Source organism: Pauljensenia sp. 20925_1_25 (assembly GCF_041433955.1).
Classification (GTDB): Bacteria; Actinomycetota; Actinomycetes; order Actinomycetales; family Actinomycetaceae; genus Pauljensenia.
This window is the reverse complement of record NZ_JAPWCL010000005.1, coordinates 57,672-115,342: the sequence shown is the minus strand read 5'-3', so window position 1 is coordinate 115,342 and position 57,671 is coordinate 57,672. Positions and strand designations below refer to the sequence as shown.

Sequence of the window (57,671 nt, the reverse complement as noted above, 5' to 3'; positions counted from 1 at the left end):
GGATCCACCCCGACGCGGGGTGCGTCCAGCGGGCCCGAACCAGACGAGCACTCGCTCGCGCCTTCCGAACAGGCGCTGTGACAGACACCGTCTGGGATGACGTGGAGGAGATGATCACCACCCAGTGATGGCCACGCGCCATCAAGGCCGAGAAGATGGAAGCGGGTTGGAAGCTGATGGGCACCCGATGAGTACCCAGCGATGAGCTGCCAGCAATATCAGTAAGGCGTCTCCACACCGGAGACGCTTCCGGAATGGAGAAATGTGGCAAAGTTGCGTGTCCACGAGCTCGCCAAAGAGCTCGGAATCACCAGCAAAGAACTGATGGGTCACCTGAAGGAAGCAGGTGAATTCGTCAAGTCGTCCTCGTCCTCGCTCGAGCCGCCCGTCGTGCGGCAGATGCGCGAGAAGTTCGCGGCGGCGCACAAGAGCAAGAAGGCGGAGACCAAGCCCGCCCCCAAGGCACCGAAGCCCGGAGCAGCCAAGCCTGCACCGAAGAAGCCCGCCGCTCCCCAGGCGTCGGCCCCGGAGGCATCGGCCCCCGTCCCCGCGCCTAAGGCACCCACCCCGAAGGCACCCACCCCGAAGGCACCCACCCCGAAGGCTCCCACGCCGAAGGCACCGGCCCCCAAGGGTGCCGGACCCAAGCCCGGTGCTCCCAAGCCCGGTGCACGCAAGAGCGAGACCGCGCCCAAGCCTCGTGGCAAGAAGCCTGCGGAGGGTTCGGCACCGAAGCCCGGTGGTCGCAAGCCCGCTGAGGGTGGTGCACCTAAGCCTGCGCCTCGTCGCGGTGATGCTCCGCGTCCGGCCCGCCCCGGCGCGCCGCGTCCCGGTGGCCCGCGTCCCGGCAATAACCCGTATGCCTCTTCTCAGGGCATGCCCCGTCCGGGTGGTTCTGGCAACGCTGGGCCTCGTCCCGGCGCACCGCGTCCGGGTGGTTCCGGCAATGCTGGGCCTCGTCCCGGCGCCCCACGTCCAGGCGGCTCCGGCAACGCTGGCCCTCGTCCCGGCGCCCCACGTCCAGGCGGCTCCGGCAACGCTGGCCCTCGTCCCGGCGCACCGCGTCCGGGCGCGCCGCGCCCCGGCGGTAACCGCCCCAACCCGGGCATGATGCCCGGCCAGGCGAACTTCGCCCGCAACGCCGCCACCGGCAACAACACGTCCGAGCGCAGCGGTGGTCGCGGCGGTGGCCGCGGTCGCGGCGGTGCCCGTCCGGGTGCCGGTGCAGGAGCCGGAGCAGGAGCAGCCCAGAACAACGGCGGCGGTTTCGGTCCTCGCGGTGGCGGTCGCGGCGGTCGCGGCTCCACGCCGGGCGCATTCGGTCGCGGAGGTGGCCGCTCGCAGCGCGGACGCAAGTCGAAGCGCGCGAAGCGTCAAGAGTACGAGCAGCAGAACGCGCCAGTCATCGGCGGCGTCGCGATCCCGCGCGGTAACGGCGCGCAGATCCGCATCCGTCAGGGCGCGTCCCTGGCCGACCTCGCCGAGAAGATCGACGTCAATCCCGCAGCGCTCGTGACCGTCCTCTTCGCCCTGGGCGAGATGGCGACCGCCACGCAGTCCCTCGACCAGGACACCTTCGAGGCACTGGGTGCCGAACTCGGCTACGACGTCAAGGTCGTCTCGCCTGAGGACGAGGACCGTGAGCTGCTCGAGTCCTTCGACATCGACCTCGAAGCCGAAGAACTTGACGACGCCGAGAACATGGAACCGCGCCCGCCGGTCGTCACCGTCATGGGTCACGTCGACCACGGTAAGACCAAGCTGCTCGACGCTATCCGTCACACGGACGTTGTCGACACCGAGCATGGCGGCATCACGCAGCACATCGGTGCCTACCAGGTCAAGGTCACGGCTGAGGACGGCACGCGCCGCCCGATCACCTTCATCGATACCCCCGGTCACGAGGCCTTCACGGCCATGCGTGCCCGTGGTGCACAGGTCACCGATATCGCGATCCTCGTGGTCGCGGCCGATGACGGCGTCATGCCTCAGACGGTTGAAGCCATCAACCACGCGCAGGCGGCCGACGTGCCGATCGTCGTCGCGGTCAACAAGATCGATAAGGAAAGCGCGAACCCGGAGAAGATCCGCTCCCAGCTCACCGAGTACGGCCTGGTCGCCGAAGAGTACGGCGGCGACGTCATGTTCGTGAACATCTCGGCCAAGCAGCGCACGGGCATCCGCGAGCTGCTCGAGGCCGTCCTGCTGACGGCCGATGCGGCCCTGACTCTCGAGGCCAACCCGAACACGGACGCCCGCGGCGTCGCCATCGAAGCGAACCTGGACAAGGGGCGCGGTGCCGTCGCGACCATGCTGGTTCAGCGCGGCACGCTCCACGTGGGCGACTCCCTCGTGGTCGGCTCGTCCTACGGTCGCGTGCGCGCCATGTTCGACGATGCCGGCAACGACGTCTCTGAGGCTGGCCCGTCGACCCCGGTCGCGGTCCTCGGACTCACGTCGGTCCCGCGCGCTGGCGACTCGTTCCTGGTCGCCAATGACGACCGCACGGCCCGCCAGATCGCCGACAAGCGTGAGGCAGCCGAGCGCCAGGCCCTGTTGGCCAAGCGCCGCAAGCGCGTCTCCCTGGAGGACTTCGACAAGGTCCTGGCCGAGGGCGAGGTTGACACCCTCAACCTGGTCATCAAGGGCGACGTGTCCGGTGCCGTCGAGGCCCTGGAAGACTCGCTGCTGCGCATCGACGTGGGCGACGAGGTTGCTCTGCGCATCATCCACCGCGGCGTCGGTGCGATCACGCAGAACGACGTCAACCTGGCGACCGTCGACAACGCGGTCATCATCGGCTTCAACGTCCGTCCCGCCGAACGCGTGGCCGAGATGGCGGATGCCGAGGGCGTCGAGATCAAGTACTACAACGTCATCTACTCGGCGATCGACGACATTGAAGCTGCCCTCAAGGGCATGCTCAAGCCGATCTACGAGGAGGTCCAGCTGGGCACCGCGGAAATCCGCCAGGTTTTCCGCTCCGGCAAGTTCGGCAACATCGCCGGTTCGATCGTCCGCTCCGGCACGATCAAGCGCGGAACCAAGGCCCGCCTGGTGCGCGACGGTGTGGTTGTGGCCGACAACCTCGAGATCGCCTCTCTGCGTCGCGAAAAGGACGATGTCACCGAGGTCCGCGAGGGCTACGAGTGCGGTATCACTCTGGGCTACAAGGACATCACCGAAGGTGATGTCATTGAGACCTGGGAGATGCGCGAGAAGGCTCGTGACTGATTCCGCAGCGTGAAGTATCGGGGTCCGAGTATGCTCGGACCCCGATCTTCGCACATGTAATGTTCTGACAAGGGCTTCAGTGCCCGGAAGGAGGGCGCGATGGCTGACGAGGCTCGCGTTCGTAAGGTGCAGGAGCGAATCCTGCAGACTGTTGCGTCGATGATCGGACGCGATGTGAAGGATCCCCGCCTGGAGCTCGTGACGATCACGGACGTGCGCGTGACGGGCGACCTGCAGCATGCGTCCGTTTTCTACACGGTGCTTGGCGATGACGAGCAGCGTGAGAAGGCCGCGCGTGCATTCGCTTCCGCGCAGGGCCTGTTTCGCTCACGCGTCGGCAAGGTCCTGGGGCTGCGCCTGACCCCGACGCTGGAGTTCATCCCGGACGCGCTTCCCGAGAGCGCGGCAGCCTTGGAGGATGCCCTCGCGAAGGCCAAGGCGAAGGACGAGGCGATTGCCGCCGCCGCGCAGGGCGCGACCTACGCGGGTGAGGAGGACCCCTACCGTCACGACGACGAAGAGGGCGAAGCGGACGAGAAGGATTGGGCCTAATCGCTCATGGCTCGTCGCCCCGATAACCCGCGCCCCGGCCTGCTCGTCATCGACAAGCCCGCTGGCATTACCAGCCACGATGTCGTTGCGCGTGTGCGACGCCTGGGCCACACCCGCAAGGTGGGCCACGGCGGCACGCTGGACCCCATGGCGACCGGGGTCCTCGTCATCGGTGTTGGTAAGGCAACGAAGCTCCTCACGTGGGTGAGCGGGCATTCGAAGGAGTATCTGGCGACAATCCGTTTCGGTATTGGGACCAACACGGATGATGCCGAGGGACTCCCCACGTCAGCGGTGGGGTGCACCTCCCTCAGCGAGTCCGACCTGGAGGCGGCGCTCGCGCCCCTGCGCGGTGACATCATGCAGGTTCCCACGACAGTGTCGGCGATCAAGGTGAACGGCAAACGAGCGTATGCGCTCGCCCGCGCGGGGCAGGACGTCGAGCTGGCAGCGCGCCCGGTGCGTATCTCGCGCCTGGAGGTTCTTGCGGCCCCGCGCGTATCTGAGGTTTGCCTCGACGAGGCCGTGGTCCGGGAGAGCGCATGCGCTCCCGGACCGGTTCGCGTCGTCGATGTCGACGTGGCTGTCGAGTGTTCGTCGGGCACCTACGTACGGGCCCTCGCGCGCGATGCGGGCGCGGCCCTGGGGGTTGGTGCTCACCTCACCGCGCTGCGGCGGACGCGCGTCGGCGACTTCCCGCTTGAAGGCGCGCTCACCCTCGATGAACTCGCCGCCGCCGTGGAGGACGAAGGGGGTGGGCAGCAGCCTGTTCTGCCCCTGATTCCCCTGGGGCGGGCGGCACTCGCCATGTTCCCCGCCCTGCCCCTCACTGAGGCCGAGGCAGGGGCCTTTGCGCACGGCCAGGCCCCCCGACGTTCGCGCGGGCAACTCGCGCAGTGGGTCGCGCAAGACGGCGATGCGCTGCCGATCGCCTCGGAGGGGGAGGCCCCACCAATCGCGGCCACGTCGCCGTCAGGTGAGGTCCTCGGCCTGCTGCGTATCGACGCTGCGCGCCTGCGGACCGTCCTGGTTTTTTAAGAAAGAGAGACAATGAACGTCTGGCAGTCCCTGACCGACATCCCCGGCAACGAGGCCAGTGTCGTCACCATCGGTAACTTCGACGGCATGCACAACGGTCACAAGAAGGTCATCGCCACCTGCGTGGAGCGTGCACACAAGCTCGGCGTCGACGCCGTGGCCATCACCTTCGACCCGCACCCGATTCAGGTGCATAAGCCCGAGGTGGGCCTCCAGCTCATCTCCCCGCTGCGTGACCGCCTCGACGCAATGGAGGCCGCCGGACTGGACGCCACTCTCGTCGCCCACTACGACAAGAGCGTCTACAGCCTCGAACCCGACGAGTTCGTTTACGAATTTCTGGTCGAGCGCTGTGGTGCCCGCGAGGTTGTCGTCGGTGAAGACTTCCGCTTCGGTCGCGGCAACGTCGGAACGATCGACACACTGCGCGCCCTCGGCCGCCGCTATGGCTTCGATGTCTTGACCGTTACCGACATCGAGGCACCCGAGGGACGCCGTTGGTCCTCCTCATGGGTGCGCGAACTTCTGGCTACAGGCGATGTCTCCGGTGCCGCCCGCGTGCTCGGTCACCTGCACCGTATCCGCGGCACCGTCTGCCACGGCTTCAAGCGTGGTCGCACGCTCGGATTCCCCACCGCGAACCTCTCGCAAGAGGTCGAGGGCGTCATCCCTGCAGACGGCGTCTACGCTGGCTGGGTCGTGCGTGCCGTCCCCGGCACCCAGTCCGCTGAGTTCCTGCCTGCCGCCATCTCCGTGGGCACCAACCCACAGTTCAACGGCGAGGAGCGCACCGTCGAGGCACACGTCTTAGGCCGCTCCGACCTGAACCTGTACGGCGAACGCATCGCTGTCACTTTCGTGTCGCGTATCCGTCCGATGCTGTCCTTCGATAACGTCGACGGCCTGTTGCGCCAGATGGACGACGACCTGCGTCAGACGGCTTCCGTCCTCGGTATCGGCGTCGCCGGGCGCGTCGACCCGGACTCAGTCACTGCCTCCTAATGCCTCCCCGGATCCAGGCACTCGCTGGGTGCTCGGCCCTGCCCTGGCGTGCGGACAGATAACGGGGGAGGGGAAGAGGCCTCGCCCCCGACCGGCCAAATCGTTAGCTTCGTCGCTCACGAGGAGACTGACAACTTGGACGTGCTACTGTAGAAAGGCCGTACACCGGCCGCGGACTGTCAGCATCCGGGAGACGCCCGGATGCCCCGCGCAACGAATACAAAGGAGAAGCCTGTGCCGCTGAGCAAGGACGTCAAGGACCAGATCATCGCCGAGTACGCTACCCACGAGGGCGACACCGGTTCCCCCGAGGTGCAGATCGCGCTGCTGACCCGCCGCATCAAGGATCTGACCGAGCACTTCAAGACCCACACGCACGACCACCACTCCCGTCGTGGCCTGCTGCTGCTGGTCGGCCGTCGTCGCCGCCTGCTGGGTTACCTGGCTGACATCGACATCGAGCGTTACCGTTCGCTCATCGAGCGTCTCGGCCTGCGCCGCTGATTTTGGGCCGGCCCGCCTCCCATAACGGAGACGGGCCGGTTTTCACACGCCCGCCTCGGGCACGCCGTTTATTTTTCGCGCGCAAGCCGCCGGTTTTCGACAGTGGCCTCCGGAGAGTTGATCCGTGGGCTTCGATCGAAGGCCGAAGTGGAGCGCGACACCAACAAACCAAGGAGAAACGCCCCATGATGGAAGGCTCTGACATCATCGCCGCAGAGGCGATTATCGATAACGGCCGTTTCGGCAAGCGCGTCGTGCGCTTCGAAACCGGCCGTCTCGCCAAGCAGGCCGCCGGCTCTGCCCTGGCCTACCTGGATGATTCCACCACCGTTCTGTCGGCCACGACCGTTGGCAAGAACCCCAAGGACCAGTTCGATTTCTTCCCGCTGACCGTTGACGTTGAAGAGCGTCAGTACGCCGCGGGTCGCATCCCCGGTTCCTTCTTCCGCCGCGAAGGCCGCGCGGGCACCGAGGCCATCCTGGCGGCCCGCCTCATCGACCGCCCGCTGCGCCCCGGCTTCGTCAAGGGCCTGCGTAACGAGGTTCAGGTCGTCGAGACCGTCCTGACGATCGACCCGGATGACGCCTACGATGTCCTGGCGATCAACGCCGCCTCCATGTCCACCCAGATCGCTGGCCTGCCGTTCACCGGCCCGATCGGTGGCACTCGCCTGGCCCTGATCGACGGCCAGTGGGTCGCGTTCCCGCGCTGGAGCGAGCTCGAGCGTTCCGTGTTCAACATCGTTGTCGCGGGCCGCATCGTCACCAAGGAGGACGGCTCCGAAGACGTCGCGATCATGATGGTCGAGGCCGGCGGCGGCAAGAACGAGTGGGATCTCATTCAGGCTGGCGCTACCGCCCCCACCGAAGATGTTGTGGCCGACGGCCTCGAAGCCGCAAAGCCCTTCATCAAGGCCCTGTGCGAGGCTCAGATCAAGGTCGCCGAGAAGGCCTCCAAGGAGACCGCCGACTTCCCGCTGTTCCTGGACTACACCGACGAGGAATACGCCGCTGTCGAGGAATACGCCGCCGAGAAGGTCGCTCAGGCGCTGCTGACCGAGGGCAAGCTCGCCCGCGACGAGGCCGTGGATGCCGTCAAGGAAGAGATGCTCGAGGCACTTGCCGAGCGCTTCCCCGAGTCGGAGAAGGCCCTCAAGGCCGCGTTCCGTTCGCTCGAGAAGGCCACGATCCGTAATCGCACCCTGCGTGAAGAGATCCGCATGGATGGCCGTACCCCGCGCCAGATCCGTTCTCTCTCCGCCGAGGTTGAGGTCCTGCCCCGCGTGCACGGCTCCGCCCTGTTCCAGCGCGGTGAGACCCAGATCCTGGGCGTGACCACCCTGGCCATGTTGCGCATGGAGCAGCAGATCGACAACCTGTCGCCCATCAATTCCAAGCGCTACATGCACCAGTACAACTTCCCCCCGTTCTCCACGGGCGAGGTTGGCCGCGTCGGCTCCCCGAAGCGCCGCGAGATCGGCCACGGTGACCTGGCCGAGCGCGCGCTGGTTCCCGTCCTGCCCTCGCGCGAGGACTTCCCCTACGCGATCCGTCAGGTCTCCGAGACCATGGGTTCTAACGGCTCGTCCTCGATGGGATCCGTGTGTGCCTCGACCCTGTCCCTCCTCCAGGCTGGCGTGCCGCTGCGCGCCCCCGTCGCGGGCATCGCGATGGGCCTCATGACCGGTGAGGTCGATGGTCAGTTCAAGGCCGTCACCCTGACCGACATCCTGGGTGCCGAGGACGGCTTCGGCGACATGGACTTCAAGGTTGCCGGTACCCGCGACTTCATCACGGCCCTGCAGCTGGACACCAAGCTCGACGGCATCGACTCCCAGGTGCTGCGCGCCGCGCTGGCCCAGGCACGCGACGCCCGCCTGGCGATCCTCGACCTGATCAACCAGGCGATCGACGGCCCGGATGAGATGAGTCCGAACGCTCCTCGTATCATCACCGTCAAGGTTCCCGTCGACAAGATCGGCGAGGTCATCGGTCCCAAGGGCAAGATGATCAACCAGATCCAGGACGAGACCGGCGCTGACGTCACCATCGAGGACGACGGCACCGTCTACATCGCCTCTTCCGACGGGGCCTCCGCCGAGGCCGCCCGCACGATGGTCAACCAGATCGCGAACCCGCAGATGCCCGAGGTCGGCGAGCGCTTCGTCGGCACGGTCGTCAAGACCACGTCGTTCGGCGCCTTCGTGTCGCTGACCCCCGGTAAGGACGGCCTCCTGCACATTTCGCAGGTCCGTCGCCTCGTGGGCGGTAAGCGCATCGATTCCGTGGACGACGTCCTGCAGGTCGGCCAGCAGGTCGAGGTCGAGATCAACGAGATCGGCGACCGCGGCAAGCTGAGCCTGCACGCCGTCATCGACGGTGATGCTGGCGAGCTGGAGGTCCCCGAGGGTGAGTCTTCCGAGCCGCGTCGTGAGCGCCGTGACCGTTCTGAGCGCCGCGAGCGCCGTCCCCGCACCCGCACTCGTCGTCGTCGCGACGACGAGCGTGAGGAAGGCGCGTCTGAGGAGTGAGTAGCTCCCGATAGCTGACAGTGACCGGTGGCCGGGATGGAGCGCGTGCTCCGCCCGGCCACCAGCCCTTGTACGGCTACACTGTGAACGTTTCGTGCCAATCCCCGGCCCGCGGGGACGCAAGAGGAGAAGAATGACGCCTAAGCCGCTGCCGCTCGACGAGTCCCGCCTGTCCATCGAGGACGGTGACACGCGCATCGAGCGCACAATCCTGGGTGCTGGGACGCGTGTGCTGACCCAGACGATTCCCGCAACGAAGAGTGCGGGCGTGTCCCTGTGGGTACCTGTGGGCTCGCGTGATGAGGGACCGCGCACGGCGGGATCCACTCACTTCCTCGAGCATCTCCTCTTCAAGGGCACGAATAAGCGCTCGGCCCTTGACATCGCTGTCGCCTTCGACAGCGTCGGCGGCGAGTCCAACGCCGAGACCGCCCGCGAGCACACCGCGTACTGGGCGCGCGTTCGCGACGCCGACCTGGACATGGCGATCGAGACGCTGGCCGACATGGTCACCGACTCGCGCCTGGACGAGGATGATTTCGCGATGGAGCGCGGCGTCATCCTCGACGAGCTGGCGATGGGGGAGGACTCGCCTACGGAAACCGTTCACGAGGCTTTCCAGCTGGCCGTCCACGGTGACCGCCCCATCGGCCGTCCCGTCGGCGGCACCTCCCAGGCGATTCGCGAGGTCGGCCGCTCTGACGTGTGGGAGCATTACCAGGCCCACTACTCGCCCTCTTCGCTCATCGTCGCAGCCGCTGGCCACGTCGACCACGACCACATTGTCGAGCGCGTCCAGGCCGCCCTGGAGGCGTCCCCCTGGGATCACGCGAGCGCGACCGCGCCCCGGCCTCGTCGATCAACGACCGCGACGCCCATCGCCGACCACGAGAAGGACATCACGCGACAGCGCGACGTCACGCAGGCGCACGTCCTCATCGGTTGTGAAGGCTTGTCGGCCACCGATCCGCTGGGTCCCACGATGAGTGTGCTGCTCTCGATCCTTGGCGGGTCCATGTCCTCGCGCCTCTTTCAGGAGGTGCGCGAAAAGCGTGGCCTGGCCTATACGACCTATGCCTACGACGTCGCCTACTCCGACACGGGTACCTTCGGGATGTACGCGGGCTGCAGCCCCGACAATGTCGACGAGGTCGAGGCCATCATGCGCGCTCAGCTGGAGGACCTGGCAGCGGACGGCCCGACCGAGGAGGAGATGACGCGCGTGCGCGGGCAGGTCCGCGGAGGCGTCGTCCTGGGCCTGGAGGACAACTGGTCGCGCATGATGCGACTGGGCCGCTCGGAGATCGTCGGGCGCTACCGTCCCATCGACGAGTCGTTGGCCGAATTCGACGCGGTGGGCGCGCATGACGTTCGCGCCTTGGCCGCCTCCCTGATCGCCAAGCTGGACTGCCGCGCGCTGGTCCTGCCCCAGGACTGAGTCGTGAGAATCCCCGCCCACTTCCCGGGTGCGGGGCATAGCCTTGACACTAAGCAACCCTTTCAGAAGGAGACAATGATGATTCGCGTGGCAGTGACCGGAGCTAAGGGCCGCATGGGCTCCACTGTCGTGGCGGCTGTGACCGGTGCCCCCGACATGGAGGTCGTCGCCCAGCTGGACGCGGGCGATCCGATCACCAAGAAAACCGTTAACGGCGCGCAGGTCGCCGTCGACTTCTCGGTTCCCGGAGTCACCGAGGCGAACGTGCACGCGCTCCTTGACGCCGGCGTGGACGTCGTCGTGGGCACGACGGGGTGGACCGAGGAGTCCTACGCGCGCGTGCGCACTCATGCGGAGGAGGCGGGGCGTGCCGTTCTGATTGCCCCGAACTTCGCGATGGGCGCGGTGCTGGCCATGAAGTTTGCTGCCATGGCCGCCCCCTATTTCGAGTCCGCCGAGGTCATCGAGATGCACCACCCGGGCAAGGTGGACGCCCCCTCGGGCACGGCGGTGGCCACCGCGCGCGGCATCGCTCGCGCACGCGCCGAGGCTGGCCTGGGCGACATGCCCGACGCCACCGAGATGGACGAACTGGGCAGCCGAGGCGGCCGCGTCGACGGCGTCCCGGTGCACGCCGTGCGCCTGCGCGGCCTGACTGCCTCCGAGGAGATCCTCCTGGGCAACGAGGGCGAGCAGCTGGTTATCCGCACAGACTCCTTCGACCGCGTGTCCTTCATGCCCGGCGTGCTCCTGGGCGTGCGCCGCGTGATTGGCCGGACCGGCCTGACGATCGGTCTTGATCAGGTCATGGGCCTGTGAACGCTGCCCCGGACCGTTCCGTGAGGCCCGCCCAGCGCGGCGACGAAGGTGCTATTGCTCGTCTGCAGGTCGGTGCCTGGCGTGCCCTCATGGGAGAGGAAGCACTGGCATCCCAGGGCATCACCGAGGAGCTGCTCGCCCGCCGCTGGGAGGCCACCCTGTCCGCCCCCTCTCCCGAGGGCAGCGCGCTCCTCGTCGCGCTGCACGCCAACACCATCGTCGGCTTCGCCCTGGCAGGACCGGACGAGGCCGTGGACACCTCCTCCGGGCACGGTCCCGCGGGGGAGGGGAGCGAGAGGGCGACCCAGGTGTACGAGCTTGTTGTAGACCCGAACTTCCGGCGCGCCGGACACGCCTCGCGCCTCCTGGCAGCCGTCGCGGACCTGACCAGCGGCGTGCTGCACGTGTGGATCGGCGCGGATGACGAGGAACGTCAACGTTTCTACACCTCGGCGGGCTTTGCCCCCTCGGGGGGCGTGCGCACGCTCGGTGATCAGGCCCAGCACATGTGGTGGGCGCGTCGCGACTAAGGACCCACGACGGGCGGGAGGCATGGCGAGCCCCCCGCATCGTGGACTCTCCTCACGAACCGGCGGAGGCCTCGTCACGTGGCGAGTGCGTAAGATGGGGGCATGACGAATATTCCTCCTCGCCGATTCGGTTCCCTGGCCGCCGCCATGGTCACCCCCATGACCGAGGCCGGCGACATCGACCTGCCCTCTGCCCAGCGCCTCGCGATCAAGCTCGTTGACGAAGGCTGCGACACGATCCTCCTGTCCGGTACGACGGGCGAGTCGCCGACGACACACCAGCCCGAAAAGAACGACCTCACCGACGCGGTTCGCGAAGCCGTCGGAGACCGCGCCTTCATCCTGTGCGGTGCCTGCTCCAACGACACAGCACACGCCGTGCGCATCGGTGAAGGTGCCCAGGAACACGGCGCGGACGGTCTGCTGGTCGTGTCCCCGTACTACAACCGTCCCTCCCAGGAAGGCCTGCGCGCCCACGTGCGCGCCGTCACCGACGCTGTCGACCTGCCCGTCATGCTCTACGACATTCCCGGCCGCACCGGCATCGCCTTCTCCGACTCCACCCTTGACATCCTCGCCCAGCACCCGCGCATCCTCGGGGTCAAGGACGCTACCGGCGACGTCGAGACAGGCGTGGAGCGCATGCACCGCACCGGCCTGGAGTACTACTCGGGCGACGACGGCCTGAACTTCGCGTGGATGACGGGCGGAGCCTCCGGCTTCATCTCCGTCGTGACCCACGTGGCCTCCGCCCACTACCGCCGCATGATCGAGCTGCTCGACACCGACCAGGTGTGGGAGGCCCGCGAACTCTCCTACTCCCTGCGCCCCCTCGTCCACGCCATCATGGGCGGCGGCCAGGGTGCCGTCATGGCCAAGTACGCCCTGTGGCTCCAGGGCGTCATCGACAGCCCCGCCGTGCGCCTACCGATGGTCGGCATCAGCGACGACGAGGTCTCGGCCCTGCGCCGCGCCCTGTGCGCTGCCGACCTACTGTAAAGCGTCTACTTATCCGACACCCGTGCGGCGGGGGCCAGTCACGGCCTCGTCGATGAGACGGAACACGGTCCCCTCCACGCCCAAGTGTGAGGGGGCCGACCCGCCTCAGGGATCTCCCGATGCGGGGAAAAGCTCTCTGACGTGGCAGACTGGCACCATGAAGTCTTTGTACGAGAATCTCAGCGAACCCGCGCCCCTGGAAGAGGGCGCACTGCGAGTGATCCCGCTGGGAGGTCTTGGCGAGGTCGGCCGTAACATGAACGTCCTCGAGTACCGGGGCAAGCTCCTGGTCGTGGACTGCGGCGTCCTCTTCCCCGAGGAGAGCCAGCCCGGCGTCGACCTCATCCTCCCCGATTTCTCCTGGATCGAGGACCGCATGGACGACGTCGTGGGCATGGTCCTCACCCACGGCCACGAGGACCACATCGGTGCCGTGCCCTATCTGCTTAAACTGCGCGACGATATCCCGATCTACGGCTCCGACCTGACCCTGGCTTTCGTCGCCCCCAAGCTGCGCGAACACCGCCTGCCCGACCCGGGCCTCACCGTCGTCGCCGAGGGCGACCGCCTCAGCGTCGGCCCCTTCGACCTCGAATTCGTCTCCGTCACCCACTCGATCCCCGACGCGCTCGCGGTCTTCGTGCGCACGGGTGCGGGCAACGTCCTGATTACGGGCGACTTCAAGATGGATCAGCTGCCGCTGGACCGTCGCCTGACCGACCTGCGCGCCTTCGCCCGCATGGGTGAGGAAGGCGTCGACCTGTTCATGGTGGACTCCACGAATGCCCTGGTCCCGGGCTTTATCACGCCCGAACGCGAGATTGGCCCGGTCCTCGACCAGGTCTTCGGTGAGGCCTCCGGCCAGATCGTCGTCGCCTCCTTCGCCTCGCACGTGCACCGCGTCCAGCAGGTCATTAATGCCGCTGCTCACCACGGGCGTCGCGTCGCGTTCGTGGGCCGCTCCATGGAGCGCAATATGCGCATCGCCGAGGAGAAAGGATACCTGACGATCCCCGAGGGCGTCGTCGTGGACCTCAAGGGTATCGGTGAACTGCCGCCCTCCCAGCGCGTCTACATGGCGACCGGCTCCCAGGGCGAGCCGATGGCGGCCCTGTCGCGCATGTCGGTAGGGTCGCATCGTACGGTGACGATTGAGCCGGGCGACATGGTCGTGCTGGCGTCCTCGCTGATCCCGGGCAATGAGAACTCCGTGTACCGCGTTATCAACGACCTGACCCGCCTGGGCGCGCGCGTCGTGTCGAAGGAGAACGCGAAGGTGCATGTGTCGGGCCACGCGAGCGCCGGAGAACTCATCTACTGCTACAACATCGTCCAGCCCAAGAACGTCATGCCCATCCACGGCGAGGTCCGCCACCTGGTGGGCAACGGTCAGTTGGCCGTCAAGACAGGCATCGACCCGCAGCATGTGGTCCTGGCTGAGGACGGCGTGACGGTCGACCTCAAGGACGGCGTCGCGCGCGTGTCGGGCATCGTGCCGTGTGAGTACGTGTACGTGGACGGCCGCTCCATCGGCGAAATCTCCGAGGACGAGCTGGAAACCCGCCGTACCCTGGGGGCGGAGGGCTTCATCTCGATCTTCGCTGTGGTCGAGCACGATTCGGGTATGGTCCTCGCGGGTCCCGAGATCCGCGCGATCGGCATGGCTGAGGATGACTCGGTCTTCGAGGAGATACTGCCCGACGTCACTAAGGCCCTCAAGGACGCGGCTGCGCCCGGCGGCCAGGACCCCTACGTCCTGCAGCAGGCGATGCGCCGCGTCATCGGTCGCTGGGTCGCGCGACGTCTGCGTCGTCGTCCTATGATCGTTCCGGTGGTCACCGAGCAGTAGGAGCTCGGCAGTTTTCAGTGACGAGGCCGTGGCTACCCGGGTGGTAGCGCGGCACACAGGGGAAGGAAAGTCCGTGGCGGGTCGCTTCATTTCGACGCACTCGGTTGCTCTGGTCTTGCCAATGCACATCGCCTACATTCCCGAGCGCGGGGGATCGGTGCACGCCGATGCCGCGAGCTCTCGGCCCGGCGGTGGGTTCACGACCCTGTGCGCCGCGGCGGCCATGGGCGTCCCGGCGGCAGCGGCCTCGCCACTGGGCACCGGCCCGAACTCCTTCCAGGTGCGTCAGCAGCTGGTGGAGGCGGGCGTGGAGGTCCTGACCCCCGAGCTGGTCGGCGATATCGGTGTCGTTATCCAGCTGATCGATAAGGGCGGAACGATGTGCTCGGTCGTCACCGCGGGAGTCGAGTCCGAGCCCTCGCGTACCACCCTCGACCGTATTGAGCTGCGCGAGGGGGACGTCGTGCACGTGGCGGCCTCAGACATGACGAACGCGCACGCGGCAGTCGAACTCAGCGAATGGGCTGCGGCCCTGCCTCCCTTCGTTACCCTCGTCGTCTCCGTGTCGCCCGCGGTCGTGCAGGTGCCCGTCGAGGCATGGGAGACGATCCTGCCGCGCGCCGACGTGGTGACGATGAACGACTGGGAGGCCTCGGCCCTGGCTGACATCCTAGACCGCACCCGTTGCGGCTCCACGATCCGTTCCTACATGCGCCCCGACGCTGCCACCGTGCGCCGCGTGGGCAACCGAGGCTGCGAACTCCAGCTCGGCGCGGATGCCCCCATCATCACGATTCCCGCATTCGAGGTGGCCATCGCCGACACCGCGGGCGTGGGGGACACCCACATCGCAGAGATGTGCGCTGGCATCCTCCTGGGCCACGACCTGGAGACCGCATGCCTCATGGCGAACGCTGGCGGGGCACTCGCCGTCTCTCACGAGTCTGCCCTGCCCGTGCCCACGCGCGAGCAGGTTGACAACGTGCTCGAAACCGGTGTTGTTACGAATATCCTGCGCTGAGCGCTCGCGGCGCGCCTCCTGAGCGGGGCCAGCGCGGGCGATATCGTGGAGCAATCATGGCACAATCGTCTCCACGCTCTTCCTCTGGTAAAGGTCCTGCGCGCCCGCGCGCCAAGACGGGTAAGTCTCGTCCGGCCGCCAAGCCCGAGCCTATGCCGCCACAGCAGCCTACTCAGCCCGGTTTGCTGGCCCGCTTGTTCGCGGCCATTGCTCGTGCTGGAGCCAGCATGGTACGTGGCTGGAAAGCGACGGACCCCCAGGTCAAGCGCGACGCCGCGGCCTTCATCGCTCTTGCCGCCGCGATCGTCATTGCTCTGCGCGAATGGTTCCAGATTTCCGGTGAGGCTGGGGACGCCATCCACTACGCCTCGGCGGGACTCGTCGGAATCTTCTCCGTCGTTCTCCCCCTGCTCCTCGTGGCGCTCGCCTGCGAGCTTGTCTCCGCGCGCTCGGGCCGCTCCGCGCTGCCCCACCACGTGGCTGGCGGTGTCGGTATTACGATGGCCCTCACCGGACTCGTGCACATCTCGCGTGGTAACCCCAGCATGGGTTCCGAGCCGGGCATCGACACGGCCGGTGGCGTTATCGGCTGGTTCATTGCGCGCCCCCTCATACTCCTCGTTTCCTCCTGGGGAGCCGGTGCCCTCCTCGTCCTGCTGCTGGCCTACTCCATCCTCCTGGCTACCCGCACCGCAGTTGCCGACGTTCCGGCGCGCCTGCGCGACCTCGCTGCCCACCTGAGCGGAACAAACGAGAAGGACTCCGACGGTGTGCCCGGCGATAGGGACACCGCAAAGAAGGCGCGCCGCAAGTCCCGCAAGAATCTCGCGGCCGGAGACGATGAATTCCTCGACGAATACGACGGCGACGAGTCCTTCCGTCAAGCCGCTGAAAAGGAATCCGTTGAACGGACCCAGCTCCTGGAGTCCGGCGCTGTTCCCGTGGCCAAGTCCTTCGTGCCCGCCAAGCCCAGGCCTCGTCCCTCCACGCCGGACGCACCCACCGAGATGATCACCAAGATGCGTCCCGTCGTGGCACCCCACCAGGTCCCCGCTCACGAGCCTGAGCCCGAACCGACACCCCCGCCAATCACCGACGAACCCGATGGTGCCTTCCAGCCTAACCTGGATGACTCGATCAGCTACACGTTGCCCTCACAGGACCTGCTCGTCTCAGGGCCGCCCCACATGACGCGCTCCGCCGTTAACGACCAGGTCGTCGCCGCGCTCGCCCAGGTCTTCGAGGACTTTAACGTCGACGCGCGCGTCACCGGTTTCTCGCGCGGCCCGACAGTCACCCGCTACGAGGTCGTCCTCGGAGCCGGCGTCAAGGTCGATAAGCTCACCAACCTATCGAAAAACATTGCCTACGCGGTGGCCTCCGCCGACGTTCGCATCCTCGCGCCGATCCCCGGCAAGAGCGCCATCGGCATCGAGATCCCCAACGCCGATCGCGAAAACGTGGCCCTCGGCGACGTTCTGCGTTCCGCTGCCGCTCGCCGCAACCAGCACCCGCTCGTCGTCGGCGTCGGCAAGGACGTCGAGGGCGGCTACGTCGTCACCAACCTGGCCAAGACCCCGCACATGCTGGTCGCTGGCCAGACCGGCTCCGGTAAGTCCTCCTTCGTCAACTCCATGATCACCTCGATCATGATGCGCGCGACGCCGCAGCAAGTGCGCATGATCCTGGTCGACCCCAAGCGCGTGGAACTCACGATCTACGAGGGCATCCCGCACCTCATCTCGCCCATCATCACCGACGCCAAGAAGGCCGCCGAGGCCCTCGAATGGGTCGTCAAGGAGATGGACGCGCGCTACGACGACCTGTCGGACTACGGCTTCAAGCACATCGACGACTTCAACAAGGCGGTGGCCGCCGGACAGGTGCAGGCCAAACCCGGCCTCAACCGCACCCTGCACCCCTACCCGTATCTGCTCGTGGTCGTCGACGAGCTCGCCGACCTCATGATGGTCGCGCCGCGCGACGTCGAAGCATCGATTCAACGCATCACACAGCTCGCGCGCGCCGCCGGCATCCACCTGGTCCTGGCCACGCAGCGCCCCTCGGTCGACGTCGTCACCGGCCTCATCAAGGCCAACATCCCCTCGCGCCTCGCGTTCGCAACCTCGTCGCTGACCGACTCACGCACCATCCTCGACCAGCCCGGTGCCGAAAAACTCATCGGCCAGGGCGACGCCCTCTACCTGCCCGCCGGTGCCTCCAAGCCCATGCGTGTTCAGGGTGCCTGGGTCGGCGAATCCGAGATCCACCAGGTCGTCGCCCACGTCAAGAGCCAGATGGAAACGCACTACCGCGACGACGTCGTGCCCGACAAGAAGGAAGCAAAAGTCGCCGAAGATATCGGAGCCGACCTCGAAGACCTGCTCCAGGCCGCCGAGCTTGTCATCTCCACCCAGCTTGGCTCCACCTCCATGCTCCAGCGCAAGCTGCGCGTCGGCTTCGCCCGCGCCGGACGCCTCATGGACCTCCTCGAATCCCGCGACATCGTCGGACCCTCCGAAGGATCCAAGGCCCGCCAGGTCCTCGTCACCCCCGAGCAGCTCCCCGAGGTGCTCGCGATGCTGCGCGGCGAATCCACCTCCATCAGCGAACCCGAACCCGAGCCCGCGGCGGTTTCCGCCGCGCCCGCATCCCCCGCACCCGCTTCCAGGGCACCCTCGGGGGCACCCAGCCCCGCCACCGGTGCTGCGAGCGTCCGCGCTGCGGGGAAGGGGACCTCGTCGATTGACACTACGAAGGCCTCCTCTGGTTACGAATCGGGCACGGGACACGCTGGCGATTCGCGCGCGGGCGGGTTAGACCCGTACTCTGGACATAACTTTGGCGGTTTCTCACCTGATTGGGTTGATGAGGAGCCGGACAACGACGAGGACGCTTGGCAGCTCACCGGCCGCTAAGAGAGAGGTACCAGCAATGACTGATAACGTGTCGCGCGTTCAACGGGGCTCCGCAGTCCCCGTCGTGAACCTGCCGAACGTGCTGACCATGGCGCGCCTGGTCTTCGTCCCTGTCTTCATCATTTTGGCCCTACAGGACTCCTGGGTTACGAAGTGGGTGGCCTTCGTCATCTTCGCGCTTGCCTCGATTACGGATCATCTCGACGGGCATCTGGCTCGTTCATGGAACCAGATCACCGACTTCGGGCGCATCGTCGATCCCATCGCTGACAAAGCTTTGACCTTGGGAGGTTTCGTTCTCCTGTCCTGGCAGGGGTTCTTGCCCTGGTTCGTGACGATCCTGATCGCTGTGCGCGAGCTCGGCATCACCGCGATGCGCGCCTTTTTCCTGCGCCGTGGCGTCGTTGTCTCGGCGAATTGGATGGGTAAGCTGAAGACCTTCTTCCAGATCATTGCGCTGGGGACGCTGCTCATCCCATGGGAGCACTTCTATGCGATCGACCGGGCTAACCAGTGGTGGGTTATTCTCGTGATTCGCCTCGGTCTCGCCCTGTCCGGTATCGCACTGGCGCTGACCCTCATTTCTGGTGTCGCCTACGTGGTCGAGGGCGTCACACTGATGCGCACTCCTGCCGTCGTCGACTCTCATGAGGCGGACGGCGGGCACGCGGCTTCCGCGGACTCGTCTCCTGCTGGGCAGCCCATTCAGAGTTGAGTCTGGGTGACGCAACCCATACGCGAATTGAGTGCCCGGTGGAATAGGCCGGTTTGGGTGCGCGTTGACAGAACATGACAACAACCCGAGGCGTGCGCGCGCCCGGTTACACCGGTCCGATGCGCGAACTAACGATGCGCCCGACGAACAAGAACGGCTACAGTAACGATATGGAAAAGACACTGAGCGAAACTCCGCTGCTGCGCAGCGAACTGGGCGATGTCCTGCGTGGCATCCGCCAGCGCCAGGGTCGAACCCTGCGCGAAGTCTCCTCCGAAGCACAGGTGTCCCTGGGCTATCTCTCCGAAGTTGAGCGCGGGCAGAAGGAGGCGTCCTCCGAACTGCTCGAGGCCATTACCTCCGCTCTGCGCGTTCCGCTGTGGTTCGTGCTGCGCGAGGTCTCCGAACGCATGGCGATCATCGACGGTGCTGTCATTCCCGACGCGGTGCCCGACGATCTCGTACCCGTCACGCTGATCTCCTGACGCGTGAAGCACTCCGAGTTTTACGAAGCGGTCGAGGCGACCTTCGGGTCGGCCCTCGGCCGCTCGTACGTTTCTGACCTCTACCTCGCCTCGCTGGGGGCCACAGCCCGCGACGCTCTGTCTGCCGGGGCGAGTCCTGACGAGGTCTGGGCGCAGCTGTGCGAAGAAACCGGGCGTGAGGATGCGCGCTGGATTCATCGCCTCGACCCGCGCGAACGGAGCCGCTGACTCCTTTATCGTTTTCCATGCGCGAACGCGCATTGCTGCGCGTTTGTGTTCTCGCATGCCCTGCCTGGTGTCTCGGCGTGTCGCCGCAGTATCGAACATCTGTTCCATCTAAGCTGATGGGCGACGAATCGTCCTCGCGTGTCGTCCACAGGGGTGGCGCGTGCGGGACGCAGATGACGATGGCCGGTCGCATACTCGTCATGGCGCCTCGGAGAGGGGCGTCATTGAGGCCAGGACACTCGCAGGCCGGAGAGGCCGCAGAACGAAAGGACCATCATGGCAGCCCGTAAGGCACCCGCGGCAAAGACCGTCACGAACGACCGCAACAAGGCGCTCGAAGTCGCCCTGTCGCAGATTGATAAGCAATTCGGCAAGGGATCCGTGATGCGCTTGGGTGACGACAATCGTCCTCCCGTTCAGGTGATCCCCACCGGCTCTCTTGCTCTCGATGTCGCGCTCGGCATCGGTGGCCTACCCCGCGGGCGTGTCATTGAGGTCTACGGTCCCGAATCCTCCGGTAAAACCACGGTTGCTCTGCACGCCGTTGCGAACGCCCAGAAGGCCGGCGGCAACGCGGCCTTCATCGACGCTGAGCACGCGCTCGACCCCGTCTACGCTCGCGCCCTGGGCGTGGACACCGATTCCCTGCTGGTCTCTCAGCCCGACACGGGCGAGCAGGCCCTCGAAATTGCCGACATGCTGATCCGCTCGGGCGGCATCGACATTATCGTCATCGACTCGGTCGCGGCCCTGGTGCCCAAGGCAGAAATTGAGGGCGAGATGGGCGACTCCCACGTGGGCCTGCAGGCCCGCCTCATGAGTCAGGCCCTGCGTAAGATCACGGGTGCCCTCTCGGCGACCGGCACGACCGCGATCTTCATCAACCAGCTGCGTGAAAAGATCGGCGTGTTTTTCGGTTCCCCGGAGACCACGACCGGCGGTAAGGCCCTGAAGTTCTACGCCTCGGTGCGCATCGACGTGCGTCGCATCGAAACTCTCAAGGAAGCAGGAGCGCCTGTCGGAAACCGTACGCGCGCCAAGGTGGTCAAGAACAAGATGGCCCCGCCTTTCAAGCAGGCTGAATTCGACATCGTCTACGGCAAGGGCATTTCGCGCGAAGGCTCGATCATTGACATGGGTGTCGAAGCCGGCATCGTGCGCAAGTCCGGCTCCTGGTTCACCTACGGGGATGACCAACTGGGTCAGGGTAAGGAGAATGTGCGCCAGTTCCTGGTGGATAACCCCGAGCTGGCTAACGAGATCGAGCAGAAGATCCTGATCGCGCTCGGCATTGCCGAGGAACCGGAGCCGGAGAAGGAGAAGGGGTCCAAGAAGGCACCTGCGGTTGACCCGGACGAGGATGCGGGCTTCTGAGTCGTGGTCCGCTATCTGGATCCGGAGGATCATCCGGAGCTGGGGGAGGAGCGACGCCACCGCTCCTCCCCGGGGCAGCGGCTGGCCCGCGTCCGCGAACGTAACGCCGCCCTGACGGGTTCAGCCGCCATCGAGGCAGCGCGTGAGGTCGCGCTGCGGAAGCTAGATGCGCGCGCCTGTTCGCGCGCGGAACTGACCAGTGCCATTGAGGGGCGCGGTTTTAGTGCCGATCTGGCCCTCCAGGTCGTTGATCGGCTTGAAGCTGTGGGCCTGGTCGATGACCAGGCCTATGCCGATGCTCTGGTGCGCTCGCGCTTTTCAGGCACCGGGGCATCGGGCCGCGCTTTGCGTGAGGTGCTCGTGCGTAAGGGGGTGGAACCGGGCATCATCGAGCGAGCACTGTCCCAGATCAGCCGTGATGACGAGGCCGAGAGGGCCGCCCAGCTCGTGGCGCGCAAGCGTCGATCACTGGCGGGTGTTCCTCGGCAGAGCGCGTACCGGCGCTTGTGCTCGATGCTGGCGCGCAAAGGCTATTCCCCATCCGTGGCCTCCAATGCGGTGCGCGATGCCCTGGATGAATGGCATGCTGGTAGCTCGGACGATGACGAAGGCTGGGGCTGGGAGGTGTCCTGAGAATGGATGACGCACAGGTGACGGACCTGATCGGGCAGATGACGCGCCGTGGACTGACGGTTGCGACCGCAGAGTCACTGACCGGAGGGGGCCTCGTTGCCCGCATGGTTGATGTGCCTGGCGCATCCCACGTCGTGCGCGGAGGGGCGTGTACTTACGCGGTGGATACGAAGGCCTCGGTTTTGGGGGTCTCTCGCGCGCGCCTCGATCAAACCGGTCCAGTGGACGAGCAGGTGGCCAGGCAGATGGCTGAGGGCGCTCGCGTCCTGTTCGGTGCTGCCATCGGCCTGTCGACGACGGGTGTAGCCGGTCCCGGCCCCGCCGATGGTTTCCCTGCCGGCACCGTTCACGTTGCGTGCGCGCACGAGGGCGGGACGGAGCACAGGTTGGTGCACCTGGAGGGGGATCGAGCCCGCGTGCGTATCGGAGCCATCGACGCGGCTTTGGCGCTGTTGCGTGACGTGCTCGACTCCTCTGGTGGCCGCGAGCACGACTAGACTGTTGTGCGATGAATACGACGACACCGCAGGTAAATGCCCTGCCTCGCACCTATGCGGTGCGGACGCTCGGCTGCCAGATGAACGAACACGATTCCGAGCGTATGGCGGGTCTGCTGGAGCAGGCCGGCCTCGTCCCTGTTGACACCGTCCCCGAGGCCGCCGCTCGCGCGACCGACGCGGGCGACATGGGTGCAGACGTTATCGTCATCAACACCTGCTCGGTGCGTGAAAACGCCGCGACCCGCCTGTTCGGCAACCTCGGGCAGTTGGCCGCCGTCAAGCGCGAGCGCCCGGGCATGCAGATTGCGGTCGGCGGATGCCTGGCCCAGCAGATGCGCGACGGCATCGTCTCCAAGGCTCCGTGGGTGGACGCTGTCTTTGGGACCCACAACATCGATGTGCTCCCGGCGCTGCTGCGCCGCGCCGAACATAATCGCAAGGCCGCCGTCGAAATCGAGGAATCACTCAAGGTCTTCCCCTCGACGCTGCCTACCCACCGCGAGAGCGCGTTCGCGGCGTGGGTGTCGATCTCGGTGGGGTGCAACAACACGTGCACGTTCTGCATCGTGCCCCACCTGCGCGGCAAGGAACGCGATCGTCGCCCTGGCGACATCCTGGCTGAGGTCGAGGCTGTCGCCTCGCAGGGGGCCATTGAGGTGACGCTGCTGGGGCAGAACGTGAACTCCTACGGCGTGGGCTTTGGTGAGCGCGGTGCGTTTGCTGACCTGCTGCGGGCCGTCGGTCGCGTGGAGGGCATCGAGCGCGTGCGTTTCACCTCGCCTCACCCTGCCGCCTTCACGGACGACGTCATCGCGGCGATGGCGGAGACGCCTACGGTGATGCCGAGTCTGCACATGCCGCTCCAGTCGGGTTCTGACGCCGTGCTGCGCCAGATGCGTCGCTCCTACCGCCGCGAGCGTTTCATGGGCATTCTGGACCGTGTGCGCGCCGCGATTCCTGAGGCCGCCATCACGACCGATATCATCGTGGGCTTCCCCGGTGAGACGGAAGAGGACTTCCAGGCGACCCTGGACGTCGTGGAACAGGCGCGTTTCACGTCGGCCTTTACCTTCCTGTACTCGCGTCGCCCGGGTACGCCCGCTGCCGACCGCGAGGACCAGGTTCCCGATGACGTTGCTCTCGAGCGCTACCAGCGTCTCGTGAGGCTTCAGGAGCGTATCTGCGCTGAAGACAACGCAGCGTTGGCGGGTACCGAGGTCGAAATCCTCGTGTCCGAGGGGGACGGCCGTAAGGATGGTACGACCCATCGTATGTCGGGTCGTGCTCGTGATAATCGCCTCGTGCACGTCGCACTGCCCGAGGGCCTCGCTGAGGCCGACCGTCCCCGTCCTGGCGACATGATTCGTGCGACGGTGACCTATGGCGCTCCGCACCACCTGATTGCTGATTCTGGTGCTCAGGGTGGCCTCTTCGAGGTGCGCCGTACGCGCGCCGGTGACGTGTGGCAGGCCCGTCAGGCGTCGCCGGAACCCGACACTGCTGTATCGCTTGGTATTCCGACGCTACGCGTGGGTGCCTCGCGCTGACTCTCGTGTTGTGATCGGTCACCGCCCGGATGACGCGTCATCCGGGCTGACCTGCATCGATGGGAGAGAAGGTGCGGGGAGCGCCTTCGTCGTCGTGGTGCGCTGCACATTTGCCCACGATTTTGGGGAGAAAATCGGGAAAATGTCCCATCTGAAACTCACATGAGACGAGCGTCGCAGCGTTACCTTTGAGTCGTGGCGGTCGTCACGATGTTGAGGCGGCCGACATACGGGAGCACTCTCGGTAGTGCGGGTCGATTCGAGCCCCCTATGCGACCCGTGGCCCCCGCCGCGCAGGCGGTTCACGCTGCGCCGTCGCATGTAGTCGGCGCACACTCACCGAGAGTGCCCCGCTCCTCCGGCAAGGAGGAACGGGGCACTGTTGTGTGGATGCACGAAGAGGGTGTGTCCGCTTACTGCGCCGAGGCCTCGGACCCCTCGAAGTAGGAGGGCAGCTCCTCGGCGGCCTGCAGGCCGATGATGAGGCCGCGGCGCGCCATCGCGTGAATCTGGCGATCTGACAGGCCTTCGCCGACGAAGAATCGGGAGGCAGCCACGAGGATCCAGTTGTCGCCATCCTCGACGGGGAAGACGGTGGGCTGGAGGTGCCCGACGTTCCAGCGGTTCGCGATCTCCTGCAGGGAGACCTCCGTGTGGCCCTCGCCCGGGGGCACGATCCGCGTTTCGACCTGTAGCCAGGGGGCGTCGGCGGGTTCACGGTGAATCTGGAGGGGCACGTCGTTGAGCTGGGTGGCGACGATGAACTCGTTGGAACCGTGCGGCAGTCCGTCGCCGTCAAGGACCTTGGAGATACGCTCGATGGTGACCTTGGAAACCTCGGTGCCCCACTTGGCGGCGTACTCATCGGGTTCCATCGCAGACTTGGTGGGCGCAGCGGCATCGGGGGCGCTCTGCTCGGAGGCGAGGGTCGCCTCCCCGTCCTCGCCGAAGGTGAAGCTCTTCCACTCAGGCATTGTCGGCCTCCTTAGCCCACTGGTCGGTAAACATGATGTCGAGCTGGTTCATCATGGAGATGGCAGCCATGATGAACTGGTGGACCTCCGCCTTGACCTGGGCGTCGGACGCGCCGACAACCCAGTTGAAGGTGTGCTGCATCTGGATGGCGATAGCGCCGGAATCTGTGGTGGTGGAGGTGACCTTGGGCAGGTAGGTGGAGGCGTTGAGTCGGCGGACCGCGGAGGCAATCACATCGGCGTGGGCGGGGTCGAAGAAACGCGGGTAGTCGGCGACGCCTTGCGCGGGGCGGCCCTCGGGTGCCGCGATGCGCACGGTGCGGTTAGGCAGAATCGCCGCGACCTGTCCCGTGGAGGACACGAAGGGGATGAGTCCCACGGCCTCGACGGCTTCAATGATCCGGTCGAGGGTGACCGGGGGAGTATCTGTTGTGCTCATGGTGCTAAGCCTAGCCGTACTTGGGTGGTATCGGGGGGAGGCACCCGTACACTGGTGGGCATGGAATCTTCTGTGACGTGTGCGTCGAACCTCGTCTGCGCGGTGGTGGGACCCACGGCCTCGGGCAAGTCGGACCTGGCCCTGGAGTTGGCCTGTCGCCTGCCCGGAGCACTGGGTGCGCCCGGGGCGGGCGAAATTGTCTCCGCTGACGCGCTGCAGCTCTACCGGGGTATGGACGTGGGCACAGCGAAGACGCCGGTCGAGGAACGTCGAGGGATTGCCCACCACCAGATCGACGTGCTGGAGGTGCGCGACGAAGCCTCGGTGGCCGCCTATCAGAAGCATGCGCGCGCGGACGTGGCCGGTATTCACGCGCGCGGAGGCGTCGCGGTGGTCGCGGGCGGTTCGGGCCTGTATCAGCGCGCCCTCCTGGATGTCATCGAGTTCCCGGGGACGGACCCGCTCCTGCGTACCCGCCTGGAGGAGGAAGCTGCTGGTCCGTTGGGGTCGCGCGGCATGCACGAGCGTCTGAAGGCTCTAGACCCCGTGTCGGCCGAGCGCATCGACCCGCACAATGCGCGCAGGATCGTGCGTGCCCTGGAGGTCATCGAGCTGACGGGGCGTCCCTATTCGGCGTCCATGCCCCGCCATGAATTCGTGACCCCCGCCCTCATGGTGGCGCTGCGCCGACCGATGGAGGAGCTTGACGAGCGCATCGCGCTGCGCACGCGCGCCATGATGGACGGCGGACTCATCGAGGAAGTTCGCGCGCTCATCGATGTCGGCCTGCGCGAAGCGAAGACCGCGTCCCGAGCGACAGGCTACGCGCAGGCGCTCGCGGTCATCGATGGAACCATGAGCGAGGACGAGGCCGTGGAATCCATCGCGCAGGCGACCCGTCAGTTGGCCCGTCGCCAGGTCAAGTGGCTGCGCCCGGACCCGCGCGTACATTGGCTGGACGTGGAGGAGTTCGCCTCGGACGAGGCCGTGGCCGCCCACGTGGTCGAGCTCGCCGAGCGTGAGGCGGAGGCGTCGCTGCGACGCTCGTAACGCGGTTCGTGGCTGCGAGGCCAGGGCGTGGGCGCTACCGTGGAGGCATGATGAACTCGCAGCTGCCGTCCCACGCCCGTGTCGTGAAGGCTCACGGTGCCGGTAATTCTTTTGTCGTCGCCACGGACCGCTACGACGACTATGACCCCAGCGAGGCCGAGGTTGCGACTCTGTGTTCCCCCGCGTTCGGGATTGGCGCGGACGGCTTCATCCGGGCCGTTGAGAGGGATGGAATGTGGTTCATGGACTACCGCAACGCGGACGGGTCGAAGGCAGAAATGTGCGGTAACGGCGTGCGCGTCTTCGTCGATCACCTGCGCCGCGAGGGCCTCGTGGACCTGCCTGTGGGTGCCACGTTGGACGTGGCGACGCGCGGCGGTATCAAGCGTGTGACTCCTGAGGCTGAGGATGAGGGCGCGGGCGCGCGCTACCGCGTCGACATGGGTCCCGCCGCCTCACCTGCGCGCGAGACCATTGAGGTGAGTATCCCCGGTATTGAGGGGACCCTGGGCGGCATCTGGGTGGATATGCCCAACCCGCACACGGTCGTTGAACTCGCGGACCAGGACACCCTGCGCAACGTGTTCCTGCCGACTGTTGACGTCTCCCTGATTCCGCCCGCCACGCGTCCCTCGTATGATCCCGCGCCGCACTCCGGCACGAACCTGGAGCTGGTCGTGGACCTGAGCGTGCCGGGACAAGCCACCGGACACATCGCGATGCGCGTCCTCGAACGCGGCGTGGGGGAGACCCAGGCGTGCGGTACCGGATGCTGCGCGGCTGCCCTGGCCACCGCTCTGCGACGCGGCCCCGGTGCCCCCACCCAGTGGGTCGTCGACATCCCCGGCGGCACGGTGAGCGTGGGCCTCGACGGCGTCATCGATTGGACGGGGGAGAACCCCCGCATCACTGACGCCTCCGTGTTTCTGACGGGTCCGGCCACGCGCGTCGCCGACATCCGACTGTCCTAACCCGGGGGACACGCTCCCCGAGGCGAGGCCACGGCCTCGTCACGGGGAATGAACCCCTCAGGCGGGCCGAACCTCGATAATGCGGTAGCCCTTCTTCGACGCGAACTTCGAGGCCTCAAAGCCCTGGCCATTCAGCCACGTGATGAGAGAATCCGCGCCCAGATTGCGCTGAACGACCAGGTAGGCGACGCCGCTGGGGGCAAGCCTGCCCAGCCACGACACCAACATCTGGTGCATCGCCTCCTTGCCGATGCGCACGGGCGGGTTCGACCAGATGACATCGAAGCGCGTGTCGGACTCGACCGAGGCGGCCAGCGCCTCGTCGGCTGTGAGCACGCGCACGCCCGAAGCACCATGTGCCTGAGCGTTACGAGCCGTCAGATCCAGAGCACGCGAGTTAACGTCGACCGCCCACACCACGGCTCGTGGTGCCTCCAACGACATAACCGTCGCGATCGGACCCCAGCCGCAGCCCAGATCCAGGAAGGTCCCATCCTCGGGCAGGTCGGGCGCAACCGACAGCAGCTGACGGGTCCCCAGATCCAGCTTAGAACCCGAAAAAACGCGCGAGGACACGCGCATCGACAGATCAAAGCCGCGCGCGCTCACATCGATGACGTGAGTCTCGTCGGCGCTCGCGGGGGCAGAGTCGGTGAAGTACTGTTCGTCCACGGAAGAAAGCCTATCGCGCCCGCGCGCGCAGGCGCAGATGAGGGTCCTCCGTGCGACACTGGAAGCCCCCCACGTGAAGGACGGACATGGACACGACCCCCACCGAATCGACCGCTTCTGCGCAGGAACGCGACCAGCGCGTCAACGACGTCGTCGCGCGCATCCTCGCGCGCTCGGGCACGGCGCTCGCCTCCACCGAAGGTCAGGACAACTCGGGGGACGCCGGAGCGCTCGAGCGCGAGGCCCGAGCAGGCACGCGCCGCGTCGACACGGGCGCCTCCGACCGTGAGGACATCTCCGAGGTCGAATACCGCCAGGTGCGACTCGAAAAGGTCGTCCTCGTGGGACTGCGCACCACCCAGAGCGAAGAAGAAGCCGAAAACTCGCTGCGCGAGCTGGCCGCGCTCGCGGAAACCGCCGGTTCGCGTGTCCTGGACGGCATCATCCAGCGCCGTATGAAGCCCGATCCGGCGACCTACCTGGGGTCGGGCAAGGCACGCGAGCTAGCTGACATCGTGCGCAGCGTCGAGGCCGATACCGTCATCGTTGACGAGGAGCTGGCTCCCTCCCAGCGCCGCGGATTGGAAGACGTCGTCGACGCTAAGGTCGTTGATCGCACCGCCCTCATCCTCGATATTTTTGCTCAGCACGCCAAGTCTCGTGAGGGTAAGGCGCAGGTGGAGCTGGCCCAGCTTGAGTACCTGCTGCCGCGTCTGCGCGGCTGGGGCGAGTCCATGTCCCGTCAGGCCGGTGGCCGCGTCGCAGGCGGCGCGGGTATCGGTTCCAGGGGTCCCGGTGAGACGAAGATCGAGCTGGATCGCCGCCGTATCCGCACGCGTATGGCGAAGCTGCGCGCGGATATCGCGCGCATGGAACCCGCCCGACGCACGCAGCGGGGTTCGCGTCGTCGCGGGGCAGTACCATCGGTGGCCATCGCCGGGTACACGAACGCTGGCAAGTCGACGCTGCTGAACCGTCTGACGGACGCGGGAGTCCTCGTCCAGGACGCGCTCTTCGCGACCCTCGACCCGACCGTGCGTCGGGCTCGCGCCGCCGACGGGCGCGAGTACACGCTCACCGACACGGTCGGCTTCGTGCGCAATCTGCCCACCCAGCTGGTCGAGGCCTTCCGCTCGACCCTGGAGGAGGTCGGCCAGGCGGATGTGATCCTGCACGTCGTGGACGCCGCGCACCCCGACCCTGTCTCCCAGGTGCAGGCCGTGCGCGCGGTTATCGATACGATTGAGGGGACCTCGGACATCCCCGAGTTGATCGCCCTGAATAAGGCGGACCTGGCCTCGCCCGAGCAGATTGCCCTGCTGCGCACGGTGTTCCCCGGCGCGGTGCCGCTCAGCGCCCACACGGGCTGGGGCGTGGACGCGCTGCGCGCCGCCTTGGAGGACATGCTGCCGCGGCCCCGCGTGGCCATCGATGTGATCCTGCCGTATTCGGCGGGTTCGCTCGTCCACCGCATCCACGAGGAGGGCGAGGTCGACCGCGAGGAGTACGTGGAGACCGGAACCCGGATCGTGGCCCGCGTCGACGAGGCCTTGGCTGCGCTCATCGGCCGTGAGGCGGTGGGTGGAACAGTGGGCGACCCGGCGGGGAGCGGGCAGTGAGCGAGGGCCTGGTCGAGGCCTCGTGCCGTGTCCTCGACACGGTTGTCGCCGGCATGGGCGGAACCGCGCGCGAGGGACAGGCCTCGATGGTCGCTGAGGGTGCCGCCGCGCTCGAGGACCGCGAGCACCTGCTGGTCCAGGCGGGCACGGGAACGGGCAAGTCGCTGGGCTACCTCGTGCCCCTGTTGACGCACTGCGCGACCAATGGAGTGCGCGGGGTCGTTTCGACGGCGACGCTGGCTCTCCAGCGTCAGATCCTGGTCAAGGATGCGCCGGTCGCCGTCGACGCGGTCGCCTCGGCGACGGGTGTGCGCCTGAAGGTTGCGGTGCTCAAGGGATGGTCGAACTACGCGTGCCTGCACAAGCTGAACGGCGGGTATCCCACCGAGGGAACCCTGTTCGATGATCGAGACATGAGCGTCGGCCCGACGGGTGAGCTCGGCAAGGAGATCCTGCGTATCCGCGAGTGGGTCGGTGACACCACGACGGGGGACCGTGACGACCTGGTGCCCGGCGTCTCGGATCGTGCCTGGCATCACGCGTCGGTCGCCAAGCCCGAGTGCCTGGGTAAACACTGCCCACTCATCGACGAATGCTTCGCCCAGGCGGCCCGATTGGAAGCATCTGAAGCCGACGTTGTCGTCACGAATCACTCCCTTTTTGGCATCAACGCATGCGGCGAGGGCGAGTTCTTCGGCGAGTACGACGCCGTCGTCGTCGACGAGGCCCACGAGCTGGCCGACCGCGTGCGCTCCCAGGCCGCGGCCGACCTGACGGTGGCACGCGTGAGCCGCGTGGCCCGCTCCCTGCGCTCGAACCTGTCCATCGACTCCACCGACCTGGACGAGGCTGGGGCCGGGCTGGGCGCTGCGATGGCACCTCTGCAGGAGGGCTTGCTGGAGTACAGGCCGGGGGCGCTGGTCGACGCGATGCTCATCCTCGACGACGCCGCGCGCCGCGCCAGCCACGAGGTGTCCGAGACGCAGGGAGAACCCGCCGCCAAGCTCCTGGCACGCGCAGCCGTCGACGAGCTGATCGGCGCGCTCGACGCGTGGGGGCGCGACCCCGACCAGTCGATCACCTACATCACGAAGGACGAGTCCGACAACGCCCGGCTGACGGTGGGACCCCTCGACGTGTCCGCAGCAATCGGCGGCGTCGGCATCGGCGAGCGGGGCGCGATCCTCACCTCGGCGACGCTGGCCCTCGGTGGCAACTTCGACGTCATGGCTGCCGCCACCGGCATGGCGGTTTCCGGCGTACCCTGGCACGGCATTGACGTAGGTTCTCCCTTCGACCACGCCCGTCAGGGCATCCAATACGTGGCAACCCACCTGCCCCCACCTGGGCGCGACGGTCCTTCCGAGCAACTGCTCGACGAACTCGTTGACCTCGCCCAGGCCTCGGGCGGAGGGATGCTGGCTCTCTTCGCCTCGCGGCGCGGGGCGAACGCCGGAGCTCAGGCGCTGCGCGAACGAACCGATCTGACGGTCTACTTGCAGGGCGAAGAAACCCTCGCCCAGCTGATCCAGCATTTCCGCGACGAACGTGACTCGTGCCTGGTGGGGACCATGTCCCTGTGGCAGGGCGTCGATGTTGCCGGGGAGGCGTGCCGCCTCGTCGTTATCGACAAGATCCCCTTCCCGCGCCCCGACGATCCGGTCTCGCGCGCCCGATCAATGGACGTGGAGCGCCGCGGCGGCAACGGTTTCATGTCCGTGTCCCTCACCCACGCCGCCCTCATGATGGCACAGGGCACAGGGCGTCTCCTGCGCTCGACGACCGACCGCGGCGTCGTCGCGATCCTCGACCCTCGGGTGGTGACAAAACGCTACGGATCCTTCATCATGCGCTCGCTTCCGCAGATGTGGCCGACCACGGACCCGCGTGTCGTTCGCGGCGCGCTTCGGCGTCTGAGCAAAGCAGAGGGCCAGTAGGTGGCAAGTGGTTTTCAACACGTGAAAAGTCGTGTAAATTAACCATTAGGCGTCCCGTGACCTGTCGCAAGGGAAACGCCTGCTCACACTAGGAGAGACACGTGGAAAACAAAGCGCAGACCCTGTACCCCTCAAAGTCCTCTGGACGTCCTTCGAAGATTGCCATCATCGGTGCCGGTGCCGTTGGTACGGCCGTCGCTTACGCGTGTGCGATGCGCGGCGACGCTCGTTCAATCGTCCTTCAGGACATTAATAAGCCTAAGGTCGAGGCCGAGGCCCTCGACATGGCCCACGGCATTCAGTTCACCCCCGCCGGATCCATTGAGGGTTCCGATGACGTCGAAATCGTTCGCGGTTCCGACCTCATCATCGTGACGGCCGGCGCGAAGCAGCAGCCCGGGCAGTCCCGCCTAGAGCTGGCTGGCTCGACCGTCAACCTCATGAAGAAGATCGTTCCGAACCTGCAGAACGTGGCACCCGATGCCCGTTTCATGTTCGTCACCAACCCGGTGGATGTCGTCACCTACGTGGCCCTGAAGCTGACCGGCCTGCCCCGCAACCAGGTCTTCGGTTCGGGCACGGTGCTCGACACCTCCCGTCTGCGCTACCTGGTTTCGCGCGAGACCGGCGTGGCAACCCAGAATATCCACGCGTACGTTGCCGGCGAGCACGGTGACTCCGAGGTCGCCCTGTGGTCCAGCGCCGAGATCGGCAACGTTCCGCTCTCCCAGTGGGGTCCGACCCTGTCCGGCGGCGTCTTCGACTCCGCACTGCGCAACTCCATCGCTCAGGAAGTCGTCCAGAGCGCCTACAAGATCATCGAGGGCAAGGGCGCGACCAACTACGCGATCGGCCTGTCCGCCGCGAACATCGCCGGCGCGGTCCTGCGCGACGAGCAGCGCGTCCTGACCATCTCGACGCTGCTCGAGGACTGGGAAGGCATTTCGGACGTCGTCATGGCGGCCCCGACCATCGTGGGCCGCGACGGTGCCGGACGTGTCCTGAACCCGCCGCTGACCCTCAACGAGCGTGACGGCCTGACCGCCTCGGCGGAGCGTCTGCGCCAGGTGGCCCGCGACCTGGGCTTCTGATCCTGTCATAACGACGTCAATGGTGCCGACCCCGCGGGGTCGGCACCATTGCTATAAGCGGGGAATCAGAGGGATCGGATAACGGTGACGACCTTGCCGAGGATGGTGGCCTCGTCGCCGGGGATGGGGGAGTAGTCCTTGTTGTGGGGCAACAGCCACACGTGTCCATCCGTGATCGACAGCTCTTTCACGGTGGCCTCGCCGTCGATCATGGCTGCCACGAACTCACCGTTGCTGGCGTCGTTTTGGGCGCGGATGACGACGTAGTCTCCGTCGAAGATACCCGCGTCGATCATGGATTGGCCGGAGACTTCGAGCATGAAGAGGTCGCCGTGACCCGTCATGGAGGTGGGCAGGCGGAAAACCTCTTCGATGTGCTGCTCGGCGGTGATGGGAGAACCCGCAGCAATGCGGCCGACGAGCGGGATGGCGCTGCCCTCCTCCTCCACGTGGGACATCGGAATTTCGATGGGCACGACGGGGGACGAGGCCGGACCAGGCAGAGCGACGCCGAGTGCGCGTCGCGCCTTGTCTGTCAGGTCGAGGGCGCGCGGCAGCCCGGGTTCGCGCGCGAGGTAGCCCGAGGATTCGAGAGCATCAAGGTGGTGTTTGACAGTCGAGGGTGAAGCCAGCCCGACAGCGGATGCGATCTCTCGCACAGAGGGAGGGAAACCGCTGGAGGTCAGCTTGTCGTTGATAACGTGCAGGATCGCGCGGTGTCGCTCACTGATCGCTCGCTCGCTCATGGTCCCTCCTTCGTGGGTGTGGACGCAGATGTGCATGGGTGGCCGTCCACTGGATACGTCAATTTTAAGCCGACAACACGCAATATGAAACATATGTTCGAGTGGGTCTCGACATTTGCGGCGGTGCATGCTATCGTACAGGTGTTCGACGAACATATGTTCGATACTGTTGTTTGGAGGTTGTCATGAGTGTCTCGTACTCTCCCACGCCTGCCGTCTCCTTCCCCGCGCGTCGCTCGCCGATACGCCCGGCGCAGGATGCACCCCTGGCGACGGTTCGTGACATTGCGTCGGCCCCGTCCGTCCGACGGCGCATCGAGGCGCAGCGGGCGGACGATCCCGCTTTCCTGCGACCTCCTGCGCCTCCTCGTCGGCCTGAGAAGCCTTCGCGCCGGGGCATGGTTGCAGGCACTTTCGCTACCCTCGCGCTCTCCGTGGGTGCGGGCATCCTGGGGCTGGCCCTCCAGCCCGATACCTATGACGGTCCGACCGTCATTAAGGCTGCCGTCAGTGGGGACTCCGTTTGGTCGATGGCGCAAAACGTTCGCAGTGAGCGTCCGCTCGAAGAGATTGTCGCGGATATCGAACGTCTTAATGACATCAGTGGTGCCATCCATCCCGGGCAGCGCGTCGTCGTGCCGGTTCGATAGGGGTGAGCCTGGGACTCCTGGGACAGGGGAGGGGGTGAGCGTGTACCGTTGAGGGGTGCACTGCCCTTTCTGTCATAACCCTGACTCGCGCGTCGTCGATACGCGCATCGCCGATGACGGTGCCTCGATCCGGCGCCGTCGCGAGTGCACGCACTGCAAGAAGCGTTTCACAACTCTGGAGACATCGTCGTTCCAGGTGGTGAAGCGTTCCGGTGTGGTCGAATCCTTCTCGCGCAACAAGGTCGTGTCCGGCGTGAAAAAGGCATGCCAGGGCAGGCCCGTCTCCGACGATCAGCTCGCGATCCTCGCCCAGCAGGTGGAGGAGCAGCTGCGCTCCACCGGTGTCTCCAACGTCTCCACGAACGAGGTTGGCAAGGCTATCTTGCCGTTCTTGCGCGACCTCGATGTCATCGCCTACCTGCGCTTCGCCTCCGTGTACCGGGCCTTCGACACCCTCGAGGACTTCGAGGAGGCCATTCAGGCGCTGCGTGAACGCTCGCAGGCGGGCGAGAGTGCATCTCCTGAGCAGACGCCGGTGGCCTCGAAGAAGGCGCGTAAGCCTCGTGCTAGCCGCAAGCGTACTGCGGGGCAGGCGCTGCTCGGAGACGAGTAGCGCCCGCACCCCACGCCCTGCTGGTGACTCATCAGTGCTGCGATGAACGAAGCTTACTTCTCGTCCTGATTGGCGCGGCCGCTCGTTGTCGTGGTCAGGCGGCGCATGGCTTCGCTCGACGCTTCGGCCACCGATTCGCGTGCCCCGGCTACGGCCTCGGACATGGATTCGCGGGCAACGGCGACCTTTTCGGACATCGTGTCGCGCGCTCCGGCTACGGCCTCGGACATGGATTCGCGGACGACGGCGACCTTTTCGGACATCGTGTCGCGTGCTCCGGCCATGGCTTCAGACATGGCCTCGCGTGCCCCGGCGACTGCTTCGGTCGCGGCGGCCTGCGCGCCCATGATCTGCTCGCGTACCTTTTTGCGCATGACCTTGCCCAGCTGCGAGCGCGGCAGCTCGCTCATGACGACGATCTGGCGGGGCAACGCGTAGTGGGCGAGAGACTTTTCAGCCCACTTGCGCAGCTCAGCGAGCGTTACCGAGGCGCCGGCCTCGAGAACGATGGCGGCGACAACGTCTTCACCTCTCTCTCCAGCGGGCACGCCGACGGCGGCGACGTCGGCCACGCCCGGCATGGAGCGCACGGCGTCCTCCACCTGGGAGGGGTAGACGTTGAAACCGGAGGAATTGATCATCTCCTTGCGGCGGTCCGCCATGTAGATGAAACCGTCGCGCACCTGGACCAGGTCGCCGGTGCGCAGCCAGCCGTCGGACGTGAAGACTTCGGCGGTTTCGTCGTCCTGATTCCAGTAGCCGGAAAAGACCTGAGGGCCCGATGCGATGAGTTCGCCGACGTCGCCGTCGGCAACGTCGTGGGTGGGATTCTCGGGATCGACGATACGCACGCGCGTGGAGGGGAAAGGCAGGCCGAGCGCCCCGCGTGCGCGCGAGGAAGCCAAGGGCGAGCCGAGGAGGACCGGAGAGGCCTCGGTCATGCCATAACCTTCGATCATGAGACCGCCGGTCGCCTCCTCCCATTTCTGGGCTAGCGGTGCCGACAACGGCATCGCGCCGGACAGGGAGAAGTGGATCGAGGACAGGTCAGCATCCGTGCCCTCGGCGGCTGTTAGGAGGCGTTCGTACATGGGGGGAACGCCCAGGAAGAACGTGCAGGGCAGGCGGCGCTGGGCGGCGAGCACGAGCGTCGTGTCGAACTTCGGGAACATGGCGATGGTCGCGCCCAGGCGCAGGCCAGCTAGGAAGCTCGCCGTGAAACCGAAGGCGTGGAAGAGGGGGAGGATGCAGTAGAAGACCTCGGCACCCTCGTGGAGGACGGACACCCACGCAATGCACTGTTCCACGTTGGCTTGTAGATTCGCGTGCGTGAGTGCGGCCGCCTTCGGTACGCCCGTCGTGCCGCCGGTGTGGATGAGGAGGGCGATGTCCTCCACGGAGGAGGAGCAGGGACCTTCCCACGGCCTCGCGGCGCGCATCGCGCGCGTCCACGAGCGCGCCCAGGCCGGGCGAGGACTAGTGAGCTGATCGCGTTTCTCGCGCGCCGCCTTCAACGGCAGCTTGAGCGCCAGGCGTGAGGCCGCGGGTAGTGCGCTGGCCAGGTCCACGGAGAAGGTGGTGTGGCCTCGCCCGAGGAAGGTGAGCTTTTCCAGGGTCTTGGACCAGGCGATGGTGACGCGGGCACCGTGGCGCTTGTATTCGTTCTGGAGTTCGCCCGAGGGCGCCAGGGGGTTGTGTTCGACGACGATGGCCCCCAGTAGCATCGTGCCGAGGACGGCGACCGCATGCTGAGGACAATTCGGCATGACGAGGGCGACACGGTCGCCGGGGCGCACGCCCGCCTGATGCAGCGCGCCCGCGCATCGACGCATGTCCTGGGCCAGCTCGGAGTAGCTGAGCTGACGGGCGAAAAAGTCGATGGCTGCGCGAGTGGGGTAGCGGGAGGCGACCTCCAGGACCATGTTTGGGATCGGTTGATCCGGAGTTGCGATTTCGTAGGCGACCCCGGGCGCGTAGAACGCTCGCAGCCGTGACGTCAGATCCATCTGTGCTCCTTCGGTGATGCTGCCCCTACGATACCGTAAGTTAGGGCCGCATTTGACCAGCTGGCAACGCGACGAACACGACAGTCTTTATAGCGGAGTTGCAATCAGTCGGATGGTCTCGGGCAGGTGGCTCAGCTCTTCGAGGGCCTCGCGTCCCAGACCCGCTGAGATGTCGGTGAGCACGTAGCCGACCTCGTCCATGGTGGCCAGAATCTGCGCGTCGACGTTGGCCTCGGAGGAGGCGAAGATCTGGTTGACGCGTGCCATGACGCCGGGCACATTGCGGTGGATGAGGCGCACGCGGTAGCGCGAGCGCTTGCCGATGTTCATCGTCAGGTTCGGCAGGTTGACGCTCATGTCGGTTGAGCCGCTGGCTTGGTACTCGCCGATCTTCGCGGCGACGAATCGGCCGATGTCGTACTGCGCTTCCTCAGTGGACCCGCCGATGTGGGGGGTGAGGATGACGTTGTCGAGGGTGGCCAAGGGGGACGTGAAGGGGTCGCCGTTGGCGCGTGGCTCCTCCGGGAACACGTCAATGGCCGCACCACCGAGGTGGCCGGAGACGAGTGCGGCGTGCAGGGCGTCCACGTCGACGATGTGTCCGCGCGAGAGATTGATGAACAGGGCGCCGGGCTTCATGAGCTCGAATTCGGTGCGACCGATCAGGTTGGTGTTGGACTCCTGGCCGTCCACGTGCACGGAGATGATGTCGGCTTCGCGCAGCACGGCCTCCATGGTGGGCATCTGTGTGGCGTTGCCCAGGGCGAGGCGCTCGGCGGCGTCGTAGAAGATGACATTGAGGCCCATGGCCTCGGCGAGGACGGAGAGCTGCGTGCCGATGTTGCCGTAGCCGATGATGCCGAGAGTGTGTCCGCGCACCTCGTGGGCGCCGTCGGCGCTCTTGTCCCACACGCCGCGGTGCAGGCGCGAGTTCTTGACGGTGACGCGGCGTGACAGGTCGATGATCTCGCCGATGGCCAGCTCGACGACGGAGCGCGTGTTGGAGTAGGGGGCGTTGAACACGGCGATGCCCATCTCGGTGGCCGTAGCCAGGTCGATCTGGTTGGTGCCGATGCAGAAGGCGCCGATAGCCTTCAGGTTCGGGCGAGCGCGCAGCACGCGCTCGGTGACCTCGGTCTTGGAGCGCAGACCCACGTAGTCGATGCCGTCAAGCGCGTCGATCAGGTCGTCCTCGGACAGGGCACCCGTCACGCGGGTGACCTCAATGCCAAACTTCGCGAAGATATCGTCGGCGATTGAGTGAGGGTTCTCCAAGAGTAATGCTCGTGTCATGACTCCATCATGGCAGATGAAAGCACAGTTAGTGTGCCGTTGTCACTGTGTGGTCACTGATTACCACTCTTCCATGCCGGCGGGCAGCGGGCTGGCGTGGACGACGTGGACGTCGTGGGTGGCGCGCGTGAGAGCGACAAACAGGTCGCCGATGCCGTCGCTCATGATCTCACCGGGTTCCACGAGGACGACGGAGTCAAACTCGAGTCCCTTCGACGCATTGGCGGACAGCAGAGCGACGCGCTCGGACAGGGCGGTTTCCCCGTCCACGTCGGCACCCCACGCGCGGGCGCGCTGCGCGCCGACGATGATGGCGACGCGTCCGCGAGAGACACCCGCCTCACGGTCGAGGCGTTCCTCGGCGATCCGCTGGGCCTGACGCGCGGCCTCCCACAGGGGATCGGTGCTTCGGGACGAGGCCGTGGCATTCTCGGGTGCCTCCACGTGGGTGACGCGGTAACAGCCCTCGACGTCGCGCACAGCGGTCATAGGGTAGAGGACGGGTGCCCCCGCACGTGCCACGACGCCCTCAGCGAGGGTCGTGAGCGTCGCGGGGGTACGGTACGACACGGTGAGCGCGTACTCGGCGGCGAAGGCTCGGGCCGCGGGACCCAGAGCCTTCTCCCACGAGCCGGGACGTTTCGAGCCGCGGCGCTGATCGAGGTCGCCGACGACCGTGAAGGAGCGAGACGGGCAGCGGCGCAGCAACGCACGCCACGCCATGGGGGAGAGCTCCTGCGCCTCGTCGACCACAATGTGGCCGTACGCCCACGCACGATCCTTGGCCGCACGCTCGGCCAGGGGAGTCCACGTTTCCTGGACGGCCGTATGCTCGGCGAGCATCTGCGCGGTGACGATGCCGCCACCGAGGTTCTGCCCCTCAATCGCGGCGCGCGCACGCTCGATCTCGGCCGCGTCCGCCTTCTGCGTGGGCGCCGACGTGGTCGGCATGGGCCCCAGAAGTTCCTCGCACTCGTCCAGGATCGGAACATCCGAGATCGTCCAAGGCGCCGAGCGCGGGCGCACGAGGAGTGCCAGCTCGTCGGGCCGCAGGGGGGACTTCGCACGCCGATTCGCGGACGCCAGCACCTCCGGGCGGGCATACAGGCGACGCAGCAGCGTCTGCGCGCTGGTCGGCATCCACGCCGTGTTGATTGCACGGCGGCAATCCACCGAGTCACGGATCTCGATGAGCCACGAGCGCTTGACCTCGGGATCGACGTGGCCTTCCGAGTCCGCGTCCCCGGCCTCGCGCGCCAGACGCAGCGCCAGCACGTCCATGAGTTCGCGTGCGAAGAACTCGCGCGCCACGTTGTGCGGGCGTCCCGAACGCTTGGCGCGCCGACGCGCCCCTTCGACGTCCGCTTGCGTCAGCGTCACCGTCCGGTTCCACACGCGCAGCTCCTGATTCCCCTTGGGGAGCTTCGCGAGCTGACGCACCGCCTCCTTAATGATCGCCGCCCACGCCGGCAGTCCCTTAATCCGAGCCACGGCCTCATCCTCAGACGAACGCGCGTGCACGCCCGGCACGAGGTCTCCCATCGTCACCGATACGACGCCGGTTTCACCCAGGGACGGAAGAACCTGCTCAATGTAGCGCAGGAACAGACGCGAAGGCCCCACCAGGAGGACACCCGAGCGCTCCAGGCGCTCGCGGTGCGCGTACAGCAGGTAGGCGATGCGGTGCAGCGCGACCGCAGTCTTACCGGTGCCTGGGCCGCCCTGGACGACCAGGAGGCCTTTGTCGGAGGCGCGGATGATGCGGTCCTGCTCAGACTGGATGGTGGCGACGATGTCGCCCATACGGCCGTCGCGCGCCTCGCTCAGGGCGTGCATGAGAGCACCCTCGCCCTGCAGTTCCAGGCCCTCGGCACCCGAGGCGTCGAGGAGTTCGTCCTCCAGGGCAGTCACGCGCCGGTTCCGGGTCGAAATGTGGCGCCGACGCACGACGCCGTCTGGTTCGGCCGACGTCGCCTGGTAGAAAGGGCGCGCGGCTGGGGCGCGCCAGTCCACGAGCAGGGGAGTGCCGTCCTCACGCGACAGCGATAGGCGACCCACGTGGCGCGTCGAGGCGTCCACCATGTCGAGTCGGCCGAACACGAGACGCTCCTCCACGCCCTCGAGGCGTGCCGCCATCTCACCCAGATGCGCGGACAGAGCCTCGCGCTCCGTCCAGGCTTGCGCGTTGCCGACCCCGTGCGTCGAATGGACGCGGCCCTGGCGGTCCCGATAGGAAGCGCGCAGAGCGTCCAGGCGCTCGTAGGCGGCGTCGACGAAGTCCTGTTCGGGCAACGGAAGATCCGCGTGTGAGTGCTGGCGTGCGCCCGTAGTCATGGGTCCTCCTCGATTTTGGTGGCCTTCTATTGTCGCTCACTTTTCGTCGTTATGCTGTGAGCAGCCGATATTCGAATCGCTGCCCTACGCCCCCAGCTCAAAACGCGTCCCCGCATGACGCGAAGGGGGCCACGCGGGTACGTTAGACACGAGGCGCTAGATCGAGCATGAGGAGGATGACGTGAGCATCACCGCGACCGACCTTTACAAGGACGGGCCCGCCGCAGGCGCGAAGGCCAAGATTCTCCTCATCCATTTCGATGGGGCGATTGACGCAGGCGCCGCCGGACGCCTGGCGATTGGGCAGATGCTGCGCTCCCTGCACAATGAACGCGTTGCGACCTTCGATGCCGACGCGCTCATGGACTATCGGTCCCACCGGCCGATCGTGACCGTCAATGACTGGGTGTCGTCCCCGGACATGGTGATGCCCGAAACCGTCCTCGACCTGGTGGAGGACGACATGGGTAACCCGATCCTGGTCCTGCACGGTGCCGAGCCGGACTCACACTGGGAGTCCTTCACGAACGCTATCAACGACATTTGCGAGCGCGCGGGCGTCGAGATCACTTTCTCGCTGCACGGCGTGCCCTCCGGCGTACCCCACACGCGGCCGACCCCCGTCCATGTCCAGGCGACCGATGCCTCCCTGCTGCCTTCGGGCGGAACCAAGATTGCGAACCACATGCAGTTCCCCGCGCCCCTGTCCACCTTCGTGCAGATCCGTCTGGGTCAACGAGGCATTGGCGGACTCGCGCTGCTCGGTGCCGTCCCGTACTACATGTCGGACACCGGCTATCCGGCGGCCTCTTCGGCGCTGCTCACCTCGTTCGCGAAGTTCGCGGACCTGTCCCTGCCCGTTGGCGACCTCGAACAGGGCGCTGCGCAGGACCAGGAGAACATCGAGAAGCTCGTCGAATCCAACCCCGAGATTTCCCACACCGTCTCCAACCTCGAGGAACACTTCGATGCGTGGAGCGGCGGGGACGGCGCGATCCCGCTGGCCGGCATGGCTACGCCTGCCGCAGCCCGGGATGAGGATAAGTCCACCAAGGACATCGGCGACGTCATCGAGGCCTATCTGGCGCAGGTCTCCCGCGCTAAGGCCGAAGAGCTGGAATCCGTTCAGCGCGCGTCCCTCGTCGATGACTCGGAGACCCCTCCCAAGCCTGACACCCTCGAAGATGTGCTCGCCCGCGTCGAAGCTCGCCGCAAGGGCAAAGGCCCCGGCCCCGCCACGCCGCGTCATCGCGCCTGAGCGTCAGGGCAACCGCAGGCAGTGCCCCTGAGCACCCGCGTCGTGCCCACGGTTCCACGTGCCCGGGACGCCGACCGGCGAACGGGGGCAGGCCTCGTCAGTGAGCCGGGGGATAGCTGACCTGCTCGTCCGTGAGTGCGGGGCATCCCGCCACCCAACGCTCCAGCTCGCGAGGCCTCGTGATGCGCGCGGGCAAGGCCAGCATGCGCAGAGCCCGGTCGATGTCATCCACGTTCACGACACCCTCATTGCACGCCACGGCAACCACATTGCCGCGCCGACCGCTGCGGCCCACCTTCGGATCCTGAATCGAGGCGACGAAAGGAAAGACCTCCTGCAGTGCCGCCACATCCTGGCGGGCGTTAGCCGCGCCCCCATGCGCGCAATTCACCAGGTACACGCCCCTACCCGTCAACGCGCGACGAACAAGCCGAGCGCACTCGAGCGTACGCAGGTGAGCAGGCGTCACACCCGAAGCAAACGCATCGCGCACGATCACATCGAAAGACCCCTCGCGCGTCGCCTCCACGACCGAGCGGCCATCACCCACGCGGATCTTCACCTGCGGGGCCTTCGGGATCGGGAAATGCTCGCGCACCTGCTCAGCCAAAAGCCGATCCACCTCCACGGCCACGTGTCGGGAGGACGGGTACGAGGCCGACCACGCGCACGCCAGAGCACACGCCGCGCCACCCACGTGCAGCGCACGGAAACGATCCTGCGCACCCCACACGGCGCGCACAACCGCGCTCATGTGCTGCATGTACTCAAACTCCAGGTAGGTCGGATCCGACGTATCCACCGCCGAAGACTCAACCCCGTCCAAGAACAATGTCGCGCGCGGACCATCCCAACGGATTCGCGCCGCCCCGGCATCCGTCTCGAAGGAGATGTCGCGTGACGAAGATAAGCGTGCCATGGTGGACACTGTAACCACGGGATTGCGCTCGCTGCTTCAGGAGGTGACATGTCAAACGCTCCCAGGGACGCGCGCGCCAAACGCGACTGGGGATCCGACGACTCCGCCACCCCGATCCTCCACGTCGACATGGACTCTTTCTTCGCACAGGTCGAGATGCGCGAAGACCCCTCCCTGATCGGACGCCCCATCGTCGTCGGCGGCACCTCCGGCCGCGGCGTCGTCACATCCGCCACCTACGAAGCCCGCGCCCTCGGCGTACGCGCCGGCATGCCCACCTCACGCGCCCGCGCCCTGTGCCCCACAGCCGCGTTCATCCCCGGCAACCACGCCCTCTACCGGCACTACTCCCACCAGGTCATGGGGATCCTCGCGACAATCACGCCCGCCCTCGAACAAGTCTCCATCGACGAAGCATTCCTCGACGTAGCCGGTTCACGCCGTCGTCTCGGCTCACCCACCCACATCGCCCGCCTCATCCGCACCCGCATCCGCGAGGCCGTCGGCCTCCCCGCATCCGTGGGCATCGCCGCCACCAAATCCGTCGCCAAAATCGCCTCCTCACACGCCAAACCAGACGGCCTCCTCCTCATCCCCAAGGACGCGACAGTCGAGTTCCTACACGGCCTCCCCGTCGGAGCCCTCTGGGGAGTCGGCGGCAGAACCGGTGCCATCCTCGACCGAGAAGGCATCGACACCATCGGCGACCTCGCCCACACACCCATCACCCGCCTCACCAAACTCCTCGGCGTCGCATCAGCCCACCACCTCCACGACCTATCCTGGGGCATCGACCCACGCGCCGTATCAACCTCTCGCCCCGAAAAATCCGTCGGCATGGAACGCACCTTCGAAGACGACGTGCGCTCGCGGACGCAGATCGAGCAGTTCATCCTGGCTGCCTCCCACGACTGTGCGCGCAGGCTGCGCTCCGGCGGGGTCGTCGGATGGACCGTCGGTATCAAGATGCGTGGCGCTGACTTTCATACGATCACGCGCAGCATCAGCCTGGTCGCACCCACCGACACCGGACGCGATATCGCCCGCGCTGCGCAGTCTCTGTTTGCTCGAGAGGACATGCCCATCGGGGGAGTGCGCCTGTTCGGCGTGCGCGTCGAGGGATTGCAGTCCCGCTCCGACGGCGTCGCCGTGACCCTGGACCGAGACGAAAAACCAGCGGCCTCCGAGCGTGCGATGGATCAGATTCGCTCCAAGTTCGGTGCCGGTGCCCTGGCACCCGCGACCCTTCTGGGCACTCAGGTTCCCGCTCGCCGTTCGTTCGGCGGTGACGCTGCGCAGGATGGTCAGGGTTCTCGCAGTGCCGAGGCATCGGCCCGACAGGGCGGTGACGCGCGGGGCAGTGGCGAGCAGGGGACGCTCCTGTGAGCCGGTTCGTCGCAGGCACCGGGTGCACGCTAAGCTTGAATCAGTAATCGTCCGAAAGGGGCAGGCAATGGCTCTCACCGAGTATGAGAAGAAGATCCTCGAGCAGATGGAAGCGTCTCTGCGCGAGGAAGATCCCGCGTTGGCCTCGCAGATGTCTTCCCCGACCCTCGACGAAGATGAGAACGAGTCCGCCCGAGGACAGAGGACCCCTCGTCGCATTGCTCTCGGTTTTGCTGGGGCCGTCCTGGGCATGGTCGTCCTGGTCGTCGCAGTCTCGCTGGGCTACTCGATCATCTCGATCCTCTTGGGCGTCGCGGGCTTCGCCCTCACCGTCGCCGGGATCCTGTACGCGCTGTCTCGCCCGGAGGCTGCGTCCTCTGACCGCTCCCGTGCCCCCAAGCAGAAGAAGAACAACGAGAGCGGTGGCTGGGATTCGTTCATCCAGGATCAGGAGCGTCGCTGGGACGACCGTAAGAACGACGACTGAGTCGACCGACACGGCAAGAAAGAGCGGGGGAGCGCGGCGCGCACCCCCGCTTCGCGCTGCGTGGGGAGTAGTCCCCACCCCGCTCCCCACTGTGCTCTACGGGGCAGCTCCACCTTGCTCCCCGCCGTGTCCCGCGGGGCCTCCCCACCCCGCTCCCCTCTGTGCTCCCCGGGGTCGCTCCACCCCGCTCCCCACTGTGCTCCATGGTCTGCTCCATCTTGCTCCCCACTGTGTTCCCGGGGGCCTCTCCACTTTCCACCCCGAGATGGCTCAGTTCCCTGTCGTTAAACCTCGGCCTCGTCCCCGAGAGCTGAATAATCCCCAAAAGATCAGTTTTGGGGTTTGTTAGCGCTGTATCACTCCAGTCACGCGCGGCATGATATGTGTCATATATTTCCCCACTTTTCTCCACAGCCTATTTTCGTTGCTAACTCGCCAAAAAGGTGCAAAGTATTGAGCGCCACGCCGCCCCTTTCCCTGTAAATATGGTGCGAAGTGGGTTAAAGTGGGGGAAAGTTCCGAACAGGGGAGGGGGTGACATGTTCCTTGGTACGTACGAACCTAAGCTCGACGACAAAGGGCGCATGTTTCTGCCCGCGCGATTTCGCGAAGACATGCAGGGCGGGATTGTCCTCACTCGCGGACAAGAGCACTGCATCTATGCATTCCCCGCCGCGGAATTCGAGAGTATGACCGAGGAGCTGCGTCGCGCCCCCCTGACCTCCAAGCAGGCCCGCGACTGGATCCGCGTGATGCTCTCGGGAGCCTATAAGGAAGTTCCTGACAAACAGGGACGCATTAGCGTCCCGGCAGATCTGCGTGCGTACGCCGGTCTGGATCGCGAACTCGCCGTCATCGGCGCGGGATCGCGAGCAGAAATATGGAATGCCTCGGCCTGGCGCGAGTATCTCGCGGTCCAGGAGGAGGTGTTCTCCAATACAGCAGAAGAAATTATCCCCGGGATGTTCTGACCCGTACTCCGAGGTCTCCGCCCGCTGTTCCGACATCACTTCCCCGATGGCGGAGCACGGTGGGGGACCTGGGTGGACGGATCGAACACGAGTGAGCGTGGAAGGAGGCGCGACATGACTGATGCACCTGAGACGGTGCGCGATTCGTCGCGCCGCTCCGATCTCGGTCGCCCTGCCGCCGAGCGTCACGTCCCGGTCCTTCTCGCCGAGTGCCTCGACATGCTGGCCCCCGCGATTGAGGGACCCGGAGCGGTCCTGGTCGACGCCACCCTGGGCATGGGCGGGCACACGGAGGGCGCGCTCGAAAGATTCCCCGAACTGACCGTCATCGGCATTGACCGAGACCCGCAGGCTATTGACCTGGCCTCGGCCCGCCTCGAGCGCTTCGGGGATCGCTTCCGCGCGGTGCACACGACCTACGACTGCATTGACGAGGCCGTGGCGCGCCAGTGTGGCGTGGGAGCGCGGGTGGATGGTGTCCTCATGGATCTGGGCGTCTCGTCCCTGCAGCTGGACGAGGCCGAGCGTGGCTTCGCCTATTCCAAGGATGCGCCGCTTGACATGCGGATGGACGCCACGAGCGGACCCAGCGCAGCGGACCTGCTGGCCACGGCCTCGGAAGGTGAACTGATCCGTATTTTGCGCACCTACGGCGAGGAGAAGTTCGCACCGCGCATCGCGCGACTGGTCATCCGGCGTCGGGACGAAGCGCCGATCAGGCGCACCGGAGAACTCGTCGACATTATTCGTGAGGCCATTCCCGCGCCGGCCAGGCGCACGGGCGGTAACCCCGCCAAGCGCACGTTCCAGGCGCTGCGCGTGGCAGTGAACGACGAGCTTACGATCTTGGAGCGGGCGCTGCCCAAAGCCCTGGCGAGCTTGCGAGTGGGAGGACGACTGGTCGTCGAGTCCTACCAGAGCTTGGAAGATCGAATAGTCAAGGATGTGCTGCGGCGCGGATCCAGCAGTGCCGCCCCTCCCGGGCTGCCGATTATTCCCGACGACATGGCTCCCAGCCTGCGGCTTCTCACCAAGGGCGCAGGAAGAGCCGACCGAGCTGAACAAGACCACAACCCACGATCTGCTTCCGTGCGACTGCGCGGAGCTCAACTCATCCGCGACTGGAAGGATCTCTCATGAGTGCAGCAACCGCCAAAGCCCGCCCCGCGGCACGTCCGGAGTTGCGCCGTGAGGAGGTCCGCGAATTTCACGTCGTCGAGGGGACTCGCCCGCGTCGATCAGTCGTGGCCATCCTCATGCTGCTGGTGGCCGTCGCGCTGGCCTCCGTGCTGGCGTCGATGGTCCTGAACACGCGTATGGCTCAGACATCCTTCGCGATTCGCGAGCAGCAGCTTCAGCTCAATGAGCTGGAGGCTCAGGCCTGGACGATGCGTGCCGAGCTGGACCGTAAGGCCTCGCCGACGGAACTCGAGAAGGCGGCGAAGGCGAACGGTATGGTGCCTGCGGGTGCCTCGGGCTTCATCACGCTTGAGACGGGAACCGTTGAAGGCGGGACCCCCGCGAAGTAAGACAGACCCCAGTGCCTATGGATAGCGTTATATCGCGCTCGCGCTGGATCCTCGTGATCCTGATCGGCGCGATGTGTCTATGCGGCGTGCGTTTAGTGCAGCTCCAGATCATTGAAGGGCCGGTGTTGGCCGCCCAGGGGCAGCGCGTGCGCACGTCGTCGACCGCTGTTGCCGCAGCGCGCGGGTCGATCACGGACGCGACGGGCGTCGTGCTGGCGAACTCGATCCAGACCTACGACATTGCGGTGAACCAGGTGAACATTCGTTCCTACGTTCACTACGATGACGAGGGCAACGAGGTTGGTCGTGGCCCGGCCGAGGCCGCCCACCAGCTCGCCCCTCTCCTGGGCGTGGATGAGGCGGAACTGGGCGGCATGATGCTGGGGGAGTCAACCTACGAGTACATCAAGCGCAATGTTGACGCGGTGACCTACCGAGAGATCCGCAAGCTCGACATTTACGGGATCGAGTGGGAGTCGGTCTTTGAGCGTGAGTATCCGAATGGGAACGTTGCGGCCCCCGTTATTGGTACGGTGAATGCCGAGGGGCAGGGGTCATCGGGTATGGAAGCTCAGTTTGACCAGCTGCTGACGGGCACGCCGGGCGCGCAGGCCTTCGAGATCGCTCCCAACGGCGCGGTCATGCCGGGCGGCAAGCGCACTACGGTCGAGCCGAAGAACGGCGGATCGGTGGAGCTGACGATCCACGCTGATCTGCAGCATCAGGTTCAGGACCTGTTGGACGCGCGTGTCGCGAAGCACCAGGCGGACTGGGGAACGGTCGTTATCGAGGACGTTGCGACGGGCCATATTCTGGTAATAGCCGACTCGAACTCGAAGGAGCCGGACAATGCTCACCCGCAGAAGGTGCATGCCGTGCAGGACACCTTTGAGCCGGGTTCGGTGGGAAAGCTCATTACCGTGGGTGCTGCCCTGAACCAGGGGACGATTACGCCGACCAGCGTGTTCCAGGTTCCCTACTCGCTGAATCTGCCGGACGCGGGCGGCCCGATCACGGACTTCCATCAGCATGGTGGTGAGTCGCTGACGGCGACGGGCGTGCTGGCCGAGTCGTCGAACACGGGTACCGTGCTGATTGGTCAGACGATGACGGATGATCAGCGCTATTCGATGATGCGTGCCTTTGGCTTTGGCCAGGAGACGGGTATCGAGCTGCCCGGTGAGTCGGCTGGCCTGCTGCGCAGCTCCGACGACTGGAAGGGCCGTGATCGTTACGTGACGATGTTCGGTCAGGCGTACGCGATTACGGCGGTTCAGGAGGCGTCGGCGCTCGCGACGATCGCGAACGGTGGCGTGCGTATCATGCCGCACATCGTGAAGTCGTGGACGAACGCGGATGGCACGGTCGAGGTTCCTGAGGGGACCCAGCCGGTGCAGGTCCTGGAGGCGACGACTGCCTCGCAGCTGCTGACCATGATGGAGTCCGTCGTCGAAGATGACTTGGGTACCGCAGCCGCCTCGAAGGTTCCGGGGTATCGCGTCGCCGTGAAGACGGGTACCGCGGAGACCATTATCGACGGTTTGTCAGGCCTTGTGTCGACGACGGCCGGCATCGTCCCGGTTGATGCTCCGCGTCTGGCCATTGCCGTGGTCCTCTATAATCCGAGGGTGGCGTCGGTGTCGTCTGAGTCGTCGGCGCCTCTGTTCGGTGACATAGCACGTTCTGCCGTTGGTAACTTGGGTATTCCGGCCTCGTCTGGGTCGGCTACCCTGTACCCGACGACTCCGTGAGCCTGAAGGAGAAGAAGCATGCGGACATCAGCGCAGTGGATTGCTGAGGCGGTTTCTGGTCGCCTCGTGGGAAACGACGTGGGCGTCACCGGAAGCGTGGTGACCGATTCCCGAGAGGCGCAGGCGGGGTCGCTGTACGTCGCGCGTCGCGGTGAGAGCGCCGACGGGCACGCCTTCGTGGCCGGTGCCGTGGAGCGCGGAGCGGTCGCCGTCATCGTCGAGCATGAGGTTGACGAGGCTGTGGCACAGATCGTCGTCGAGGATTCGACTGAGGCGCTGGGTGCCCTTGCTCGCGCGCACGTCGAGGCGCTGCGATCCACTGGGGCGCTGGACGTCATCGCGATGACGGGGTCCGTGGGCAAGACGACCACGAAGGACTTGCTCTTCCAGATCATGAGCGCTGACGGGCCGACGGTGGCTCCCAAGCTGTCGTTCAACAATGAGGTCGGGCTGCCCCTGACTGTCCTGCAGGCTGACGAGACGACGCGACACTTGGTCCTGGAGATGGGTGCGTCGGGTCCCGGCCATATCGCGTACCTGACGGATATTGTTTCCCCGGACGTGGCCATTGAGTTGTGTGTGGGCCATGCTCACGTGGGTGGCTTCGGCGGTTTCGAGGGCGTTGCTGCCGCGAAGGCCGAACTCATCAAGGGCACCCGCCCCGGCGGGCCTGTCATTCTTAACACCGACGATCCGAACGTCGAGGCGATGGCGCCTCTGGCGACTGGCACGATTGTTCGCTTCTCTGCTTCGGGCAACGAGCGCGCGGACGTGCGCGCGTGCGACGTGCACATGGACCGCGCGGATCGTGCGTCCTTCACTCTGGTGACACCTGAGGGCAGTGCCGAGGTTTCGCTGGCAATTGTTGGCCGCCACCACGTGGCCAATGCGTTGGCGGCCGCCGCGGGTGCCCTTACCCTGGGCGTGGACCTGGCGACCGTCGCCAAGGTGCTCTCGAACGCCCGCGCCCTGAGTCCCCACCGCATGGATGTGCATGAGCTCGTCGTGGATGGCTGCGAGCTCACTCTCATCGACGACTCCTACAACGCGAACCTCGACTCGATGCGCGCGGGGATCGCCGCGCTCGCATCGATCGGCGCTGAGTCCCGGAAGATCGCGGTCCTGGGGGAGATGCTCGAGCTGGGGGAGGACTCTCAACCTCTGCATGAGCAGGTTGGCGCGATGGTTGCCGAGGCGGGCGTAGAGACGCTTATTGGCCTGGGTGCCGACGCGCACTACTATCTGGAGGGAGCCAGCGCGGTGACCAACCGTGTGGTTGCGGAAGATCCTGCCGACGCAGCCCGCCTGGCTCTGGAATTCGCCGCGGACGGTGCCGTCGTCCTGGTGAAGGGTTCTTTTGGTTCATATTCATGGCAGGTGGCTGACATCCTGCGGGAGAAGGGAATGACCCGGTGATTGGTCTTATCGCTGCGTTCATCATCGCGATGGCGCTGTCTGTGATGGGCACACCGCTGCTCATCCGTTTCCTGGTGCTGCATCACTACGGCCAATTCATCCGCCAGGATGGGCCGACGCAGCACCTGACGAAGCGTGGAACGCCGACGATGGGCGGCGTTGTGATCATCCTGGCGACCGTGGTCGCCTGGCTGATCGGTGCGCTCTTCGCAGGTGCTGGCCCCTCGTGGTCGGGCATCCTGCTGGCCTTCCTCTTTGTGGGCCTGGGAACCATTGGTCTCCTTGATGACGGCATCAAGATCATGCGTCAGCGCTCGCTGGGCTTGCACCCCTCGGGCAAGATTGTCGGCCAGGTCGCCGTCGCCTCCCTGTTCGCGGGTGGCACTCTGATCCGGCCTAACGAGTTCGGTGAACTCGCGGGCACGCTGGAGATTTCCTTCGCCCGTCCGACGCCGCTGACTCTCGGATTCGCCGGCATGGTCATCGGTGTCATCCTCTACCTCATCTGGACGAACCTCATCGTCACGGCCTGGTCGAACGCCACCAACCTGACGGACGGCCTGGACGGCCTGGCGGCGGGTGTGTCGATCTTTGTCTTTGGTGCCTACACCTTCATCGCCTACTTCCAGCGTATTCAGGCGTGCACGCAGCCGGACGTGAACCGTGCGGCCTGCTATTCGACGCGTGACCCGCTGGACCTGGCGATCTTCTGCGCCGCTCTCATCGGTGCGCTCGCCGGCTTCCTGTGGTGGAACGCGTCCCCCGCGCAGATCTTTATGGGCGACACGGGTTCCCTGGCCCTCGGTGGTGCCGTGGCCGGCCTGTCGATCCTCACCCAGACGCAGCTTCTTGCCATCGTCGTCGGTGGTCTGTTCGTGGCAGTCGTTCTGTCCGACGTCATTCAGATCAGCGTCTTCAAAGCGACGGGTAAGCGGGTCTTCCGCATGGCACCCTTGCACCACCACTTCGAGCTTATGGGCTGGAAGGAAGTCACCATCGTCATCCGCTTCTGGCTGATCGCCGCGATTATCGCTGTCACCGGCGCGGGTATCTTCTACGCCGAGTGGGTGTCTGCTCGATGAGCCGCAGTGCTGCTGTTATCGGCTGGGGTAAGTCCGGCCAGGGTGCCGCGGGCGCTCTTCTGTCCCGCGACTGGTGCGTGAGCGCTTTTGCGGCTGGCCCCGCCGCGACGCTGTTTTTCGACGAGGTCGCGGACGTTTGCGTCCACGTTGAGGAGGACGCAGACGCCTTGGCACGCGCGGTGCTGGAGGCACGCCCCGACCTCGTCGTCGTTTCCCCCGGTATCCCCGCGCATCACCCCGTGTTCGAGGCCTGCGCGCAGGCGGGAATCGACCTGTGGGGCGAGGTGGAGTTGGCCTGGCGTCTCCAGGAGGAGGGGCCTCACGCCGGTCGCCCGTGGTTGACTGTGACGGGCACGAACGGCAAGACGACGACGGTTGGCATGCTGGGGGAGATCCTGCGCGCATCGGGCGTCAAGGCCGAGGAAGTCGGCAATATCGGCACCCCGATCACGCGCGCGATTGACTCCGACGCCGAGGTATTCGCCGTTGAGCTGTCGAGCTTCCAGCTGCATACCGCCTACACGGTGCGCCCGCTTGCTTCCATCTGCCTGAACGTGGACGCCGATCACCTCGATTGGCACGGCAGCGTCGAGGCGTATGCGGCCGACAAGGCGCGCGTGTACGAGAACACGGTGCGCGCCTGCGTGTACCCCGCTGCGGATCGCACGGTTGAGGCCATGGTGGAGAACGCGGACGTCGTGGAGGGGGCTCGGGCGATTGGCCTGACGCTCGGTGCCCCGACTGTCTCGCAGTTTGGCATCGTTGAAGGCCTGCTGGTGGATCGCGCGTTCGTCGACGACCGTCACCGTCACGCGATCGCTCTGGCCCATATTTCCGACCTGGCGGGGGCATACGGAGACCATCCTTCGCCCGCAGTTCTCTCGGACGCGCTGGCTGCAGCGGCCCTGGCGCGGGCCTACGGCGTTGAACCCGAGGCCGTGGAGGCGGGCTTGCGAGCCTTCCGCCCCGCCGGTCACCGCCGAGCCGTAGTCGCGCGCGCTGCAGACCTGACGTGGATCGACGACTCGAAGGCAACGAATGCCCATGCTGCCCGTGCCTCGCTGGCCGGGCTGCCCCCGCGCAGCGCCATCTGGATCGTCGGCGGCGACCCGAAGGGGCAGGATTTCGCGGAACTCATTAGCCAGGTCGAGCCGACCCTGCGTGGCGTGGTTGTGATCGGCGCGGATCGCAGCGTGCTCGTCAAGGAGCTGGCGGCCTGCGCCCCCGACGTTCCTTTCGTCGAGGTGGACGGCCACGAGGATTGGATGTTCTCCGTCGTCAACGAGGCCGTGGCTCTGTCACGTCCGGGTGACACCGTGGTGCTCGCCCCGGCCTGCGCGTCGTGGGATCAGTTCGACAACTATGGTCAGCGCGGCGACGTCTTCGCCGACGCGGTGCGGCGCCTGGCGGCCCAGTGGGGGAGCGCGGGTGGCGACGAATAAGCGCGGCTGGCACATTCCGACGGTGAACGTTCCCCGAATCCGTTTCGGGTCGGGGCAGGAGCACCAGGCGAATCCGGTGATGACTTATTTTCTGGTCATCATTCCGGCTCTGATGCTCTCGTTTTTCGGTCTCGTCATGGGCTTTTCCGCGCAGACGGTGACGTCGATCGCCGAGGGGGAGAACCCGTATACGGCGTACGCGCGTCCGCTCCTTATCATTGTGTCATCGCTTGTGATTGCGGCGATTGTTCAGCTGATTCCGCAGCGCGCGCTGATGACCATGGCCGCCCCGTTGTTTCTGTTTGCGCTTGTTTTTCAGAGCCTCGTTATTACTCCGCTCGGGCGCTCGGAGGGCGGCAACGCGAACTGGGTGAAGATGGGGCCGATCATGGCTCAGCCGTCAGAGCTGCTGAAACTGGCGCTCGTCGTTTTCCTCGCGTGGATTGTCGCGAAGTCCGCGTCGAAGCGCTCGGATGTGAAGGCAATGAGTATCGCGGTTGTACTGCCCATTCTCGTTGCGCTGGGCGCGGTCATGCTGGGTCGCGACATGGGCACGGCGATGGTTGTCGCCATGGGTGCGCTGGGGGCCGTGTGGGTCGCGGGCCTTCCCAAGCGTTGGTTTGGTGTCCTCCTGATGCTGGCGATTCCGACTCTGGTTCTGCTCGTGTTGTCGAATCCGACGCGTATTCGTCGCGTCCTCGCGGTGCTGCCGGGTACGTCGAAGGGGCCGGACGAGTCCGCGCCCGAGCAGATCGACCACTCGCTGTGGGCGCTGGGTTCGGGTGGCCTGACGGGCCTTGGGCCGGGTGCATCGCGTGAGAAGTGGAACTACCTGCAGGCGGCGCACACGGACTTCATTTTCGCGATCGTTGGCGAGGAGTTCGGCCTGCTCGGCACGTTCGCGGTGCTGCTGTGTTTGGCGCTGCTCGTGTGGGGTATGTTCCGCGTGGCGCGCGAGGCCGAGGATCTTTTCGTGGTGATTGCGGCCTCTGGTGTCGGCACGTGGATTGGCGTGCAGACCGTTATTAATGTCTTGTCGGTGACGGGCGTGGGTCCGGTCATCGGCGTGCCCCTGCCGCTCGTGTCTTACGGCGGCTCGTCTTTCCTGTTCACGATCACCTCAGTGGCGGTCGTGGCGTCCTTTGCGCGTGCGCGCGCGGGGATGTGGATGATTGGGAGGCCGGACGAGGCCTCGGCTGGTCGCGACCCGCGGGTGGCACCCCGCAGGCGCTCCGCTCGATAAACTTTCAGCTCACGCTTGCGTTAAGGAGACGCTTATGGTCAAGGTTGTGATGGCTGGCGGCGGAACCGCCGGCCACGTGAATCCTCTTTTGGCGACGGCCGCGCAGCTGCGCGACAGTGGCGCCGAGGTGGTTGTGCTGGGCACGAAGGCGGGCCTGGAGGCGGACCTGGTTCCGGCCGCAGGGTTCCCGCTTGTGGAGATCCCGCGCGTACCGCTCCCGCGTCGCCCCTCGCTGGCTTTCTTCACGTTGCCCTCTCGCTTCTCGGATGCGGTCACGCGCTGTGAGCAGGCGCTTGAGGGCGCGGACGTGCTGGTGGGCTTTGGCGGCTACGTGTCGACCCCCGCCTATATCGCTGCGAAGCGCGCTGGCGTTCCGATCGTCATCCACGAGCAGAACGCGCGTCCGGGCCTGGCGAATAAGGTGGGTGCGCGCAACGCGCGGGTCGTCGCTCTGACGTTCCCCTCGTCGCCGCTGGCTGCTCGCGTGGGTGAGACGGTTGTGACCGGCTTGCCGCTGCGTTCTGCCATCGCTGATCTGGCGAACCGTCGCGCAACCTCCGAAGGGGCTGCGCAGGCGCGCCGCGAGGCCGCCGAACGCCTGGGGGTTGATCCCGAGGCTCCGACCCTGCTTGTGACCGGTGGATCGCTGGGGGCGCTCCACGTGAACGAGTCGATGACGGGCGGCGCGGATGCGCTGCCCGAAGGCGCGCAGGTCGTGCACCTGACGGGTCGCGGCAAGGACGAGCCGGTACGCGCCGCCGTTGAGGCCGCCGGTGTTTCGGATCGCTGGCACGTCATTGATTACCTGACGACGATGGAGGACGCGCTGGCGGTGGCGGACCTGGTCGTGTGCCGTTCGGGCGCGGGCACGGTCGCCGAGATGGAGGCCCTGGGGCTTCCGTGCATCTACGTGCCGCTGCCGATTGGTAACGGTGAGCAGCGCCTCAACGCTAAGGACCACGTTGAGGCGGGTGGCGCGCAGCTCATCGATGACAAGGATTTCACCGCCGACTTTGTGCGCAGCAACGTCTTCCCGCTGCTGGGGTCGACGCGTCTGGCGGAGATGGCGGCTGCCTCGCAGTCGCTGGGGCGTGCGGGCGCGGCTCGCGCGCTGGCGGATCTGGCATTGGCACAGGTGAAGGAGGACGGCCATGAGTGAGCCGACGCTGCGGGATCGTTTCCATCTGATTGGTATCGGCGGCGCGGGAATGAGCGTCGTCGCGGAGCTGTTGGCCTCGCGTGGCGCGACGGTTGAGGGGTCGGATCGTGAGGATTCCGCTGTCCTCGATCATCTGCGTTCGGTAGGCGTGCGAGTCTACGTCGGTCATGATGCCTCCCACGTGGACCCGACAGCCGTCGTCGTGGTGTCCACGGCGATCCGCGAGAGTAACCCGGAACTGGCAATCGCGCGTGAACGCGGACAGCGGGTTATCCACCGCTCGCAGGCACTGGCGCTGGCCGCGTCGGGCATGCGTTTCGTCGGCGTGGCGGGCGCGCACGGCAAGACGTCGACGTCGGGCATGCTGGCGATTGCACTGGCGGCGTGCGGGCTGGATCCGTCCGTGGCGGTGGGCGGCGTTTTGCCGCAGCTGGGGACGGGTGCGCACCTGGGTGCGGGTGACGTGTTCGTCGCCGAGGCCGATGAGTCGGATGGCTCGTTCCTGAACTATTCTCCGTCCATCGAGATCGTGACAAACGTGGAGCCCGATCATCTGGATCGCTACCACTCGCGCGAGGAGTTTGAGCAGATTTTCGTCGAGTTCGCTCGCCGCATGGTGCCCGGGGGCCTCCTGGTGACCTGCGCGGAGGACGAGGGCGCGGTGCGCTTGGCGTCCGCGGCGCGGGCCGAGGGCCTGCGCGTCGTGACTTACGGACGTGCTGGTCGTGCGCTGCACACGCCCGATGTCGTGATCTCCGACGTACGTGTCGAAGCTCGTGGTGCCTCCGCTTCGCTGGCGTGGGGGGACCGCAGCGCCGAGCTGGTCATGGGCGTGCCGGGCGAGCATAACGTGCTCAACGCTGCGGGCGCGTGGGTGGCTGGTATCGAGTGTGGCCTGGATCCGCAGGCCGTCGCCGACGGACTGGGTCAGTTCACGGGCGCGGCTCGCCGGTTTGAGGCCCGCGGCCAGGTGGGCACCCGCCGTCTCTTCGATGACTACGCGCATCACCCGACCGAGGTGGAGGCAGCGATCCGTGAGGCTCGCGTCGTCGCGGACGGGGGAGCGGTCACGGTTGTCTTCCAGCCGCATCTCTACTCGCGCACGCGTATTTTTGCGGAGCGTTTCGCCGCCGCACTGTCCGGCGCAGACCACGTTGTACTCGCGGGGATCTATGGTGCCCGCGAGGATCCGGAACCCGGCGTCGATTCGACGTTGATCTCCTCTCGCGTGCCCGGTGCTGCCTACGTTGAGGACATGCACGAGGCGGCGCGCCTTGCAGCGTCCTTGACGCCCGAGGGCGGCGTGTGTGTGACGATGGGCGCGGGGTCAATCACTCGCTGCGGCACTGACGTTCTTGACGAGTGGAAGCGGATGGAGGTATGAGGCCTCCCTCCCCGAGGCGACCGGGGGGCAGGCGCGAGCAGCCCTCCGCCGTCACCGACGCCGCGGGCGACGAACCCGATGTCGGCGAGGCCACCCCGGCCTCGCCGCGTCGGGTGCGCCCGGGGAAGGGCAGCGAGGAGCACAACCCTCGTGAGGGAACCCAACGTAGCGCTCGGGAAGGTTTTGCTCAGCGCAGGACTCGTGAGCGCGGAGGCGAGAAGAGTTCCCGGGAGGAGGCGCGCGAGCGTCGAGCCCGTGCGCGTGCTGAGCGCGCCGCCCGCGAGCAGGGCGAGGAACGACACTCGCGCGCCGTCGAACGCCGCACGACGCGCGGTGTGCTCGCGACTCCCGTTGCGGCGGCCGACGCGGCCACGCTGCTGGGCAGCGAGGAAGCGACGGACCTGGGGGATCGGCTGCGCGAGCGCACGCGCGCGCGGCGCATGCTGTTACTGCGCCGTATCGCGGTGTCCGTGGTGACGGTTGCGCTCGTGGTTGGCGTGGGATGGCTGGCGTTCTTCTCGCCGCTGTTTGCCTTGTCGACCGGGAATATTCAGGTGACGGGCGAGGACGGAACGCTTGTGACCGTCGACTCGGTGCGTTCGTCAGTATCCCCTTTCGAGGGTGTGCCGCTCACGCGCCTGGACACGCAGGCGGTCTCGCGTGCGGTTCAGGAGAACGTGGCCGTCAAGTCGGCGTCGGTGTCTCGTCGGTGGCCGACGAGCCTCAAGGTGTCCGTGACGATGCGTGCGGGCATCGCGGTTGAGGCTGCCGAAGGAACCTACTGGCTGGTCGACGATCAGGGTGTGCGCTTTGAACGAGTGAGCAGTGTTGGCGGATATCCGCTTGTCACCCTCTCGGGGGATCGCGCCGCGGGAGCCTCTGATGTGGCTTCCATGTTGGGTGCGTTAGACCAGTCGACGCGTTCGCAGGTTTCCGCGATTACCTCGACCGGAACGCAGGTGAATTTCACCCTGCGTGGAGGGCAGACTGTCAAGTGGGGAACCAGCGGAGATGCGCCCCAAAAGGCTCGGGTTCTCGCCACTTTGCTCGCGAATGTGAAGGCGACGACCTACGACGTATCGGCGCCCAATCATCCTGTGACCAGTTAGGTCTTATCCATTGTCCGCGTGTTGGCTTGAAGGATTGCGCGCGGACCCCTAATTTCTTTCCGACACGAAGCACATTAAACATCAACCTTCAACTAAAGGTTGAGGGTCTGATGCAAGGGAGACATCCATGGCGACACCGCAAAACCACCTGGCAGTGATCAAGGTCGTCGGCGTCGGCGGCGGCGGAGTTAACGCCGTGAACCGAATGATCGAGGTCGGCCTC

General features: G+C 66.2%; 51 protein-coding genes (2 of these 51 cut by a window edge). 43 read left to right on the top strand and 8 right to left on the bottom strand.

The window, feature by feature from the left end; genetic code table 11:
• The 21 genes from O3932_RS03915 to miaB all read left to right on the top strand — a co-directional run.
• Window positions 1-128: the end of a YlxR family protein gene (locus tag O3932_RS03915; protein WP_269528457.1), read on the top strand. 160 nt of this gene lie to the left of the window's left edge; the window shows 128 of its 288 coding nt (coding positions 161-288); its start codon lies beyond the left edge, outside the window; it ends in the stop codon at window positions 126-128.
• 136 nt (window positions 129-264) lie between these two features.
• Window positions 265-3,234, top strand: a complete 2,970-nt coding sequence (gene infB, locus O3932_RS03910) for a translation initiation factor IF-2 (protein WP_371536375.1) — start codon at window positions 265-267, stop codon at window positions 3,232-3,234.
• A gap of 99 nt (window positions 3,235-3,333) precedes the next feature.
• Window positions 3,334-3,786: a 30S ribosome-binding factor RbfA gene (gene rbfA, locus O3932_RS03905; RefSeq protein WP_009647302.1), complete on the top strand. Its 453-nt coding sequence runs from the start codon at window positions 3,334-3,336 to the stop codon at window positions 3,784-3,786.
• 6 nt (window positions 3,787-3,792) lie between these two features.
• The gene (gene truB / locus O3932_RS03900) at window positions 3,793-4,824 is read left to right on the top strand and encodes a tRNA pseudouridine(55) synthase TruB (protein ID WP_371536373.1); all 1,032 of its coding nucleotides are present in this window, start codon (window positions 3,793-3,795) and stop codon (window positions 4,822-4,824) included.
• A gap of 12 nt (window positions 4,825-4,836) precedes the next feature.
• On the top strand, window positions 4,837-5,826 hold the full coding sequence (locus O3932_RS03895; RefSeq protein ID WP_009647304.1) for a bifunctional riboflavin kinase/FAD synthetase: 990 nt from the start codon (window positions 4,837-4,839) through the stop codon (window positions 5,824-5,826).
• A gap of 201 nt (window positions 5,827-6,027) precedes the next feature.
• Window positions 6,028-6,330, top strand: a complete 303-nt coding sequence (gene rpsO / locus O3932_RS03890) for a 30S ribosomal protein S15 (RefSeq protein ID WP_003792740.1) — start codon at window positions 6,028-6,030, stop codon at window positions 6,328-6,330.
• Between the two features lie 185 nt (window positions 6,331-6,515).
• A complete protein-coding gene (locus O3932_RS03885; RefSeq protein ID WP_009647301.1) occupies window positions 6,516-8,861 on the top strand; it encodes a polyribonucleotide nucleotidyltransferase in 2,346 nt (781 codons plus the stop codon).
• A gap of 133 nt (window positions 8,862-8,994) precedes the next feature.
• Entirely contained in the window at window positions 8,995-10,299 is a 1,305-nt protein-coding gene (locus tag O3932_RS03880) for a M16 family metallopeptidase (RefSeq protein ID WP_371536371.1), read from the top strand.
• 78 nt (window positions 10,300-10,377) lie between these two features.
• On the top strand, window positions 10,378-11,118 hold the full coding sequence (gene dapB, locus O3932_RS03875) for a 4-hydroxy-tetrahydrodipicolinate reductase (RefSeq protein WP_296505434.1): 741 nt from the start codon (window positions 10,378-10,380) through the stop codon (window positions 11,116-11,118).
• The gene (locus O3932_RS03870) at window positions 11,115-11,648 is read left to right on the top strand and encodes an N-acetyltransferase family protein (RefSeq protein ID WP_371536369.1); all 534 of its coding nucleotides are present in this window, start codon (window positions 11,115-11,117) and stop codon (window positions 11,646-11,648) included. The genes dapB and O3932_RS03870 overlap by 4 nt, the downstream gene beginning before the upstream one ends.
• 102 nt (window positions 11,649-11,750) lie before the next feature.
• Entirely contained in the window at window positions 11,751-12,647 is an 897-nt protein-coding gene (gene dapA, locus O3932_RS03865; RefSeq protein ID WP_009648722.1) for a 4-hydroxy-tetrahydrodipicolinate synthase, read from the top strand.
• A 157-nt stretch (window positions 12,648-12,804) separates the two neighbouring features.
• On the top strand, window positions 12,805-14,496 hold the full coding sequence (locus O3932_RS03860; protein WP_371536366.1) for a ribonuclease J: 1,692 nt from the start codon (window positions 12,805-12,807) through the stop codon (window positions 14,494-14,496).
• Window positions 14,497-14,617: 121 nt separating this feature from the next.
• Window positions 14,618-15,517, top strand: a complete 900-nt coding sequence (locus O3932_RS03855) for a PfkB family carbohydrate kinase (RefSeq protein WP_034505358.1) — start codon at window positions 14,618-14,620, stop codon at window positions 15,515-15,517.
• A gap of 56 nt (window positions 15,518-15,573) precedes the next feature.
• Window positions 15,574-18,435, top strand: coding sequence for a DNA translocase FtsK (locus tag O3932_RS03850; RefSeq protein WP_371536363.1), 2,862 nt, complete (start codon window positions 15,574-15,576; stop codon window positions 18,433-18,435).
• Between the two features lie 16 nt (window positions 18,436-18,451).
• Window positions 18,452-19,150: a CDP-diacylglycerol--glycerol-3-phosphate 3-phosphatidyltransferase gene (gene pgsA / locus O3932_RS03845; RefSeq protein ID WP_314567062.1), complete on the top strand. Its 699-nt coding sequence runs from the start codon at window positions 18,452-18,454 to the stop codon at window positions 19,148-19,150.
• A 170-nt stretch (window positions 19,151-19,320) separates the two neighbouring features.
• The gene (locus tag O3932_RS03840; protein WP_034505361.1) at window positions 19,321-19,635 is read left to right on the top strand and encodes a helix-turn-helix domain-containing protein; all 315 of its coding nucleotides are present in this window, start codon (window positions 19,321-19,323) and stop codon (window positions 19,633-19,635) included.
• A gap of 3 nt (window positions 19,636-19,638) precedes the next feature.
• Complete coding sequence (locus O3932_RS03835) at window positions 19,639-19,863, top strand: DUF3046 domain-containing protein (RefSeq protein ID WP_009648726.1); 225 nt, start codon at window positions 19,639-19,641, stop codon at window positions 19,861-19,863.
• Window positions 19,864-20,139: 276 nt separating this feature from the next.
• Window positions 20,140-21,237 carry a recombinase RecA gene (gene recA, locus O3932_RS03830; protein ID WP_296503962.1) on the top strand — a complete coding sequence of 366 codons (1,098 nt, stop codon included), beginning with the start codon at window positions 20,140-20,142 and terminating at the stop codon, window positions 21,235-21,237.
• 3 nt (window positions 21,238-21,240) lie between these two features.
• Complete coding sequence (locus tag O3932_RS03825) at window positions 21,241-21,870, top strand: regulatory protein RecX (RefSeq protein WP_371536360.1); 630 nt, start codon at window positions 21,241-21,243, stop codon at window positions 21,868-21,870.
• 2 nt (window positions 21,871-21,872) lie between these two features.
• Window positions 21,873-22,367, top strand: coding sequence for a nicotinamide-nucleotide amidohydrolase family protein (locus tag O3932_RS03820; RefSeq protein WP_296503966.1), 495 nt, complete (start codon window positions 21,873-21,875; stop codon window positions 22,365-22,367).
• Between the two features lie 11 nt (window positions 22,368-22,378).
• On the top strand, window positions 22,379-23,917 hold the full coding sequence (gene miaB, locus O3932_RS03815; protein WP_371536358.1) for a tRNA (N6-isopentenyl adenosine(37)-C2)-methylthiotransferase MiaB: 1,539 nt from the start codon (window positions 22,379-22,381) through the stop codon (window positions 23,915-23,917).
• Between the two features lie 413 nt (window positions 23,918-24,330).
• Here the strand turns inward: miaB and O3932_RS03810 are convergent, their stop codons facing one another.
• Both O3932_RS03810 and O3932_RS03805 read right to left on the bottom strand, forming a co-directional pair.
• Window positions 24,331-24,891 carry a histidine kinase gene (locus O3932_RS03810; protein ID WP_371536356.1) on the bottom strand — a complete coding sequence of 187 codons (561 nt, stop codon included), beginning with the start codon at window positions 24,889-24,891 and terminating at the stop codon, window positions 24,331-24,333.
• Window positions 24,884-25,330, bottom strand: coding sequence for a histidine kinase (locus tag O3932_RS03805; protein ID WP_009648703.1), 447 nt, complete (start codon window positions 25,328-25,330; stop codon window positions 24,884-24,886). Before O3932_RS03805 ends, O3932_RS03810 begins: the two co-directional genes overlap by 8 nt.
• A 60-nt stretch (window positions 25,331-25,390) precedes the next feature.
• Between O3932_RS03805 and miaA the strand changes: the two genes are divergently transcribed.
• Window positions 25,391-26,380, top strand: coding sequence for a tRNA (adenosine(37)-N6)-dimethylallyltransferase MiaA (gene miaA / locus O3932_RS03800; protein ID WP_299238993.1), 990 nt, complete (start codon window positions 25,391-25,393; stop codon window positions 26,378-26,380).
• Between the two features lie 47 nt (window positions 26,381-26,427).
• On the top strand, window positions 26,428-27,351 hold the full coding sequence (gene dapF, locus O3932_RS03795; RefSeq protein WP_371536354.1) for a diaminopimelate epimerase: 924 nt from the start codon (window positions 26,428-26,430) through the stop codon (window positions 27,349-27,351).
• Window positions 27,352-27,408: 57 nt separating this feature from the next.
• Here dapF and O3932_RS03790 read toward each other — a convergent pair whose 3' ends face one another.
• Window positions 27,409-28,023, bottom strand: coding sequence for a class I SAM-dependent methyltransferase (locus O3932_RS03790; RefSeq protein WP_371536351.1), 615 nt, complete (start codon window positions 28,021-28,023; stop codon window positions 27,409-27,411).
• Window positions 28,024-28,109: 86 nt separating this feature from the next.
• Here O3932_RS03790 and hflX point away from each other — a divergent pair, with 86 nt between their 5' ends.
• The 3 genes from hflX to O3932_RS03775 all read left to right on the top strand — a co-directional run bounded on the left by hflX (window position 28,110) and on the right by O3932_RS03775 (window position 32,670).
• Window positions 28,110-29,642, top strand: coding sequence for a GTPase HflX (gene hflX / locus O3932_RS03785; protein ID WP_371536348.1), 1,533 nt, complete (start codon window positions 28,110-28,112; stop codon window positions 29,640-29,642).
• Window positions 29,639-31,579: an ATP-dependent DNA helicase gene (locus O3932_RS03780; RefSeq protein ID WP_371536346.1), complete on the top strand. Its 1,941-nt coding sequence runs from the start codon at window positions 29,639-29,641 to the stop codon at window positions 31,577-31,579. Before hflX ends, O3932_RS03780 begins: the two co-directional genes overlap by 4 nt.
• Window positions 31,580-31,680: 101 nt before the next feature.
• Entirely contained in the window at window positions 31,681-32,670 is a 990-nt protein-coding gene (locus O3932_RS03775) for an L-lactate dehydrogenase (RefSeq protein ID WP_009648713.1), read from the top strand.
• Window positions 32,671-32,735: 65 nt separating this feature from the next.
• Here the strand turns inward: O3932_RS03775 and lexA are convergent, their stop codons facing one another.
• Entirely contained in the window at window positions 32,736-33,416 is a 681-nt protein-coding gene (lexA, locus tag O3932_RS03770) for a transcriptional repressor LexA (protein WP_371536343.1), read from the bottom strand.
• A 185-nt stretch (window positions 33,417-33,601) separates the two neighbouring features.
• On the opposite strand from lexA, the gene O3932_RS03765 reads away from it, so the two are divergent.
• Both O3932_RS03765 and nrdR read left to right on the top strand, forming a co-directional pair.
• Window positions 33,602-34,066, top strand: coding sequence for a LysM peptidoglycan-binding domain-containing protein (locus O3932_RS03765; protein ID WP_371536339.1), 465 nt, complete (start codon window positions 33,602-33,604; stop codon window positions 34,064-34,066).
• 55 nt (window positions 34,067-34,121) lie between these two features.
• Window positions 34,122-34,679, top strand: a complete 558-nt coding sequence (gene nrdR / locus O3932_RS03760) for a transcriptional regulator NrdR (protein WP_314567039.1) — start codon at window positions 34,122-34,124, stop codon at window positions 34,677-34,679.
• 53 nt (window positions 34,680-34,732) lie between these two features.
• On the opposite strand, the gene O3932_RS03755 is transcribed toward nrdR, so the two are convergent.
• From O3932_RS03755 to O3932_RS03745, 3 genes are all read right to left on the bottom strand, one after another.
• Window positions 34,733-36,685 (bottom strand): AMP-binding protein, encoded by a 1,953-nt coding sequence (locus tag O3932_RS03755; protein ID WP_371536336.1) that lies wholly within the window; start codon window positions 36,683-36,685, stop codon window positions 34,733-34,735.
• An 87-nt stretch (window positions 36,686-36,772) separates the two neighbouring features.
• Entirely contained in the window at window positions 36,773-37,978 is a 1,206-nt protein-coding gene (serA, locus tag O3932_RS03750) for a phosphoglycerate dehydrogenase (protein WP_299239009.1), read from the bottom strand.
• Between the two features lie 60 nt (window positions 37,979-38,038).
• Window positions 38,039-40,312, bottom strand: a complete 2,274-nt coding sequence (locus tag O3932_RS03745) for an AAA family ATPase (RefSeq protein WP_371536334.1) — start codon at window positions 40,310-40,312, stop codon at window positions 38,039-38,041.
• 181 nt (window positions 40,313-40,493) lie between these two features.
• Here O3932_RS03745 and O3932_RS03740 point away from each other — a divergent pair, with 181 nt between their 5' ends.
• Window positions 40,494-41,570, top strand: coding sequence for a PAC2 family protein (locus O3932_RS03740; RefSeq protein ID WP_009648711.1), 1,077 nt, complete (start codon window positions 40,494-40,496; stop codon window positions 41,568-41,570).
• Window positions 41,571-41,667: 97 nt separating this feature from the next.
• On the opposite strand, the gene O3932_RS03735 is transcribed toward O3932_RS03740, so the two are convergent.
• A complete protein-coding gene (locus tag O3932_RS03735) occupies window positions 41,668-42,489 on the bottom strand; it encodes a spermidine synthase (protein ID WP_371536331.1) in 822 nt (273 codons plus the stop codon).
• 48 nt (window positions 42,490-42,537) lie between these two features.
• Here O3932_RS03735 and dinB point away from each other — a divergent pair, with 48 nt between their 5' ends.
• From dinB to ftsZ, 14 genes are all read left to right on the top strand, one after another.
• Window positions 42,538-43,875 carry a DNA polymerase IV gene (gene dinB, locus O3932_RS03730; RefSeq protein WP_371536328.1) on the top strand — a complete coding sequence of 446 codons (1,338 nt, stop codon included), beginning with the start codon at window positions 42,538-42,540 and terminating at the stop codon, window positions 43,873-43,875.
• 67 nt (window positions 43,876-43,942) lie between these two features.
• Window positions 43,943-44,362, top strand: coding sequence for a DUF3040 domain-containing protein (locus O3932_RS03725; RefSeq protein WP_371536326.1), 420 nt, complete (start codon window positions 43,943-43,945; stop codon window positions 44,360-44,362).
• Window positions 44,363-44,901: 539 nt separating this feature from the next.
• Window positions 44,902-45,333: a division/cell wall cluster transcriptional repressor MraZ gene (gene mraZ / locus O3932_RS03720; RefSeq protein WP_034505352.1), complete on the top strand. Its 432-nt coding sequence runs from the start codon at window positions 44,902-44,904 to the stop codon at window positions 45,331-45,333.
• A gap of 114 nt (window positions 45,334-45,447) precedes the next feature.
• The gene (gene rsmH, locus O3932_RS03715) at window positions 45,448-46,473 is read left to right on the top strand and encodes a 16S rRNA (cytosine(1402)-N(4))-methyltransferase RsmH (protein WP_299240824.1); all 1,026 of its coding nucleotides are present in this window, start codon (window positions 45,448-45,450) and stop codon (window positions 46,471-46,473) included.
• Window positions 46,470-46,862, top strand: coding sequence for a hypothetical protein (locus tag O3932_RS03710; RefSeq protein ID WP_296503996.1), 393 nt, complete (start codon window positions 46,470-46,472; stop codon window positions 46,860-46,862). The genes rsmH and O3932_RS03710 overlap by 4 nt, the downstream gene beginning before the upstream one ends.
• Before the next feature lie 17 nt (window positions 46,863-46,879).
• Window positions 46,880-48,613, top strand: coding sequence for a peptidoglycan D,D-transpeptidase FtsI family protein (locus O3932_RS03705; protein WP_371536322.1), 1,734 nt, complete (start codon window positions 46,880-46,882; stop codon window positions 48,611-48,613).
• Window positions 48,614-48,631: 18 nt separating this feature from the next.
• Window positions 48,632-50,029: a UDP-N-acetylmuramoyl-tripeptide--D-alanyl-D-alanine ligase gene (gene murF, locus O3932_RS03700; RefSeq protein WP_371536319.1), complete on the top strand. Its 1,398-nt coding sequence runs from the start codon at window positions 48,632-48,634 to the stop codon at window positions 50,027-50,029.
• A complete protein-coding gene (gene mraY, locus O3932_RS03695) occupies window positions 50,026-51,111 on the top strand; it encodes a phospho-N-acetylmuramoyl-pentapeptide-transferase (protein ID WP_314736271.1) in 1,086 nt (361 codons plus the stop codon). The genes murF and mraY overlap by 4 nt, the downstream gene beginning before the upstream one ends.
• The gene (gene murD, locus O3932_RS03690; protein WP_371536316.1) at window positions 51,108-52,553 is read left to right on the top strand and encodes a UDP-N-acetylmuramoyl-L-alanine--D-glutamate ligase; all 1,446 of its coding nucleotides are present in this window, start codon (window positions 51,108-51,110) and stop codon (window positions 52,551-52,553) included. The genes mraY and murD overlap by 4 nt, the downstream gene beginning before the upstream one ends.
• Entirely contained in the window at window positions 52,540-53,796 is a 1,257-nt protein-coding gene (locus O3932_RS03685; protein WP_009648712.1) for an FtsW/RodA/SpoVE family cell cycle protein, read from the top strand. The genes murD and O3932_RS03685 overlap by 14 nt, the downstream gene beginning before the upstream one ends.
• Window positions 53,797-53,830: 34 nt before the next feature.
• Window positions 53,831-54,955: an undecaprenyldiphospho-muramoylpentapeptide beta-N-acetylglucosaminyltransferase gene (gene murG, locus O3932_RS03680; RefSeq protein ID WP_009648714.1), complete on the top strand. Its 1,125-nt coding sequence runs from the start codon at window positions 53,831-53,833 to the stop codon at window positions 54,953-54,955.
• Window positions 54,948-56,339 (top strand): UDP-N-acetylmuramate--L-alanine ligase, encoded by a 1,392-nt coding sequence (gene murC / locus O3932_RS03675; protein ID WP_315294501.1) that lies wholly within the window; start codon window positions 54,948-54,950, stop codon window positions 56,337-56,339. The genes murG and murC overlap by 8 nt, the downstream gene beginning before the upstream one ends.
• Window positions 56,336-57,448, top strand: a complete 1,113-nt coding sequence (locus tag O3932_RS03670) for a cell division protein FtsQ/DivIB (RefSeq protein ID WP_315294503.1) — start codon at window positions 56,336-56,338, stop codon at window positions 57,446-57,448. The genes murC and O3932_RS03670 overlap by 4 nt, the downstream gene beginning before the upstream one ends.
• Window positions 57,449-57,575: 127 nt before the next feature.
• Window positions 57,576-57,671, top strand: the 5' end (the start) of a protein-coding gene (gene ftsZ / locus O3932_RS03665) for a cell division protein FtsZ (RefSeq protein WP_009648701.1). 1,158 nt of this gene lie beyond the right edge of the window; only the first 96 of its 1,254 coding nucleotides appear in the window; its start codon is at window positions 57,576-57,578; its stop codon lies beyond the right edge, outside the window.

Coding starts and splice junctions, on each gene's coding strand:
- miaA (WP_299238993.1), top strand. CDS start 25,391: ATGGAATCTTCTGTGACGTGTGCGTCGAACCTCGTCTGCGCGGTGGTG.
- serA (WP_299239009.1), bottom strand. CDS start 37,978: ATGACACGAGCATTACTCTTGGAGAACCCTCACTCAATCGCCGACGAT.
- dapA (WP_009648722.1), top strand. CDS start 11,751: ATGACGAATATTCCTCCTCGCCGATTCGGTTCCCTGGCCGCCGCCATG.
- pgsA (WP_314567062.1), top strand. CDS start 18,452: ATGACTGATAACGTGTCGCGCGTTCAACGGGGCTCCGCAGTCCCCGTC.
- recA (WP_296503962.1), top strand. CDS start 20,140: ATGGCAGCCCGTAAGGCACCCGCGGCAAAGACCGTCACGAACGACCGC.
- O3932_RS03855 (WP_034505358.1), top strand. CDS start 14,618: ATGCACATCGCCTACATTCCCGAGCGCGGGGGATCGGTGCACGCCGAT.
- truB (WP_371536373.1), top strand. CDS start 3,793: ATGGCTCGTCGCCCCGATAACCCGCGCCCCGGCCTGCTCGTCATCGAC.
- lexA (WP_371536343.1), bottom strand. CDS start 33,416: ATGAGCGAGCGAGCGATCAGTGAGCGACACCGCGCGATCCTGCACGTT.
- murD (WP_371536316.1), top strand. CDS start 51,108: ATGAGCCGCAGTGCTGCTGTTATCGGCTGGGGTAAGTCCGGCCAGGGT.
- rsmH (WP_299240824.1), top strand. CDS start 45,448: ATGACTGATGCACCTGAGACGGTGCGCGATTCGTCGCGCCGCTCCGAT.
- murF (WP_371536319.1), top strand. CDS start 48,632: ATGCGGACATCAGCGCAGTGGATTGCTGAGGCGGTTTCTGGTCGCCTC.
- O3932_RS03810 (WP_371536356.1), bottom strand. CDS start 24,891: ATGCCTGAGTGGAAGAGCTTCACCTTCGGCGAGGACGGGGAGGCGACC.
- dapB (WP_296505434.1), top strand. CDS start 10,378: ATGATTCGCGTGGCAGTGACCGGAGCTAAGGGCCGCATGGGCTCCACT.
- dinB (WP_371536328.1), top strand. CDS start 42,538: ATGTCAAACGCTCCCAGGGACGCGCGCGCCAAACGCGACTGGGGATCC.
- O3932_RS03765 (WP_371536339.1), top strand. CDS start 33,602: ATGAGTGTCTCGTACTCTCCCACGCCTGCCGTCTCCTTCCCCGCGCGT.
- O3932_RS03710 (WP_296503996.1), top strand. CDS start 46,470: ATGAGTGCAGCAACCGCCAAAGCCCGCCCCGCGGCACGTCCGGAGTTG.
- hflX (WP_371536348.1), top strand. CDS start 28,110: ATGGACACGACCCCCACCGAATCGACCGCTTCTGCGCAGGAACGCGAC.
- O3932_RS03820 (WP_296503966.1), top strand. CDS start 21,873: ATGGATGACGCACAGGTGACGGACCTGATCGGGCAGATGACGCGCCGT.
- O3932_RS03885 (WP_009647301.1), top strand. CDS start 6,516: ATGATGGAAGGCTCTGACATCATCGCCGCAGAGGCGATTATCGATAAC.
- O3932_RS03880 (WP_371536371.1), top strand. CDS start 8,995: ATGACGCCTAAGCCGCTGCCGCTCGACGAGTCCCGCCTGTCCATCGAG.
- O3932_RS03755 (WP_371536336.1), bottom strand. CDS start 36,685: ATGGATCTGACGTCACGGCTGCGAGCGTTCTACGCGCCCGGGGTCGCC.
- O3932_RS03895 (WP_009647304.1), top strand. CDS start 4,837: ATGAACGTCTGGCAGTCCCTGACCGACATCCCCGGCAACGAGGCCAGT.
- rbfA (WP_009647302.1), top strand. CDS start 3,334: ATGGCTGACGAGGCTCGCGTTCGTAAGGTGCAGGAGCGAATCCTGCAG.
- O3932_RS03670 (WP_315294503.1), top strand. CDS start 56,336: ATGAGGCCTCCCTCCCCGAGGCGACCGGGGGGCAGGCGCGAGCAGCCC.
- O3932_RS03805 (WP_009648703.1), bottom strand. CDS start 25,330: ATGAGCACAACAGATACTCCCCCGGTCACCCTCGACCGGATCATTGAA.
- O3932_RS03735 (WP_371536331.1), bottom strand. CDS start 42,489: ATGGCACGCTTATCTTCGTCACGCGACATCTCCTTCGAGACGGATGCC.
- murC (WP_315294501.1), top strand. CDS start 54,948: ATGAGTGAGCCGACGCTGCGGGATCGTTTCCATCTGATTGGTATCGGC.
- mraZ (WP_034505352.1), top strand. CDS start 44,902: ATGTTCCTTGGTACGTACGAACCTAAGCTCGACGACAAAGGGCGCATG.
- miaB (WP_371536358.1), top strand. CDS start 22,379: ATGAATACGACGACACCGCAGGTAAATGCCCTGCCTCGCACCTATGCG.
- O3932_RS03705 (WP_371536322.1), top strand. CDS start 46,880: ATGGATAGCGTTATATCGCGCTCGCGCTGGATCCTCGTGATCCTGATC.
- O3932_RS03860 (WP_371536366.1), top strand. CDS start 12,805: ATGAAGTCTTTGTACGAGAATCTCAGCGAACCCGCGCCCCTGGAAGAG.
- murG (WP_009648714.1), top strand. CDS start 53,831: ATGGTCAAGGTTGTGATGGCTGGCGGCGGAACCGCCGGCCACGTGAAT.
- O3932_RS03850 (WP_371536363.1), top strand. CDS start 15,574: ATGGCACAATCGTCTCCACGCTCTTCCTCTGGTAAAGGTCCTGCGCGC.
- O3932_RS03745 (WP_371536334.1), bottom strand. CDS start 40,312: ATGACTACGGGCGCACGCCAGCACTCACACGCGGATCTTCCGTTGCCC.
- O3932_RS03725 (WP_371536326.1), top strand. CDS start 43,943: ATGGCTCTCACCGAGTATGAGAAGAAGATCCTCGAGCAGATGGAAGCG.
- rpsO (WP_003792740.1), top strand. CDS start 6,028: ATGCCCCGCGCAACGAATACAAAGGAGAAGCCTGTGCCGCTGAGCAAG.
- dapF (WP_371536354.1), top strand. CDS start 26,428: ATGATGAACTCGCAGCTGCCGTCCCACGCCCGTGTCGTGAAGGCTCAC.
- O3932_RS03840 (WP_034505361.1), top strand. CDS start 19,321: ATGGAAAAGACACTGAGCGAAACTCCGCTGCTGCGCAGCGAACTGGGC.